The sequence below is a fragment of the Paenibacillus dendritiformis genome (genome assembly GCF_015845845.1).
GTDB classification, from domain to species: Bacteria; Bacillota; Bacilli; order Paenibacillales; family Paenibacillaceae; genus Paenibacillus_B; species Paenibacillus_B dendritiformis_C.
On record NZ_LDIG01000050.1, the window covers coordinates 1 to 57,671 of the forward strand.

The window sequence follows — 57,671 nt, forward strand, 5'->3', positions numbered from 1 at the left end:
CCGAAACAGAGCTAAACGGATTCAGCTAACGGGTTCTTACCGTCATCTGCAAAAGTTACGAACCCGCTGTGAGCATGTGTTTGCTGAAAGCAAAGTTGCGCATGGCATGGATCGTGCACGGAGCCGCGGACTCGACTGCATGCAAGAACAGGCGCTACTGACGGCGATCGTTCAAAATCTGAAAAGACTATGCCGGTTTGGGAAAAAGCGATCTCGAACTGGTATGTCGGCATGCCAAAAAACGAAATCCGTGATGACAGAGGCGTTGTCACGCCTACTCATTTCAGCGCTGGCTGAGTTGTTTTACTCGTTTTGCATGTCCATCAGACGGCTACAACTGCACTAATTCACCGGACTTATAGAGGTGGGAGGTATAACCACATGATCATCAAAAAGCTTGTAGTTGCAACATTATTTCTCGGTTCCATATGCAGCGTAAGCTCTTCCGCGTTTGCTGAACCGCTTGAAACTGGGAGCAAAGTTGTTTTCGAACAAGCAGAGATTGTAGATACAAGTGAACTGCTGAAACGGGCGAAGAACGGAAATTCTGATAAAAAGAACTCGGTAGTAAAAACACATGCATTTGCAAGAAATACGGCAACGGGAGAGGTAAAGAATGCCAGGATCTTTTCCACTACACAAAAACTTAAAGTCTTGCAACGTAATGGTTCATTCACGGAGACCTATGCGACTACAACATTTGCCGAGTTTTTAGCAGACGGATCAAGAAGTGATTCTGGATACGACGATAGCTATAGCGTAAGAGCTTACTCGACTTTTTACTGGGACAATGTGAATATAAACAACGCCCATCACTACAAGATATTAAACGCAACAGGAGGCTGGCAAAATTCGGACTCTCAAATCAGCGTCCTGAATCGATCTGCAAGTCTTCTGGCATATGGATTTACTATGGATGGATTTTATGTTATCCAAAGTAAAGATGCGTCCCCCTCATCTAATTCGTTTAGCATAAATGCCGACAGTACTTGGAAACCGATATATGCTAAGCAGTCCAATTACGGAGACCTCGGTGTCTACACTAAATGTACCGTTAAAGACTTAACGAATAACGAAACCTGGGAGCTGGAATTAAAAAATTACCTGCCGGTATAATGGCAACAAATGCCGCCAATTATGGCGGCATTCCGTTTTCTTGAACGTTCCGGGAGCTTTATTAATATAATATAAAAAATACTTTAACAAGGAGATCTGAATGAAAAAACCGCTCTGGGTTGGATTCGGTATACTTGTCATCATTGCTGCTTTGTCCATCGTCAATTGGGATTTCTCCATCGCAATTAAGTTATCCGGTTATGTTGGATTGATTGCATTAATATTAGCTGCTCTTTTTTCTGGCGCTTTTATTGACCCTGATTCCAGACGTGTAGATATGGCGACCGAAGGTAGGGAATCGATGAATCGAAGGTTTAAATTATCCACTTTCTTTTTATTGGTCGGGTTACCGAATCTTCTTGTGTGTATCATCCTCTACTTCGGTTCGAAATGGTTTTGAGTAATGACTTAATTAGGCCTTCGGTTGCTCGTGTTCCAGTCCCGAAACAACTGGTAACCCCCACCATGATTAATCGCCACATGTCATAGATCGGTCATTGACCGGTCTTTTATTTATTTTTTGGATAGTTATAATGAACGTGAAAACAGCTCCGTCTTTTTAACGAAAAGCGGAGCAGATTGTGTTTCAAGAATACTGTCATACCATCCTGGAATGCGAGATGCGGTTAAAGCGCTGAAAGAGGCGATGGTCATGGAGGCAGCAGAGGGAGCGAATGCATCCGCGATTCGGGCTATGCAAGGACTCCGTGGAATTGGTCCCGCTAAAGCGGTGACAAGAACCCCTCACTACAAGTTCAAGAACTGCATCATCGCAACCGGCTTCCGTCCAATCGAATTGAAGGCTTTCCCGTTCGGCGGACGCATTTTGTCCTCTACGGAAACCAGATGTCTCTCATTTTGCTTCCATTTTTGGATCGCTTCGAGAGAGTCCCAATAAGACACCGTGATGCCTACACCTTCCCGGGCACTTTCCGCTCCCAGAAACCCGGGGCTTGAGTGAGGCAATCTTTACCATTTCATCGAGCATAACCATTAGCCTCTTCTGTTCGTTCAGAAGTGAAAATAACTGCATAGTATGTTGGCTGTGGGGTTAAGGCAATTCCGCTCATATCATCGATTCCTCCATTAGAAAACATTTGCGAAGCCATACTGCGACATTTCGACCAGCATATTTTATATTCGACCATGCGTTCTTCTATTCCTTGCTGTCTGTAATGCCTCTTGTGAATCCCTTTATGCGCGGGTTCTTCGTTTCCCTTTGCCTCGGCTGGGCGGAAGCCGAGTCTTTATTCAACGCCAGCATGAAAATCATGCCCAGGATACAGGCGGCGCCGATCCATTGGAACCATCCGAACGGTTCATGCAGCCACAGGACGGTTGCGAATACGGCCGCCAATGGCTCTAAGCTGCCGAGAAGGCTTGTTTCTTTTGGCAAGAGACTTTGCAAGCTTTCGATATAAAACCAGAACGCAAGCATCGTACCGAAAATAATGACAAAAAACAAATACACATATGCTTCGGCCGTTAAGCTGTGGAAGTCCACGCGCCATGGCGGATGGATGAAGCTTAAGGCGACACCGCCCAGGACCATCGCCCAGCCGACAATGACAAGGGACTCATATTGCGCGAGTAAAGGAACCGCATATAAAGTATAAAAGGCGAGCGCAACTCCGGATAATACACCCCATACGATGGCAGGCGTCGGCACCGAGAGCTGAGAGATGGAACCATTTGTCAATAAAAAGAAGCAGCCTGCCAAAGCAAGAGAAACGGTAAGCACATCTTGCCGCGTTAGAACAGATTGTCTGCGAATCAGGGAGTATAGAATGATCATGACCGGCGCTAAATACTGCAACAGCGTGGCAACGGCCGCATTTCCATGTTGAATGGAGGCCATATAGGTGTATTGAACCGCGAGCATGCCGAGTAATCCGAAGATAATGAGCCGACATGCGGTTCTTCTGTTTTTCCATACTCCTAAAATCTGTGAACGGCCTTGTCTGCAAAGCTGAATGGTTAACAGGAGAACGCCAGCGATAAGCAAGCGTGTCGTGACAAGCCAATTGACCTCGATGGCGAATTGTTGAAACAGCTTTTGGGCGACCGTTCCCCCGATGCCCCACAGGATCGCCCCTGTGATAACTAGAAAGAACCCCATACTTCTCGTGCCTGTCTTCATCCTTCAACCTCACCCTTACATCCCATAATAATGATATAATAAGGAAAAAATCAGCCAAAAAATACTTCAATCGGATGAAAAAATATCAATATATTGAGGCGAGCCTGTGCAAATCAAAAATTTCAAGATTGGCCGTAACTTGAAAGAGCTAACCCGGCACCGCACCGTTGAATTGCCGATGGCCTGTTATGAAACTTCGATTCAGCAAAATATAAATGGTTATATTCCGCTTCATTGGCATGAAGAACTCCAATTTGTGTTTATCCGCCGGGGGGAAGCCGTCTTCCAAATCAATGAAGAAAAAATAACGGTACAAGAAGGGGCGGGGCTCTTCATCAACAGCGGCTGCCTTCACATGGCGGAAGACAAGAATCACTCGGGTTGCGTGTATATTTGTCTCAATGTATCTCCGCAATTCGTCGTGCCTCAAGAACTCTATGCGAGCTATGTGTATCCCTACATTCAAGCGACGAATTTGCCATACTTATATTTGCACGCAAATGAGCCCTGGGGGAAAAACATTTTAGATGCCATCGGCAAAATCCATGAATGGATTGAACAAAAGACGCCTTACTATGAAATCGATATCGCCCTGCAGCTTACGTTCATTTGGAAGAACTTAATCGAGAATGGCTTTCCGTTAGAATATGATCGGACGGCCATGGTCAAGAGCGAGCGAATGAAGGAAATGCTGCAATGGATACATCTCCATTACGCGGAGAGCATCAGGCTGGACGATATTGCCAGAGCGGGACAATTAAGCCGTTCCGAGTGCTGCCGGTATTTTAAGCGAATGCTGAAAACAACTCCGTTGAGCTATGTCATCGATTATAGAATTCAAAAAAGCTTGGTTTTATTGCGGCAAGCAGACGCCAACGTGACAGAGGTCTCTTATCAGGTCGGATTTAACAGCACGAGCTATTTCATCGACAAATTCCGGCAGGCGATGAACATGACGCCGCTGGCCTACAAAAAATCCAATAGGAACCAAGAACAAGCTGAGCAATGAAGCATAAGAAATGAACAAGAGCAAACGCTATATTTATAAACACAGGAAAAGGGAGATACGATGACGGAGAAAAAAGCAATTCCGGAAGGATGGAATTTCGATAACAGTTATGCCCGACTGCCGCAGCTATTTTTTACGAAGCAAAGCCCCACTCCGGTGCGGTCGCCGAAGCTGGTTGTATTTAACGAAAAATTGGCGGCATCCCTTGGACTGAATGTCCCGGAGCTGAACAGCGATGACGGGGCGGCGGTGTTCGCCGGCAACCGGATTCCCGAGGGCGCCGCGCCGCTTGCCCAGGCTTATGCGGGGCATCAATTCGGGCATTTTACGATGCTGGGGGACGGACGGGCGATCCTGCTTGGCGAGCAGATCACGCCCGCGGAGGAGCGTATGGACATTCAATTGAAGGGCTCGGGCAGGACGCCATACTCCCGCGGAGGAGATGGCCGCGCGGCGCTGGGGCCGATGCTCCGCGAATATATTATCAGCGAAGCCATGCATGGACTTGGCATTCCGACCACCCGCAGCCTGGCGGTCGTGACGACGGGCGAGCCGGTATACCGCGAGACCGAGCTGCCTGGCGCGGTGCTGACCCGCGTGGCGGCCAGCCATCTGCGCGTCGGCACGTTCGAATACGCTTCGCAATGGGGCAAGGTGGAGGATCTGAGAGCTCTGGCCGATTATGCTTGGGAGAGACATTTTCCGGAAGCTGACGTGAGCGAGAACCGGTATCTGGCCCTGCTGCGGGAAGTCGGCAAGCGCCAGGCCAAGCTGATTGCCCAATGGATGCACGCGGGCTTCATTCACGGGGTGATGAACACCGACAATATGGTGATTGGCGGGGAGACCATTGATTACGGGCCATGCGCCTTCATGGATACCTATGATCCGGCGACCGTGTTCAGTTCCATTGACGTGCAGGGGCGCTATGCCTACGGCAACCAGCCGTATATCGGCGCATGGAATCTTGCGAGGCTGGCCGAGGCGCTGCTGCCGCTGCTGCATGAGAATCAGGAGCAGGCTATCGAGCTGGCCGAGCAGGAGATTGCGGCGTTCACCAAGCTCTATCAACGCCATTGGCTTGCAGGAATGCGGGCGAAGCTGGGGCTATACAATGAAGAGGCGGAGGATGAGTCCCTGATCGAAGAGCTTCTTGATCTGATGGAGAAGCATTCTGCCGACTATACGAATACATTCCGCGCCTTAACTTTGGGTGACACGGAGGAGACGGGCCTGTTCGGAACGGGCGAATATGCGCAGTGGCATGAGCGGTGGCAGGCGAGACGGGGCAGACAGGAGGAGCCGGAAGCCTCCTCGCGTCAGTTGATGCGAGACAGCAATCCGGCGGTCATCCCGCGCAACCACCGGGTGGAAGAAGCGCTCGAAGCGGCAGTGGAGCAGGGAGACTACAGCGTAATGGAGCGGCTGCTGGATGTGCTTGCCAATCCTTACGCCTACTCCCCGGAGCAGGCGGAATACGCCGCCTTGCCCGAGCCGTCTGCGTGTCCGTACCGAACGTTTTGCGGAACCTGAACCATGTCGCATGAACCTTGGCGGAGGCTGCAGCGGAACGATTGTTCTGGCTGAGCCTCCTCGATTGTTATCCAGCAGACTGGAACAGGTGATGGACAGTGGAAAATAGGCTTGACGCGGATATGAGAATCGGCGCATGACTCCAGCAGATTAGCGGGAGCGAACCGGCTCCCGGGTAATGAATAAGCACGAATTGTCCGCTATGCATCAGTTGATAGAGCGTCAGAAGAACGCCATCTGGCAGGCCGAGCCTCAGATTTGGGCGGCATCATCGGATCGTGCTGGAGAATGAACAATCATCTGATGCTGCCTTATCAGGACAGTCTACTGCAAGGCAGGTTGGATTTATCTTTATTTCGAGATATAATGGGGAAGAAGGCAAATTCGGTTGGCAGTCGGGAGGAATGACAGGATGAAAGTGGAGATTTGGTCAGACGTTGCATGTCCATTTTGTTATATCGGGAAGCATCGGTTCGAGGAAGCGTTGAGCCGGTTCGGGCACGGGGATAAGGTGGAGGTCATTTACCGGAGCTTCCAGCTTGACCCGAATGCGGAGAAGCGTCCGACGAAGGATGCGTATACGGCAATCGCCGAAAAGTATGGCATCAGCCGGGAGCAGTCGATCGCCATGCATGAAGATATAGTCCGTCAAGGCAAGGAAGCCGGGATCGATTATCACTTCGATTCGATGATCATGACCAACACGATGGATGCGCATCGCCTGATTCACTTCGCCGGACAGCACGGGAAGCGGGACAAGGCGGCTGAATTGCTGTTCAAGGCATACTTCACCGACGGGAAAAACGTCAGCGAAAAGGCTACGCTGCTCGATATCGCCGCGGAAGCGGGCTTGGATCGGGGAGCGACCGCGTCGATGCTGGAGAGCACGCAATTCACGTCCGAGGTCGAACAGGAGATGCGCGAAGCCGATCAACTGGGCTGCCGCGGCGTGCCGTTCTTCGTCTTCAACCGGAAGTATGCGGTTGGCGGAGCCCAGCAGCCGGAGACATTCCTTGAAGTGCTGGACACAGCATGGAAGGAAGAGCATCCGCTGACCGTGTTGACTCCGGACGGCGGAGAAGGGCTGTGCGCGGACGGCGCTTGCGGCATAGGAGAGAAATAATGCGGAAATCGAAGCGGTCGTCTCCCCGCAGACGGGATGGGAACCCGCTTGCTGGAATGCCGGGGAACAGGCGGAACTCACCTGACCTCACCACCTGCTGCGCTTGTTGTCGGTCTCATTCGCTCGGAATGAGCCTTGCCCAGTTATGTATCGGTTCCAGTGATGAGCTGCGTATAAAGACGGTAGCTTTGGTGATACTACAACCCATAGATGTGCCTACTTATATTAAATCGAACTATTATTTGTTATAGCATCTGTAGGCAATACGATCATATCGATAGTTGAAGAGGAGTGGTTTAGATGAGTGCAGCATTTCTCGATGCAGTCAAAAAAAGACGCAGCATCTATGCGATCAGCAAAGAGTCTGTACTGAGCGATGAGCAGTTGGAGCGCCTGATTGGAGAGGCTGTATTGCATACACCTACAGCCTTCAACTCGCAGAGCGCCCGCGTCGTCGTATTGTTGAAGGAGCAGCATGACAAGCTGTGGGATTTGACAACCGAGACACTTCGTCAAGTCGTGCCGGCCGAGAACTTCGGTGCGACCGAAGAGAAGATGCGTTCATTCCGGAACGGATACGGTACCGTTCTCTATTTCGAGGATCAAGCGGTTATCCAAGGCCTGCAAGAGCAGTTCGCCTTGTATAAGGATAATTTCCCAATCAGGTCGGAACAGTCTTCGGGCATGCTGCAACTGGTCGTATGGACCGCTCTGGAAGCGGAAGGCTACGGCGCGACGCTTCAGCACTACAACCCATTGATCGACGATGCGGTACGCAAGGAGTGGAACATTCCAAGCACTTGGAAATTGATCGCGCAAATGCCGTTCGGCAAGCCGACAGCAGCGCCGGGCGAGAAGCAGTTCGCACCGCTCGGAGAGCGGCTGCAAGTCTTCAAATAAACCAATACACCAATACGCATCCGCCGGATGACAGCAAAAGGGTCAAGCGTCCATACGCCTGACCCTTTTTTGCATATGTCAGCGGCTTTGACTTCATGCTCTTATTTGGAAGAAGGAGGGGCTTGAAGAAGGAGACCATCTTGCATTGGCGGCGTGGGAGGTGGGAGCAGGCTTTCTCCGCGAGGCCAAGCTTTGCCGGGGAGACCGGGGAGACAGGGCAGAATCAAATAAGGCAGGACGATGCTCTCGCTTCGTCCTGCTCCCAGGGGCTACAGCTTCGTCAATATTTCAGGACCGTTGTCCGTAATCGCCACGGTGTGCTCATACTGGACGCAGATCGAGTGATCCATAGTCCGGGCGGTCCATCCGTCACTTTCGACATAGGCGTGATAGTCTCCCAACGTCAGCATCGGTTCGATCGCGATGACCATGCCCTGCTTCAATCTCGGACCCGTACCTGGCCGCCCGAAGTGGGGAATGGCCGGCTCTTCCCACAGATCTTGCCCGATGCCGTGCCCGGTGAAGTCTCTGACATTGCCATATCCATGCCGATCGGCCAATGTCTGAATCGCGGAGCCAATAACGCCGACGCGATTGCCCGGGACGGCCTGCTCGATGCCGAGGAACAAGGCCTGATGGCAGACGTCCATCAACTGCCGGATGTCTTCGGACACGGTGCCGACGGCATAGGTCCAGCCGGAATCTCCATGATAGCCGCGATAATGCGCGCCGATGTCAATCGTGACGACATCGCCTTCCTCAAGCGGCTCGTCATCGGGGAAGCCATGGCAGATGACATCGTTCTTCGCTACGCATATCGAAGCGGTGAAGCCGTGATGGCCGAGAAAGCTCGGCACCGCTCCGCGCGAACGGATATGCTGCTCGACCAGCCGATCCAGCGCTGTCGTCGTGACGCCGGGCTTGATCGCTTCGGCCAGCTTGGCATGGCATTCGGCCACGATGCGCCCAGCCTCTCGCATGATGCCGATTTCTTCATTCGATTTCAATATTATCATTGACTCTCCTCCTGATCTTCTGTCCGCTTATCGCCGTTATCCTTGAACTCCAGAACTCCATGGCCCCCTTGCTCGAGCCTATGCATTGTGAAGCTTTCCGGTTCCATTTCATGGCAAAAATGTATCAATCCGCCGCATAACAGTCCTACCGCTTCATTCACCAAGGCGTCCAGCTCCTCCCCGGTTGTCTGCCGTTCAGACAGGCTCGCCATCGCGCCAAGGAGGCCCCCCCAGTATAGATCGGCGGCCAGGGCCGGGTCGGAGCGGCGAAGTTGTCCGGCCGTCATGCCTTCGCGGAACGTCCGGATAAGAGAGGGGCGGAGCCGGAGAAGATCGCGCTGTTCCCCGGCATGCTCGCCGAAGACGGCAGGCAGATCTTCATCGATACGGCGGATGAGCACGACGAAGGACGGCTCCTCCGCCGCACGCTGCAAATACTCGCGGGCATGCCGCTCCAGACGGGCGCCAGGTGCTTCTCCTGTATCCAGCGCCTGCCCGGCCCATTGCCGGGTATGATCGATAAAGTCGAGAAAGAGAAGCCGGAACAGCTCCCATTTATCCGGATAATAGTAGTAGATGGAGGCTCGAGCGATGCCGGCCCGTTTCGCGATCTCATTCATCTCCGCGCGGTGGATGCCCCAGTCAAGATAGACCTCGAACGCAGCTTGGCGAATCAGCTTCATACGCGCTGCCCGCATTCGCTCGTTCTGCTCTTTTGTTCGCGGCGACATCGGATCACCTCAATTCACTGACATCTTTGTCAGTTTATTATAGCTTTCACTGACGTCAGCGTCAATTTATACAGAAGCGCTCAGGTCTCCGGCGGAATGCCGCCGCCAGGCACGGGTTGTCACAACCCGTTCATAAATGTCCAATCTGTGAAAAATATGTGTCAAAAATCGTAACACTAGTGTTATAATAAAGGTAAAAGCTGCTAATGAGAGACCATCCGTAATCACCACTTTACAGAATGGAGCGGATCATTATGCATTATCGAATTATGTATCCGACAAGGACGAAGGAAGTGCTTGCGGCAACCTTCCTGTTCAGTGCCGCCATGCTGCATGTCGCGTTGATGACCGAACAGACATTGCCCGTGCTGTTCTTCCTGCAAATGGCTGCCTTGGCGGTGCTCATTGGATCGCTGTGTGCGGAAGTATGCATGCGAATGAAGAAGCGAACGGCAGACATTCGGGCGGAATCGGATTCCATCACGATACGGGGGAAGTCCATCGCGGCGGATGAAGTGGAAGAGATTGTGGTGAAGGGATATCGCCAAGCCCCTGTAGGCATCCGGCTGAAGGGGAAGACCTCCATACCGGGCTATTGCTGCTTCCGCTTCCCGGGAGGGGAGAACGGCGGCATGACCGAACTGGCCTGTTGGGCCGAAAGGCATGGCATCCCGGTGAACCAGGGCTATTTCATGACCTGGCTCTAATTGCTTCTATTATTTTGTAAGCCCTTACTTGATAGAAAAAAAGAGCATCGCGGCGTTGTGCTGCGATGTTTTATTTTGTCATTTTTCCAATCTCTTATTATACTGAAGGTACATTATGAACGGGAGTGTGATTAGCATGCGGCAAAGAACCACATTGCGAAAGGAGAACAATATGAGAGAAGAAATGAGGATTTGTATAAATGAAAACAATCAGTATCGGGATCGTCGCCCATGTCGACGCAGGCAAGACGAGCCTGACTGAACAATTATTGTATGAGACGAAGGTGATCCGGGAGCTGGGCGGCGTCGATTCGGGCAACACGCAGACGGACTCCCTGGAACTGGAGAGAAGAAGAGGGATTACGATCAAGGCGTCGGTCGTCTCTTTCATAGTCAACGAGGTTAAGATCAATCTGATCGATACGCCCGGCCATGCCGACTTCATCGCCGAGGTGGAGCGGGCGTTCGGCGTGCTGGACGGAGCGGTTCTTGTCCTGTCGGCCGTAGAGGGCATTCAGGCACAGACGAAGCTGTTAATGGCGGTGCTCGAGAAGCTGGAGATTCCGGTGATTCTGTTCGTGAACAAAATCGATCGGAGCGGCGCGCAGCCTGAGGCGGTCTTCAAGGCGGTTCGCGAGCGGCTGTCCCGCAGCGCCATTCCGCTGTACGGAACCGTGCAAGAGGGGACGAAGCAGGCCGATATCGTCGCCAAAGCGTTCGGCAAGGAGGAACCGGAATACGTCGCGGATTGCATCGAACTGGCGGCCGAACAAGATGAAAAGCTTCTAGCTTCCTATGTATACGGCGAGGAGATAAGCGGCTCCCGAATCGAGGAGACGCTGACCCGACTTATCCGGGAGGCTCGCGTATACCCGATCCTGGCGGGTTCCGCCATGACCGGGATCGGCATCAACGAGCTGCTGGAAGCCATCGCCCGCTTCATTCCCGCGCCGCAGCCATGCGCCGATGCGCCATTATCCGGAGTCGTGTTCAAGATCGAACGGGCATCCTCCGGGGAGAAAATCGCCTATATCCGCATATTCAGCGGATGCTTCGGCGTCAGACAGATGGTTCAAGTGAACCGGAAGCAGGATGACGGACAGATTGAGGCCGCTTCCTATAAGGTCAAGCGGATCCAGCTCTTCGATCGCGGGCGGACGGCCGACGCGGCGAGCGCGGGAGCCGGCGAATTCTGCAAGGTGTGGGGCTTGCGGGAGGTTCGCATCGGCGATGTGATTGGAACCTGGACGGAGCGGATTCGAGAGCTTCACGTCGCCGCGCCGCAGATGGAATCGCGCATCGAGGCGGTTCCGAAGAACCGCGATCATGAGTTGTATCAAGCCTTGATGAAGATGGCGGAGGAAGATCCGCTCATCCATCTTTGGCGGGATGAGCATCATCGGGAGACGTATATTCGCCTGTTCGGCGAAGTGCAAAAAGTAGTAATCGAAGCGACGCTCAAGAAAGCTTATCAGTTGGACGTTCGCTTCGCGGAGACGCGGATCGTCTGCATCGAGAAGCCGCGAGGGACGGGGGCGGCCGTGGAATTCATGGGGGAGGAAGGGAACCCGTTCTATGCCACGGTCGGCTTCCGGATCGATCCGGGCGAGCCCGGAAGCGGCGTAACCTACCGGTTGGAGGTGGAGCTGGGGGCGCTGCCGCTCGCATTCCACGCGGCGATTGAGGATACGGTGTATGCCACGCTGCACCAAGGCTTGTACGGCTGGGAAGTGACGGACATTGCCGTCACCTTGACCCATACCGGATATGCAAGCCCGGTGACGGTAGCCGGCGATTTCCGGAAGCTGGCGCCATTGGTGCTGATGGAGGCGTTGTCCCGGGCCGGTACGGACGTATATGAGCCGATTCATGAATATGAGCTTACCGTTCCCGCCGGCAGCATCAGCTCCGCCATGCACCGCTTGGCCGGCGTGCAGGCAGTGATGAAGGAGCCGGTCATGTCCGCCGACACCTGCCTGCTGACCGGAACGATCCCGGTCAAGTCGACGGAGGCGTTCAAGCGCAGTCTCCATGCGATTACGGAAGGGGAGGGCATGTTCATCGCGCGGCCGTGCGGCCATATCCGGATGGATTCTGGATATCTGGTGCGGAAGCGGTCGGACTATAATCCGCTGAACCGCAAAGAATACCTGCTTCACGTGCTTCGCGCCTACTAGGCAGGCGCGGCAGCGCGCAGCGAAGAGCCCCGGGGCCGTTCCCGGGGCTCTTCGCTATGGGCAGCATCCGGCTCCTTCGCCGGACTCGAGCATCGCCTTCAGGCTGGCCAGCATCTGCCGCCATGCCTCGACATGCCACAGCCGCGCCTGCTTCCATGCTTCCGTGTCCATCCAGCCGCTATGCTCCAGCCGAACCGCCGTGCCACGCTGCGCCGGCTCCAGGGTGACCGTCACCAGCGTCAGCCGTTCCTGCCGATTCATCGTGTCGGCGAACGGATCAGGCCCCTTCCATTGGAACGTGAACGAGCGTGGCTCATCGTAGCGGACAAATTTGCAGCCGATGGTGCTCATGCTTTCTTTGCTGGCGGGATTGAAGTACAGCTCGAATTTGCCGCCGGCCTTGGGCTCGATCTCGGCAGCCGGGGCGAACCATTGCGTAATGCGGTCGGATTGGGTCCAAGCTGCCCATACGAGCTCCGGTTCGGCTTGAATCCATATTTCCTCGGTAATCGTCATCTATCGAAACCCCCTTTCTCAAGGCAGGATGGCAGAGTCCGCTGTGTCTCAATGCCCGGACGGCGGCTTGCTGAATTCCAATAACTCGATGACATTGCCGAACGGATCGCGGATTGCGTTATAGACCCCCGGCGGGCATGGCTGCGGCGCATCGTAGACGGCTTCGATCCCTTGGGCCGTCAGCTTGGCGATCGTGACGGCCAGGTTGTCCGTCTCCAGGCCGATCACGACCTGGGCCTGCCGCGGATAGCCCGGCTCGGCCGCCTGCCTCACCTGGTACAGCACGATCGGGATGCCTTCATGCTTCAGGCTGACCGTATTCGCATCGTACTCCCGTGACAGCTCGAAGCCCAATTTGCCGCAGTAGAACTGCTTCGCCAGCTCCAGGTTGGATACATAAATCGAATGACGCATAGCTTCGGCATTTTGCTCCCCCTTATCTGGTCGGTATTCGTACCGCCTCTATTATATCGGGGAGCTCTGGCGGGAAATTCTTCTACTTTGCGGTGTTGCTCTCCTTGTTCTTCTCGAAGAGGAGCTGAGGCAGGCTGACGACGATCGGCGGATCGTAGGGCATCGGCTCGCGCAGTTGAATCGCAATTCCCAGCTCTGTCCGAGCATTCACCTCGATGGCGAAAGGATATTTGCCGCGGATGGCGCGATCCAGCACGAAATAATCCTTTGGACGGAGACTCCACGGGATGCCGGCGGCGAGCGCGTAATAGGTGCCTGGCGGCACGTCCGCGAACGCGCATGTCCGCTTTCCTCCGGCGAGCGCTGTGCCGGCAACCGGCCGCTGATCCGGTATCGGATGAGGGAACAGGCCGATGAAAATCAAGCCGCGGAAGGAGGCCGGCGCTTCAATCCGGCACGTAATCTGCGGAGCCGCCTCCTTCCCGGGAACGGGCAGCGACAATTCGCGATGCTCGAATTGATTCATATACGCCGTCAATGCTTGGGAACGGATGCGGAATGCCCGCGGCGGCACGCCGACCTGCTGCTTGAACCGCGTGTTGAATGACCCCGCGCTGCGGAATCCGATCGACAGCAGCACTTTGACGAGGAGCGACGGCTCCTTGAGCAGCGCCGATTTCCCGGATTCCATCCGCAGGGCGGACAAATAGTGGCGCGGAGAGATGCCGGTGACGCTTTTGAATATTCGCGTGAAATGATACGGACTGTACCCCACATGCTCCGCGAGCTGTTCGGATGTGATATCCTCATCCAGATGACTTTTCATATACAGAATGGCTTGTTCCGCCGCTGCGATATGCTCGTCCTTCATCAACTGCGTCTGCATGGCTTGCCCTTCCCGGGGGGCGGGACCGCGCTTTGCTTCCACCGGACGTCAGCCTCCTTGATCTCTTACTCTATGGTGATCCCTATATTACCAAATTGCTCTGCCTGCCGCATCCGCTCGAAGGCTTGAACCGTGTCTTGAAGCGGAAATACGCGGTCGACAACCGGGCGGATGGAATGGCGCTCCATGAACTTCAGCATGTCCTTGAACTCCTGGCGGCTTCCCATAGATGTCCCGATAATGCTTATCTGCGGGAAAAAGATCGCCCGCACCGGAATCTCCATCCGATCGCCCGAGCTGGCGCCGAACGTGACGATCCGGCCATTCGGCTTGATGACCTCGAAATATTGCCCGAATGTCGCCGGTCCGATGCTGTCCAGGATCAGATCGGCCGCTTCTCCGCCGAGCTCGTCTTTCCATTCCGATTGGCTGTCGAAGGCATGATGCGCCCCAAGCTCCAGCGCCCTGTGCCGCTTCGCCTCGCTCCGCGACGTGACGCTCACTCTTGCTCCCGCCGACACAGCCATGAGCAAGGCATAGGTGGCGACCCCGCCGCCGATGCCCGGAATGACGACATGCTCCCCGGATTGCAGCCGTCCTCTCGTGAACAGAGCCCGGTAGGCTGTCAGGGCGGACAAGGGGAGCACGCCCGCTTGTTCCCAGGTCAGGTATGCCGGCTTCGGGAATGCATTGCGGGCGGGAATGACGATGCTCTCGGCGAAGGTCCCGTCCGATGGACCGCCGACGATGGCGGGAAGGGCAGGGACGATATCCGGCGTCTCCCAGTCGAGGCACGGGTGAATGATGACCTCGGTGCCCACGAGGCCGGGAGACACCTCTTCCCCGACGGCTTCGATGGTCCCGGCGCCGTCCGAGCCGAGAATAAATGGCGGGTCTTGGGGCGTTCGGCGGGCCATCAGGAACAGATCCCGATGATTCAGGCCCGCGGCCCGCAGCCGCACCTTCACTTCTCCCGGTCCCGGCTGCTTCGCGGCCGTTTCCTTATATGACAAGCCCTCCAGACCGCTCCGGCCGTCGTGCACGATTGCTCTCACATGAATTCCTCCTTCGCTTGATGCGATGATTCGGTTTGATTGTACAGAACGAAGATCATCAAGTAAAATGAACAAAAACGAAGGTGAGTATCATAAACCTTTATACCAAGCAGGTGAGACATCGCAGTGGAGAGCGGAAATTTGAAAATATTTCAGGCCGTGGCCCGGGAAGGCAGCATCACGAAGGCGGCGCAGGCGTTGAATTACGTCCAGTCGAATGTAACCACCCGGATTCAGCAGTTGGAGGCTGAATTGAAGACCCCGCTGTTCCGCCGCTCCAATCGGGGGATGACGCTCACGCCCGCAGGCGAGAATCTGCTGGAGTACGCCGAGCGGATATTGAGTCTGCTGGACGAGGCGGAGAAGTCGGCGCGCTACTCGGAGCATCCGTGCGGACCGCTTCGCATCGGCTCCATCGAGACGGCGGCCGTCACGCATTTGACGCCGCTTTTGAAGTCTTACTGTCTGCAATATCCCGACGTGCAGCTCTCGCTCCAGACCGGGGAAACGCACCGCCTGACACGGCAAGTGCTGAACGATGAACTCGACGGCGCCTTCATCTATGGTCCGGTAGAGCATCCCGGTATCGGGCATATCGCCGCGTTCCGGGATGAGCTGGTGCTGATCTCGGAGCCTGGAGCGGTCAGCCTGGAGGAATGTCTGGCGAAGCCGATGCTGTTTTTCGATGTCGGATGCTCGCACCGCGCCCGCGCCGAGCGCTTCCTGAGCGAATCCGGCCACCCGGCCGGCCCGGTCATGGAATTCGGCACCTTCGAGGTGATTCTTCGCGGCGTATCCGAGGGACTCGGCGTGTCCATGCTGCCGAAGTCGTCGATCGCCGAGGCGGCGGAAGCCGGCCGAATCGCGACGCACCGCCTGCCGGACGGGTACCGCGATCTGCATATCTGGTTCGTGCATCGGAGGGAACCGGTCTGCTCCAGCGCGTTGACCGCCTTCATCGCGATGCTGGATGCCGATGCAACGCCGTAAGTCTTCCACGTAATTCGAAGACGGCTCAATAACGGCAGATGCCGGGCGAACCGGGCGGGAGCCGGCCGGTCCATTTATCGGGGAAAAGAGGTGCCCTCCATGGTTAAACCATTCCATAGCAAGCAGGCATTGACGCCGGCGCAGGCACAAGCCATCCAGCATGTCCGGGCGTCCGCCAGCTTCGTGCGGCAGCCCGCTCGCGAGCGCATCGAACGGCATTTGACGCGAGCGGGCTTCCCGTCTGCCACGCTGCGCGACATTCTTGCCGCCGTGATCGAATCGGCTCGGGTCACGGTCAATTTCCACCCCGACCGGCTGCTTGCCGACGGCTCGCTCGTCGTGGAGGGGCTGCTGCGGGACGGAGCGTACCGGAGCCAGTTCGAGACGGGCATGACGAGCGCCAGCCCGACGGCTTATCCCGGCGGGGATCGCGACCGCTGGGAGCGGAGGCTGTTCGGCGGCGCCTATCACCAAGCCGGGATTGTACCCGGGGAGCGCCCGAAATACGGGGCGCTGAATCTGATGCAGCACCCGGACGGGTGCGCGCCGAATTTCGGCTCCTGCCACTTGGTGCTGTGCAGTTCTGTACTGTCCCGATGCACGTATACGTTCGGGGACAGCTATTCCGAGCCGGAGCATAGCGGCACGATCGACGTCTTCGAGCCGCTGCTCGCGGAGCTGCTGGATGAGGCGGCGGCCGCGGGCTCCCCGCCGGGTCGGGATGCCGGCGGTAGCGCTGCGCTGATTCGCCGTCTCCTCGCCTCCGGCGAAGAAGCGTCCTCCGCCCTCCGCAGGGAGCTGGACCAATACATTGAGGCCCAGATTCACGGCGATATCGCGCTGGCTTCGGATGTGGAGGCGATTACAGCCGATCCGTCCTTCCGCGGGACGCGAATCGGCGGGCAGCTCGCTGCTCTCGCCTCACGGTATCGCGTGGCGCTGCGCTGGCATCACGGCTTCCAGCTCGCGGCCTCCGCCGTGCCGGATGACTTCCGGGGACCGAAAATGCCGCCGTTGGCGCGCCGGGTCGCACGGGATTTCGCCGCCGTGCCAGGGCAGTTGGATGCGTACGCGCTCGGGAAAGCCGCACGTTCGCTTGCCCGTCATCCCGAGCTTTGGGCGGATTGGGGGACGCCAGTGGAGGCATGGCAGCTTCTCAAGCAGCTCTGGCATCTCCTCGCGCGTTTCGGCCATCCTTATCGAGGCCATGGGGGATAAGGAATTTTACGGTAGACCTTATTACTCACAGGGAGGGAGGCTTTCCTAATGACCATGCCAACCCATATTGTCGCCGTAGGCGGTATTATAGAGAACCAATATGGACATATTTTGTTAGTGAAGACGCGGCATGAAGGTTGGGTATTTCCGGGCGGGCAAGTCGAGGCAGGGGAAAATCTGATCGACGCCTTATACAGAGAAATCAAGGAGGAAAGCGGAATCGATGTCGAAGTATCCTGCTTAGTCGGTATATATTCCAACACGGGAACCTATAAATGGCATGACGGAGTAACCGATGTTCCCACCAAGCTGATGCTCGACTATACCTGCACGGCCGTTGGCGGACAATTAAGCACCTCGGAAGAGACGTCCGCTGTCCGCTGGGTTGCGAAGGAGCAGGTGCTCGACTTGATTTCTGAGCCGGCTATCCGCACGCGCTACCAAGCTTATTTGGATGATAATGAACGCATCAATTATATGGCTTATGTGACGAAGCCAGAGTTCGAACTGAAGCTGGCACGAACGATATAGGAAGGAAAGATGAACATGATGCCGATCGATGAACCTGGCCCATCGATTGATCTGCCTGACAAGTTGCCCAAGCCCGCCCGCAGAGCGCTTATCGCTGCTGGTTATGTACGTCTGGAGCAGTTGGCGAAGCTTCGCGAGTCTGAACTGTTGAAGCTGCACGGCATGGGGCCGAAAGGAATTGACCAGCTCCGTCGCGCCCTTGCCGACAAAGGACTATCATTCGCAGACGGAAAATGAAGAACGGAGCGGCGCTCCGTTTTTTCATTCCGCGGTGTTGATTCTGCGTCCTGCTTGGCAAACGCACTCCCAACCATCCAACCAACCAACTATCCAACCATCCTCCAAAGCCTCCACCCAAGCATCCACCCCTCCGTTCAGCCGCTGCCGCAAGTCCTGAACGGCACGTAATCAATTTTTCACTCAATCCGTACTAAGTGTGTGTCATGCCTGGATTCCATGCCCCTGAGCCTCCCGAGCCCCTTACAGCACTCTCCCATTCGCTCAGTCAGAGCTGTATACGTGCTGCCGTCTAATTCCCCCTTACCCTTGTCGAGACAGATAGTTTGAGCTCCTTATAAGCAATATCCCCTTCGTTCAGCAAGCAAGTCCATCCATTTAACCCCTTTCACCAATCTCCCATCCATTCAGGAAAAGATATATTGGCAGATTCCTTTTGTGCAGTATCCCAACCACTCATGTACTATTTCGAGATTCGTTCTACTTAAAATGGAGCAAGTTAACCCTGTGCTTCGGCCTGCCATTGATAAGTGGAGACCACTCCAAGTCACTTCCAAATGTGAATTCAATGTAAAAAATCTGCTTGGGATAAAGGCCAACCTGACCGGCGGTAGAATGAAGCTTTACCTGACGCGATGGGAGAATGGACAAATGCAATAAAGGTAAGCTCGATATCCGGTGTGGCGCAGGATAATCGCAGGTCACACACTATGGGGCATTTAGCCGTAAAAACATTAAATAATCACTTGATTATATAATTGTCTGATTATATAATGAACACGAATCGAAGGAGGCGTGTTGCTATGGTAACGATTGACGCAATGGCGGATCAATTCAAATTGCTGGGCGATAAGACGCGTTTGAGCATTATCTCCATCCTCTTGCGCCAAGAGGCGTGCGTCTGTCATCTCGTTGAGATATTGAAGACAACGCAGCCGAATATCAGCCAGCATTTGCGGAAGCTGAAGGATGGAGGAATCGTAAGGGAGGAACGAAGAGGGCAGTGGATTTACTACTCGCTCACGATCGAGGATAAGCCCTATATTCAAGAAGCTTTAGCGCATTTGCCGGAGTTAGGAGAAGAGGCAGTATCGATTCTGGGCGGTCTGCCTTGTAAACCATGATAACGAGGGGGAGATTGGACATGAGTCAGCCTAGCAAGCGACTGTCTTTTCTGGATCGCTACCTGACATTATGGATTTTCGCGGCGATGGTCATCGGCATCCTGCTGGGGAGTCTGGTTCCAACCGTATCCGGCGCGTTGACCGAGATGCAGGTCGGCACGACTTCGATCCCGATCGCGATCGGGTTGATTATTATGATGTATCCGCCGCTGGCGAAAGTTCGTTATGAGAAGCTCGGCCGGGTATTCAAGGATTGGAAGGTGCTGCTCGTATCTCTAGTGCAGAACTGGGTGATCGGCCCGATTCTTATGTTTGTCCTTGCCATTCTGCTTCTAAGCGATATGCCGGAGTATATGATAGGACTGATAATGATTGGTCTTGCCCGTTGCATAGCGATGGTCCTGGTATGGAGCGATCTGGCGAAGGGCGATCCGGACTACACAGCAGGTCTGGTTGCATTTAACTCCATATTTCAGATTTTGTTTTATTCCGTGTTTGCCTACATCTTCATTACGATTCTGCCGGAATGGTTCGGGATTCAAGGTGTCGAAGTCCACATTACGATGGGGCAGATTGCGGAGAGTGTGTTCATTTACTTAGGGATTCCTTTTGTAGCCGGCTTCCTGACGCGATTGATTCTCGTTCGAGCCAGAGGAGAACAATGGTATGTTCAGAAGTTCATACCGAAGATTAGCCCGTTAACGTTAGTTGCGCTGCTCTTCACGATTATTCTGATGTTTTCGTTGAAGGCCGATATGATTGTCAGTCTCCCTTGGGATGTCGTTCGGATTGCGATCCCGCTAATTCTTTACTTTGTCATCATGTTCGTTGTCTCTTTCTTCTTATCGAAAAAGACGGGAGCAAGCTACCAAGTCTGCACTTCGCTGTCCTTTACGGCAGCGAGCAATAACTTTGAGCTTGCGATTGCGGTGGCCATTGGCGTGTTCGGCATTCACTCAGGGGCAGCATTTGCGGCCGTTATCGGTCCGCTCGTTGAGGTACCCGTATTAATTGGATTAGTATCCGTCTCGCGATGGATCGAGAGAACATACTTTTTGAATAAGGAGTCGTGAAAAATGACGAAGCCGCTTGTTTATTTCTTATGCACAGGCAACTCTTGCCGAAGCCAGATGGCGGATGCGTGGTTGAAGCAGCTTGGGGGAGAACGTTACGAAGTGCTCAGCGCGGGGCTTGAAGCTCATGGATTGAATCCAAGAGCCGTTCATGTCATGCAGGAATCCGGAATTGATATGACGAGCCATACTTCCGATGTGATTAATCCGGAGATATTGAATCGCGCCGCATACGTGATCACTTTATGCGGACATGCGGATGAACACTGTCCCGTCATTTCGAATCCGAATGTGATCAAGCGGCATTGGGGATTCGATGACCCCGCCAAGGCTACAGGCACGGAAGAAGAGATCATGCAGCAATTCCGAGCCGTTCGCGACGCCATACGAGCGCGGATAGAGCAATTTTTAACAGAAGAATAATACGCGCTGAAAGGGGGGGAGGAAATCCTCCCTTTTTTGATGAGGAAATTCTTTTCAAATTTTAATTGAAAAAGATTCTCACACGAGATATAATGAGAACCGTTATCATCCAATGGATAACGATTCTCATTATCATTTATAAGGGAGGAAGCTCATAGAATGATACATAGAAGGGGAAAGGCGGCCATTATCGTTTTGCTTCTGATATTGGTCGTGGCGGCCTGCGGCAAAGCGGGATCGGATCAAGCGGGGAGCACGGGGCCGAATCAAACGGCTGCGGAGGAGAACAAAGGTGCGACCGGAGTCGCCGCCCAGACAGAGAACGGCGCTGAGGACAATAATGGTGAAGCCGGCAGCGAGCAAGCGGCGAGTGAAGAGGATGGCGAGATGGCGGAGCTGCTGAAGCAGTTCGGCGAGCAGACGCCCGCCCGTATCGTGACGTTATCTGTCTCGATTACGGAAATATTGCATGAGCTGGGCGTCGAACCGGTCGGCGTGCCGACGACAAACAGCAAGCTGCCGGAGTCGCTGGCAAAGGTCCCGCGCATCGGTTCGTCCCACCAGCCGGATCTTGAGCAGATTGCGAAGCTGCAGCCGGATGTCGTCTTGGGACCGGCATCCATTAAGGACAGCATGGAGAAGAAGCTCGGTCCGGCTTCGCTGCCGAGCGCTTATCTGCCTGTCGATTCCCTGGAGCAGCTGAAGCTGTCGACGAAGACGCTTGGCCGCTTGCTCGGCCGTGAAGACCAGGCCAATGCTTTCCTTCAAGACATCGAGCGGCAGGAACGCGAAGCGATCGAACAGGTGGCAGGCAAGCCAGCGCCCAAGGTGATGTTCCTTTTCGGCTCGGCGGAAGCGCTGATGCTGATGAACGATAACACGTTCGCCGGAAGCCTGGCGCGCAATCTGGGGGCGGTCAATGTCGTGTCTGAAGAGCTGAAGCTCACAGAGGCCTATGTCCCGTTCAATATGGAAAGCATCGTCGCGGCGAATCCGGATGTCATTCTGCTCGTCGCGCACGGCGACCCGGATGCCGTCGCCAAAAAGTTCGAGGAGGACGTGAAGAAGAACGGCGCCTGGGAGAAGCTGAACGCCTTCCAGAACGGGAAGATGGCTTCCCTTGACTTCGAGCTCTTCGGCATCGCTTCGATTGTCAAGGCGCCGGACGCCTACAAGGAAATGGCGCGCATCCTATATCAATAAGACGGAGGTTCCGGGACGGTGACGGAGAACAACAAACAGATGCGCAAGACAGCCCTGATCGGGGGAGCGGCCGTATTGCTTGGAGCGGCGGTCCTGCTCTCCATCGGCATTGGCAGTGTCGCCTTGTCTCCGCTTGACACGATCCTGACCGTGTTCGGACGCGGGGATGCCGCCGCCGATACGATTCTGTGGGACATCCGGATACCGCGTGTCCTCCTCGCTCTCCTGATTGGCGCCAATCTGGCCGTATCCGGAGCGCTGCTGCAAGCCGTCATGCTGAACCCGCTGGCAGACCCGGGGTTGACGGGAGTATCCAGCGGCGCTGCCGTCGCCGTGCTGTTCATCATGCTGGTCGTTCCCGGGTACGCTTCCATGATACCGCTGGCCGCGATTGCGGGCGGCGGGATTGCCGCCGTGATGGTTTATGCCTTGGCGTGGAAGAAGCTGCAAGGGGGATTTACGCCGGTCCGCATTATTTTGTCGGGGGTTGCCGTCAATGCGGTATTCGGGGGCATCATCGGATTGCTGTCGATTTTGCACAGCGATAAGCTTCCCTCCGCCTTGCAATGGCTGAACGGCAGCCTGTCCGGCACGGGGATGAGGGATGTCGCCGTCATCCTTCCGTATTCGGTTGCCGGCTGGCTGGCCGCGCTGCTTTGCATCCGGCAGGCGAATATTTTGCGGCTGGGCGAGCAGACCGCCCATAATCTGGGGCAAAATCTGAACCGCATCCGGTTCGCGCTGTCCTTCATCGCGGTCTATCTGGCCGCCATCTCGGTCTCGACCGTCGGTCTGGTCGGCTTCGTCGGACTTGTCGTGCCCCATATCGCCCGGATGATGATCGGCTCCGACTACCGCTATCGCCTGCCGATGAGCCTCGTGCTCGGTGCGCTCGTTCTGCTCGTAGCCGATACGATCGGGCGCACGGCATTCGCTCCGTTGGAGATTCCCGCGGGCATCGTCATGGCGATGGTGGGCGGGCCGTACTTCCTGTATTTGATGCGGAAAGGAGGAGCTTGACTCATGCTGAAGGTGCAGTCGCTGAACATCCGGTATGCGGATAAAACCGTAGTTCATAACTTTTCCCTCGATGTGAAGGAAGGGGAAGTCGTCTCGATTATCGGTCCGAACGGCTCGGGCAAATCAACGATACTGAAGGCGATGACCCGTCTCATTCCATGCGAGAGCGGCCGGGTATGCATTGCCGATCGGGAGCTGCGTTCGCTCAGCACGAAGCAAGTGTCCCGGCTTCTGTGCATGCTCTGCCAATCGAACGCCAGTCCGGCGGACATGACGGTAGGGGAACTGGTCAGCTACGGCCGCATGCCGCATAAGAAATGGTATGAGCGCCTCGACGCCGAGGATGAAGAGGTGATTCAATGGGCCTTGGAGCAGACGGGCATGCAGGGATACAAGGATCGGCTCGTCGCCTCCTTATCCGGGGGAGAAGCCCAGCGGGCCTGGCTGGCGATGGCGTTGGCCCAGCGTCCGAAGGTGCTGCTGCTCGATGAGCCAACCACGTATCTGGACATCGCGCATCAATTGGAGGTGCTGGAACTCGTCCGCACGCTGAATCGCGAGCTGGGGCTCACGGTCGTCATGGTGCTTCACGATCTGAACCATGCGAGCGCGTACAGCGATCGGGTGTGTGTAATCAAGGACGGGAGTCTGCGCCTGTACGGCACGCCGCAGGATGTGTTTACGATGGAGCTTATCCGCAGCGTGTACGGCGTGGAGACCGAGATCCAATACGGGCCGGACAGCGATTGTCCGCGCATTCATGTATTGCAAAAATGGAACAGAAAAGCGGGGGATGTTCATGAAGCCATTGGATAACGAAACGGTTAAGCTTCAATATATGCAATTGACGGATCGCGTGAAGACATTGATGCTGGCCACGATCGACGAGAACGGCCGGCCCTTTGTCTCCTATGCGCCATTCGTGAAGAAGGACGGGAAGCTGTATATCTATATTAGCCGCATTGCCAATCATTATCGCCATGTGGAGGCCAATCCGGACGTCGATGTCATGCTGATCGAAGATGAATCCAACTCGGCGAACCTGTTCGCCCGCGAGCGCGCCCGCTACGTGTGCCGTGCCGTCAATCTCGGCAATGAAGGCCATGAGGAGCTGTTCGAACAGTTCGAAGCCTCGTTCGGCGCTCCCATGATTCGGGTGCTGCGCGGACTCGATTTCTCGCTGTTCGAGCTTACGCCGCTGGAGGGCCGGTATGTCGCGGGGTTCGGCCAGGCGTATGATATCGATCTGAACGCCGACCGATTCGAGCATGTCGCGCGGGACGGGCATTCGCAAACCGCCAAGCAAGCCGCCACATGACCGGACAATGGGAAAGGAGCCAAAAGCAATGACCTATTCATCTGTAGCCGTCATATGGAACACGCTTCATGAACGCTTCTACAATATGGCCAGCAGCTTGCCGGAGGAAGCTCTGGGCTTGCGCATCGGGACCGCCTCGATCGGCTATATGCTCCGCCATAATGCGGAAGTCGAGTATTTGTTCGCGGAATGGTTCTTCCGGCGCGGGCTGCCTCCGGGGCTGGAGATCTTGACGAGCCGCGGGCCTGCGGCAGGACGGGACCGGGCCGAATTCATGGATCGGGATGGACTGCTGGCCCTGCTGCGCGCCTCGAACGAACACGTGACGGAAGCGATGCGCGAGCTGCCCGAGGAGGCTTGGCAGGCGGCGGTGGATTCGCCGATGGGAGCCTCGACGCCGCTGGAGGCGGTCAGCCGGCTGCTCTATCATACCGGCCTGCATGCGGGCCAGATTTCTCTTATCCACAAGCATGCCCAACCGTCCGGGCAAGCCATGTGACTGCGTCGGAGACAAGAATCAACCTTCGGAATCAACCGAACGGTTGATTCTTTTTTTGTCCCTTCGTCGTAACATGAAGGCCAGAAGGAGGGATACGCATGAGTCAACCGATATTGCAGGTGACGGGGTTGGAGAAGCGCTTCAACGATTTCCGGGCGCTGCAGGACATTTCGTTCGAGATTTTTCCGGGAGAGATCGTTTGCTTTCTTGGGCCGAACGGAGCGGGGAAAAGCACGACCATCAATATTTTGGCCGCGTTATTGCGATATGACGGCGGAGAAATCCGGTTCCAGGGGGAACGGGTGGAGAAGCATCCGGCCCGGTTCAAGAAGAGCCTCGGCATTGTCCCGCAAGATATCGCGATATACGAGAATATTCCGGCGGAGGCGAATGTGAAGTTCTTCGCCGCCTTGTATGGATTGCGCGGCGAACCGCTCCAGCGGGCCGCTGAGGAAGCGCTCGGCTTCGTCGGGTTGTCCGGGCGGAAGCGGGAGAAGCCGAAGACATTCTCCGGCGGCATGAAGCGCCGGTTGAATATCGCCTGCGCGATCGCACACAAGCCCCGCTTCATCATTATGGATGAGCCGACCGTCGGGATCGATCCGCAATCGCGCAATCATATTTTGGAATCGATCAAGGCGCTGCGCGACGAAGGGGCCAGCATCATTTATACGACGCATTATATGGAAGAGGTCGAAGAGATTGCGACCCGCATCATCATCATCGATCACGGGCGCATGATCGCCAGCGGCACGAAGGACGAACTGAAGGAGCAGTTGGGGGAAGAGAAGCTCTACGATGTCGAAGTGGAGGACGCGAGCGTGGCCGATCCGGATGAGCTGTACCGGATCGATGGAGTGAAAAACGTGTACGCAGACAATAACCGCATCCGGATTACGACCTTAAAGGGAATCGAGAACCTCGATAAAATCATTGCGCTTCTGATGAGCCGGGGAATGAAAATTATCAATTTGACGAGCGCGTCCGCCAGCCTGGAAATGGTATTCCTCAAGCTGACCGGCCGGACGCTGCGGGATTGAGGTCGACGCAGATGCCGTCAACTCTGTACAGATTCCTCGTCATTCTGAAGCGCGACATCGTTAATCTGGCGTTGAATCCGGTGCTTCTCCTGTCGAATTCGGTGTTCCCGCTGCTGCTGATGCTCATTCTCGGATATTTGGCCCGCGGCATCTATGGCGGCGGCGAAGTGACCTCCTACGATTATTACGGGGTGACCATTCTCCTGTTTACGTCCCTGAATGTATCGATGATCGCCTCGAACAGCTTCATGGAAAAAAGCTTGAAGAAGAGCAACTTGCGGATTTTGCACGCTCCGGTGCGAACTGCCTATCTGTATCTGTCCAAAATCGCAGCCACCTTCTGCTTCTCGACGCTGAGCACGCTGCTGCTGCTCGCCCTGGCCCATTGGCTGCTTGATGTTCACTACGGCGGGAGCGGCTGGATCGCGGTCGCGCTGATTCTCATCGGCTTCAATCTGTTCTCCGCCGCCCTCGGCGTGTTGATGTGCTGCCTCTGCCGGAGCGAGGAGACAAGCAATAAAATTTTGAGCTTCGTCAATAACCTGCTGGCCCTGATCGGAGGCCTGTTCTTCCAGTGGGACGGCCTGGGCCGCGCCGCGGAGATTCTATCCTATCTCTCGCCGGTGAAATGGGTGGCGGAAGCGGTGTTCCGCGTCATCTACGATCAGGATGCCGGCATGGTCTTGCCGGTGCTGGGCGGCTTCGCCGCCGGCTCGCTTGTGCTGCTGTGGGGCTGCAGCCGGATTTTTCACGCGGAGGACTATGTATGAGGGAAATGGCATATGTTTTTCATCATAATTGGTTGAGATTAATGAGCCGCAAGGCGATTATGGCGATAACGGCGATGATGACGATCGCCTCGGTTGGCGCCGCGCTGCTGTTGACAACGGCACATGATTCGAGGGGGAGCATCGCCTTCGTAACGGCCGCTTCCGAGCCGGATGAGGCTTCCCTTGCCGGTTTGCGCGATTTCGAGGTGAAACGGCTCGCGGAAGTGCCGCGCAAGTCCGAGCTGGTGCGCAACAAATATGATGCCGTCATCATCGATGAAGAAGACGGGAGCTACACGATCGAGACGATCAAGAGCGAAGCGTATGCCACGATGGTGCGGCAAGCGTTGGAGTATCCGGAACAGCCGCTGCCGGAAGCGAAGAAGCGGGGCGCCGGGGCGAACATTGCCGGCTTTCTCATGATGTTCGTGCTGCTGCAGGGCATGTTCTATATGAATTTCTTTGCGGAGGACAAGACGCAGGGCACGCTGCGGCGAATTGCGGCCTCGCCGCTGTCCGTCATGAGCTATCTTGCGGTGCAGGCTCTGTTTTGCTTCCTTCTTATCAGCGTTCCGGCCTATCTGTGCATTGCGGGAGCAAGTCTCCTTCCGCGTGCCGATATCGGCTTCACGCTGCTGCAATACGGCTGGCTTATCGCCGTATTGTCCCTGCTGGCATCCGCGTTCGCCCTGTTCATTACGGTCTGTATCGACGATACCGACAATGCGGTTACGACGGCTTCCAGCCTGATTCTCGTCACATCGCTTCTGTCCGGCGGCTTCTACGCCGTAGAGCACGAAGGGGCGATGAACGCGCTGACCTATTGGCTGCCGCAGCGCCAGTATATGGCTGCCGTGACCAGCCTGGAGCGGGCTGCGTATGCAGACGCGGTCATGCCTCTGCTATATGTGCTGATCCTCTCCGGCATCCTGTTCGCGGCCGGCGCCATCATTTGCAGAAGAAGATGCAAGGCGGGAAGATATTGATACGTGCCAGCGGCTCCGGCGTGGTATAGTAAGAGAAGCGGATTCCCAGATGCTGGGTTCCCGTCATGCGGCAGTACACAAGTAAGTGGGGTAGAGGAGAAATGGATCGCATCAGGTTGATTTCGGCCAAGCTTATGGCGCCGGTTCCGCGCAAGCATTATATTCGGAGAGAGCGTCTGTTCGCCAAGCTGCGGCATGCGCAGGAATATAAGGTCGTTGTCGTGCAGGGAAGCGCCGGGAGCGGGAAGACGACGCTGCTCACCTCCTATATGAAGGAAGCGGGCCAGCGTCATTTTCGCTGGATTGCGCTGGACGAGGACAATAATGACCTGTATTCGTTCTGGTACTACGTGTTGGGGGCCTTGAAGGAGGATCTGGGCAGCAGCGCCGACGACTTGTATCAAGTATTCGAAGCGATCCCGCACAAGCATGATATGGAGACGATCTTGACCATGATCGTGAATCAGCTCCATCAGATGGAAGCGCTGACGCTGGTCTTGGATGACGCCCATGTCCTCGATAAGGAGGAGGTGCTTCGTTCCCTGGAATTTTTCATCAAGTACAGTCCGGAGCAGGTCCGGTTCGTGCTGGTGAGCCGCGAAGCGCCGAAGCTGTATTTGGGTGAATCGATGATGGACGGCCAATATGCGGAAATCAACGAATCCGACCTGAAATTTTCAGATGAGGAGGCGGCAAGGTTCCTGCAGCAGACGTTGGCATTGGAGGTGGATGATGACACGGCAGGCCGATTGAATGCGCAGACGGAAGGCTGGGCGGGAGGATTGCAGCTTATTGCGCTTGCGATGTCCCATAAGACCGAGCTCCCATCCGGTCATGGCAGCGGGCTCAACAAATATATGGTGACGTATTTATCCAATGAAATTCTTCGCTCGCTGGACGGAGAAGAGACGCGGTTTCTGCTGCATACGTCCATTCTTGGCTATTTCGATGAAGCGATCTGCAGTGGCCTGCTCGGCATAAGGAATGCGAGGATGTTCATCGACCGGCTGCAGGATAAAAATCTGTTCCTCGTCACGATTGACGAGACAGCCGGTTTATACCGGTATCATCATGTATTCGGCGAATTTTTGCGATATCGGCTGTCCGCGGAAGGCGAAGCGGCGATTCGCGATTTGCATGCCAAGGCGGCGGCGATCTATGAGCAGCGGGGCGATTTGGCCGAGAGCGTGAAGCATTATATCCAGGCCTGGCGGTATCCGGAAGCGATGGACGTCATCGCGCGCATGCCGCAGTCGATGCAGGGCTGGGTGCTGTTGAGGCAGATTCCGTTGGCCTGGCTGAGCGCTAACCGGGATTTGCTGTTCCAGCGGCTGTTCTACCATTTCTGCAATCAGGAGTTCGACCAATGCCGGCTGCTCTTGGAATCGCTGCAATCGGAGCCCGGCAGGGAAGTGGATGGGAGCGTCCTGCAGTTCACCCGCTTCTTCATGGACGAGACCGGTCCCGGCCTGGACTTCGAGCCCTGGTCTCTGGAGGAGATGAAACCGATCGGATTGTCTGCTCCGACGAGAGCGATTATTTACGTGACGAGCTCCATGATGCTCGGCCTCCGGGATCAATACGCGCAAGCGCTGAATTGTGTCGAGCAGGCGCTGGCCCTGGAGGAGTGCAGCCCGAATCCGTATATTCGCTACTTCGCGTTGACGTGCAAATGCCAGCTTCTTGAAGCCATCGGTGAATTCGCCGCCTGCGAACGGCTGTATGCCTCGCTGTTCCAATTGACCGAGGATCATCCATATCTCTCGCCGGGAATGGGGACGTATCTGATCGGAATCGGCGGCATTTATATGAAAATGATGCGGCTCGAAGAGGCGGAACATTGGTTCGGGAAGGTGGAGCGCCAGCTTCGTGGCAATTACCCTTCCATGGAAATGGGGTATGCCTACAACCGGTTGGAAATGGCCCTGCTGCGGGGGGATACGCGGACGGCGGCGGAGCTGATGAGAAAGATAGGGGACGATCCGGCGTTCCGCCATCATCCTTACTACCATCTATCGCTGCTGAGATACCAGTTGACCCTCGGGGAGCCGGATTCCGAGCTGCTGCAGCGGTTCCTGGACAGCGTGCAGGAAGGGGAAGCAAGAGGCAGGCTGCGTTATGATGAGCGGCTGCTCTATGCCAGAGTGCTGGCCGCCCGGGGAGCAACGCAGGAAGCGCTGAAGCAGACCGATGATATTCTGATGCAGGCGCGCAAGCGCAAGCTTCCATTGCTCCTGGTCGATGCCCTGCTGCACAAGATTATGATTTTGCATCGGGAAGGCTGTCGGCCGAGTCCCGAAATAATAAATCTCATCCGCGAAGCCGTTCATTACAGCTATGCGAACGAGATTGCCTATCTCTACCTGTTGGCCGGAGAAGCCGCGCAGCAGGCGCTTCATCGGCTGCTTCAGGAGAAGGAACAGGACCTGCTGGCGAAGGAGAAGGCGTTCATCCAGCGCGTCAGCTCGTGCTGGAAGCGGGATTCCGGCGGAGAAGATGTGCTGACCGAGCGGGAGCGCGAGGTGCTTCAAGCCGCGGCCTCGGGATTGAGGAACAAGGAGATCGGGGAGCGGCTTTGCATTTCGGTTGCCACGGTCAAGACCCATATGATCCACATCTATTCCAAGCTCCAAGCCTCCAACCGGGTGGAAGCGATCGAGAAGGCGCGCCAGCTTGGATTGCTGGCTTGAACAAAGTGCGGGAAGGGGGAACGGGGCTGGATCCAGAAGGCCGCATCAGCGTGCGGCACGAAGGCTCGAAGAGAATCTATTGGGAAGGAAATTCGCGCTCTTCAGGCGCTGGATGGCGCCAGCAAAAAATGGCTGAAGGATGTGTTATAGATGATTCAATATGCCCGCTGCACGGAAGCGGCTATGGATTTAACCTATGAAGCGTTTCGCATCGGCTTTTCCGACTACATCGTACCGATGGATATCAATCAGGAAGACTTCGTTAAGCGGTTCTTCGGCCCGGAAGGGAATCAGCCGGAGCATTCCTTCCTCGCGCTGGACGATGGCAAGCCGGTCGGGGTGATTCTCGGTGGAGTCAAGCTGTACGAAGGACGCAAGACGATGCGGTGCGGGACGTTGGCCGTTCATCCCGATTACCGCGGCTGCGGCGTCAGCAAGGAATTGTTCGCCCGGCATAAGGAGGAGGCGATCGCTTGCGGCTGCAGCCAGCTCTTCCTGGAAGTGATCGTGGGCAACGATCGCGCGCTCAGCTTTTACCGCAAGCTCGGTTACCGTAAAATATATGATCTGTCGTATTATCAACGGAAGGAGCTGTCGGGATTGGCTTCGGCACATGTGGAGGGGCTGGCAGTAAGGAGCCTGTCGCAGGACCAGTTTGAACGGGAGGTTCAGGGGTGGCTTCACTTCCATATCAATTGGCAGAATGATTTCGACTATAATCGGCTATCGGAAAACAACTCCTTTATCGACGCCTATCTGGACGAGAGGCTGGTTGGCGGAATGTGCGTGAACCGGAACGGGAAAATCAGCTTCTTATACGTCGACCCGGCTTACCGCAGCAGAGGCATCGCGTCCGCGATGTTGGGGGAAGTCAGCCGCATGCTTAACTTGACCGGCTTCTCGATCGGCTTTCCGAACAACCACTCGCTGGAAGGCTTCTTGATGGGCAAGGGCTTCGAGGAACCGTTCTCGGCCTCAGGATATTTTGATGCCGCTCCCAGCACGGGCGCCGTATGGTCGCAAGATGTGGACTTCCTCATCGATCAACTGGAATTGCTCCATGACGGCACGATGTCAAGCCCGCTGCAAGGGAAAAACGACTTGAACCGGATCGGCATGATGGGGCACTCGTTCGGAGGGGCCACGGCTTTTGAAGCGATCTATGCGAACCCGCGCGTCAAAGCCGGGATCAACATGGATGGCGCTCTTTATGATGTGGAAGACAAAGGAACTCTTCCGAAGCCGTTTCTGTTTATGGAAGCGGAAGATTTTATGGCGAGAAAGCGGCAAATCGAGCAGATAAACGAGAAGACGATCACGGACGAAGAATTGAGCAAAATGTACTTGACGCGGGAGATGCTGCACGGCTTGAAAACGCAATACGCCTGATCGATCGCGTGGCCCAGCAGGGAGCGACGCTGGTGTGCATCGAGGGGGCGGCCCATTATAATTTCACGGATTTCCCGCTGTTCTCGGGCTTGCTCCGCTACATCGGCATGGCGGGCGACATAAAGGGGGAGAGAGGAGCAGACATTATCCATCGATATGTGCTCGATTTCTTCAACAAGCATCTCAAAGGAAACGGAGGCAAGCTCCTGCAGGGTCCAAGCTCGGAGTACCCGGAGGTGAAGTTCCCGTATCTTTCGGATCCGCAGATGCGCCCTGCGGGTAAATAGCATGAGGAACGTGCAGCATCAGCCGCCTGCGCCATCGGCGTATTTTTCCATAAAAACAGCATAAAAGCCCGTTTTATTCGCACCCTATAGGTAGGATGAGGTTATTCATGCCAAGTCGGCAGGGAAGTTTTCCGGAGATCGCAGATTCATCGGTCTCCGCCTGCCATTGGCTCGTAGCCTACTTCATGTATAGGTGGGGTGACACGTACTTGCGGCTCAAAATGAGGTGTTTTATTGTATTGCTCTGCATTTTGGCAATCGCTCCCGGATGCCAGAAGCCCGAACCGAAAGCGAAGGAAGACCGAATCCAACTGCAGTCCATTCCAGGCACCGGTTCCAAGAAGGTTATCTATCTGATGATCGATTCCTTGATGGCGCAAGCCATCGATCGGGGCATCGAACGGAATGAGCTGCCTGCGTTCCAATTTCTTGTCGAGCACGGGCAATACTATAAGAACATGGTCTCTTCTTTTCCGACGATGTCCGTTACGATTGACAGCTCTCTGCTGACGGGAACGTATCCCGACGAGCATCGAATCCCGGGACTGACCTGGTATTCATCGTCCGAGAAGAAAGTCATTAATTACGGGACGGGCCCGATGGAGGTGGTGAAGCACGGCATTAACCCGGTATTGACAGATCTGCTGCTGCATCTGAACGGCTCGCATCTGAATCCCCAAGTTCCGACCATCTATGAGGACCTGGCCCGGCGCGGGCAGACAGCAGGCTCCATTAACGGGTTGATTTTCCGAGGGACGAAGAAGCATACCTTATCGATTCCCGCCTGGATTCAGCGTCCTGCCTCCTTGCCGCGGCAGATAGAGGTGACAGGCCCCGATCTGTTGGCGCTCGGCGCATTTTCCAACCCGTTCGAGGGGAAGGTTGATCTTCGCGACGGCATTACCCGTCGTATAGGGTTGAATAATGCATATTCCGTGGAAGCGGCGAGATACTTGATAAGCCACAACCAACTGCCGGATTTTTTATTTGTCTATTTGCCGGATCTGGATCAGAAGCTGCACAAGAATGGACCCGGGGAACGAAGGGGCGTCCGACAAGTGGACCGGCAGCTTCGTTCGCTGCTCGAAGAATTCGGCTCGATGGAAGACGCTTTGCGGCAGGCGGTATTTATCGTTGCCGGGGATAGCGGCATGACGTCCATTTTGCCTGCCCGGGACAATCCGGTCATCGAGCTGCCTTCTCTCCTTGCCGGCTATAACGTGCTGCGGCCGGGCGAGCCGGTATCCGATGAGACCGACTTGATTCTCGCGGTCAATGAGACGATGGCCTATATTTACACGAACGGCAAAGATAAGCCGCTGCGAAAGGTAGCCGATGCGCTGTCTTCCGATCCGCGTATCGACCTGATCGCGTGGAAGGATAACGGCTGGGTACATGCAGTTCCAGGGAATAAGAGACAGGAGATGCGGTACCGTGCGGACGGGCCGCTCCTTGATGCCTATGGGCAGGCATGGAGGATCGAAGGCGACGCGAAGGTGATGGATCTGCGGATTGATTCCGCGGCGAAGAAGATTGGCTACGGTCAATATCCGGACGGACTGCGGCGCTTATCGGCGGCGCTGCACTCCCATGAGGGAGAGTTCCTCGTCGTCACCGCGAAGCCGGGCTATGAGCTGGCGGATAGAAGCTCCCCGACGCATAAAGGCGGCGGGGGCCATGGGTCGATGCGAAGCGAGGAGTCGCTCGTGCCGCTGATTATTTGCGGCACCGATCGGAAGCCGGAGCATTTGCGCATCATAGACTTGAAGCCGTTTCTGCTCGAATTGCTCGAGCGCAAGGAAGAGTCTTAGAAGATATCGTCCATCATGGACATCCATAGGAAGCAGCTCCCATGCTCATCGGGAGCTGCTTCTTCGTTAGAACAACCCGCCTTCGCGGTATAACCCTTGAAAGGCGTGGTACAGCATATATGCCGCTTCCCGGCGCAGCAGCGGATCCGCGGCACGGACATCGATGCGGCCGTCTGGGCCTGGAACGGTATCCGGACCGAACAACTGGCGGGCCGCGATGCTCTGAACCGCTTCCGCCGCCCAGGAATCGGCTGTCCCGGCAAGCGCCGCCTCGGAAGGCTTCGCCGGAGCGACCTGGACGAGCGTCCGCCACAGGATGGCTGCCGCTTCCTGCCGGCTGATCGCGCGATCCGGTTCGTATGCGCCGCCGGCCGCGCCCTTGATGATTCCGCGCTCTGCCAATGTATTGATATGCCTCAGGTGCGGGTTGGCTTCGATATCCGTAAATGCGGCCGCGCCCCTGGACAGCGGCAGATCGAGCATGCCGGTCAGCAGGCGGGCGAATTCGCCCCGGGTCACTGCTTCCTCGCTATCGGGCCCAAGATCCGCCTGCCCCTTCAGCACGCCCAGCTTCTGCAGTTGTTCCATCGCATCGCGGTAAGGCTGAGCGGCCGGGATGCCGGTGATAGGGGACTGCTCCGGAGTCTTCACCGCCATGCTGTACGGATTCAGATACATCATATATCCGATCGAGCCATCCTCCCGCTCCTTGAATGCCATGGTCAATCCATAGTCATCGATGAACAGCAGCCGATCGATCTGCCGCATTTCCACTTTGCCGCCAACGCTGTCCTCGACGAGCAGCTTGCCATCGTCGGATGCGGCAATGCGGGTCAGGTTCATTCCTTTGCGCGCGTCGCGGTAGAGGCCGGCGAACCGCTCCAGCTCCGGGCGGCTCGGCTTAAGGAAGACCGGATTGGCCGACTCTTCAGGAAAGAAGCGGTTCATGAATGCCTGCATGAACTCCACTCGCAAATGGGAGTTTTTCGTATTATAGGCGATAAAGACTCCGACTTTCTCTTCCGGCAGCAGCCACATCCACGAAGAGAATCCGTCCGTGTCTCCCGCTTTTTCGATCACGTGCCGTCCATTATGCAGCGGATGCAGCGCCGCTTCGAACCCATAGGTCATATTGGGCTTTTTCGGGTGGATGGCATACTGGAAGCGGTGCATCTCCTTTGCCGCCGTTCCGGATAGAATACGATGGCCATCGAGCTCGCCGCCGTTCAGATGGGCCATCATGAACCTGGCCATGTCGCGAGAGGTCGAATGCATGCTTCCGTGCGGAGCGATGGTCGGCGTATAGGCGTAGGGTGCGATCGCCTGGCCCGAAGAGTCATAGCCGACGGCCATGGCGGATCGGGTGCCCGGATCCAGGACGAAGCCGGAATGCGTCATGCCCAATGGCTTGAATATATTGTTCTCCATATATTGCTCGAACGGCATGTCCGAGACCTGCTCGACAATATAGCCCTGCAGCAGATTGGCAATGTTGTCATATTTGAACATCTCGCCCGACTTCCGCACGACGGACGGCATGCGCTCCCGAAGATATTGCTCCATCGATGTATATTGGTCAAAATCGGTATGGATATCCTTCGCATCCATATCCGTATAATCGAAGCCGGTTGTATGGGTCAGCAAATGCTTGACCGTTACCGGTTCCTTGAACGGATTGTTCAGCTTCAAGCCTTCGCCCAAGTAAGCTTCGATATTGTCATCCAGCCCGATCCGGCCTTGATCGGCGAGCTGCATGACCGCTGTCGCAGTAACCGATTTGCTGATGGAGGCAATCCGGACGACCGTATCCGCCGTCATCGGTATCCGTTTCTCGGCGTTCGCCATGCCATACCCTTTATCGAGAAGAACCTGATTGTTCTTCACAATGGCAACGACCGCGCCGGGAGCGCCGGACGAGCGAAAAGAATCGCTTGCAAAAAACGCATCCGCAAATGCCTCCACTTCCTTCAGAACGCTGGGACCGAATGGCTCGGTTGGCGGCTTCGTTCCGATGTTCTGAGTCCCCTGTGCCGCGGCGGACGGACCGAACGCCATGACGGCGGCAAGCGCCAGCGTGAGAACGCGGGCCGCCATGTTTCTTTGCTTCACTGTTTTTTTCCCCTTTCTCCAAGCCTTGGTCGAGTATAACCGCTGACGCGGCGTCGCTTTCAACCCCCAATATGCAGCATGGAAAAAGAATGTTGTCCGGTTGCGGCCGGGCGGCAGAGGAAGGCATGCGGCTGGCGCTGTGCGATTGCGCCATCGCGGACACCGCCCTATAATGAAAATGCGATGGGAGGATTCTCCCAACCGCTTTTCTTATCGAACGCAAGAAAGGGTGATCGTATGTTTTTTCCATCGGCCATCATCTTCCGAACGCTCCATGCAACGTCTGCACGATAACAGATGGCGATAGCTGCATGGAGCTATTGTTAAAATATCGCCGATATTCATTCTGACGGGCTATTTTGTTTTGACGGCAGACTTGCGATCCTTACGATTTTCATAAGATAAGGAGCAAGTTGGAATGAAAGAAATGCATCAACGGATTTCCGCTTACATTCAAAATAATTTTATGGATAAAGTCTCGTTTGTCGCTCGGGAGAGCGAAGGCATGTCCGTGCAGGCAACGGAGCAATATCTGCTGGTCGATTGCGGCATGCCCGCGGATACGTTCAATATTGGCGTTCTGCGGGCAGATGACGCCGGATCAGAGTGCGCTGTGCGGCAGATGACGGATTATTTTGCGGCGCGTGCGTTCCCGATGTCGCTATGGTGCTGGGAGCCGCTGGGCGGAAGACCCCGGCTTGCGATTGAAAATGCCGGGCTAAGTCAGGCGGAGATCAATGAGGGCATGTATGCGTACGCGGAGGATCTGTCGCCGGAAGCGCAGATGCCGGAGGGCTTTACCGTGAAGCAGGTTCGGACTCCGGGGGAAGTGCGGCAATTTGGAGCGGTCCTGTCGTCTTTGTTCGGGGACGGCAGCGAAGCCAAGCATGTCAACCTGTACTATGATCGGCTTGCCGAATCGCCGCTATGGACCCGGCCTGAGATGGCATTGTATATCGGAGTGCTGAGCGATGGCACGCCTGTGAGCGTTGGCTCGACCATACGCAGCCGGGACAGCGTCGGCATATACGATATCGCGACCTTGGACGAATACCGGAAGCGAGGCTTCGGCTCGGCGATGTTCCATCATATTGTGTCCGACATCTTGACCTGGCATGACGGTCTTATCGTCCTGCAAGCTTCCGAAGCGGGAGCAGGCCTGTACAAGCGGGCGGGCTTCCGCCCGGTATGCGCCATTCGGGTCTTTGAGAACCGGCATGGAATGGAGTTGAACTGAATAGGCGTTGACATCGCGGCCCGTGAATGCGGGCATCGGAGCCCCTTCCTGGATCTGCGGATCAGGAAGGGGCGTTTTTCGTTCCTGTTTCAATTTTTTCCAATTTATTTGAACCGATCGCGCTGGCAGATCGTACTAAGTGTTAGATACACAATAAAGGAGGAACTGGAATGAAGAAAAGACTTTCTTGGGTGCTCGCCGCATTGCTTGCGCTGTCCATGATCATGCCCTCAGCTGCGATGGCTTCCCCGGCAGCCAGCAGCCCTGTCGCGGCGGCCGCCCAAGGCTTGGAGAAGATCGCGGCCGAGAAGGCGGCGCTGCTCACCGAATCGTACGGCACGGTCAGCGTCCAGTATGCGCTCATTGACAATGGCAAGCTCATCGTGTCCGGTCAGACCGGCAGGAATGATATGGAAGGGAAGAAGCCGTTACCAAGGATACGATGTATGCGATCGGATCGACGAGCAAAGTGTTTACGGCCGCTGCCGTCATGAAACTGGCAGACGAAGGGAAGATCGATCTCGATGCGCCCTTGGTCCAGTACATTCCAGACTTCACGATGAAGGATGAGCGGTACAAGCAGATTACGCCGCGCATGCTGCTCAACCATTCCTCCGGTTTGCAAGGCTCCAGCCTTGCAAGTTCTTTTTTGTTCGAGGACAATGACACCTATGCGCACGATAACTTGCTGAAGCAATTATCCGCCCAGAAGCTGAAGGCGGATCCGGGAGCGTTCTCGGTCTACTCCAACGACGGATTTACGCTGGCCGAGATTCTGGTAGAGAGAGTCAGCGGCATGGATTTTACCGCATTTATTCACCAATATTTTACCGAACCATTGCAGATGACCCATACCAAAACACCGCAGGACGATCTGAAAGGTTACGAAATGGCCGGGCTTTATTTCCCAGTCTATCCAGGACAGCTTCCGAACGAGACCGTCAATGCAATCGGGTCTGGAGGGATTTATTCCACGGCGGAAGATCTGGCTCGCTTCTCGCAATTGTTTACGGGCCGGGCGAACGGCATCCTTTCCGACCAGGCGGTACAGTCGATGGCACAGGAGGAGTACAGGAAGGGGATGTGGCCGGAAGAGACGGATAGTGACTTCAACTACGGCCTGGGTTGGGACAGCGTGAAGTTGTTCCCGTTCAACCGGTATGGAATGACAGGCTTGGCCAAGGGCGGGGACACGGTGCTGTATCATGCGTCACTTGTCGTGCTTCCGGAGCAGGACATGGCGGCGGCGGTGTTGTCCTCCGGCGGCTCCAGTGTGTTGAACCAACTGCTGGCGAGCGAATTGCTGCTGCATGCGCTCAAAGAAAAGGGAGCAATCAAAGCCTTCAAGCCGGAAAAGTCCTTCGGCAAGCCGGTCAAGGCGAAGATGCCCCCACAGGTGGCGAAGTATGCAGGCTATTACGGCCTTTCCGGCCAGAATATCCGGATAGATATTAAGAAAAACGGAGAGCTGACCCTGCCGGTGAGCTTTATAATGGACAATTCGAAGGAAAAATATGTGTATACGGCGGATGGAAGTTTTGTCAACGAGAACGGAACTTCCAAGGTCAGCTTCGTCACGGAGAAGAATGGACGCACTTACCCGTGGTTAAGAGAATATGTGACGATGCCGGGACTCGGGCAGATTGCCGCATCCTACTACGCTGCCGAGAAGCTGGAAAAGCATGAACTGCCGAAGGAGACGGCCCGCGCTTGGGCGAAGCGGGAAGGAATGACGTTCTATCTTGTGAACGAGAAGTATACTTCCGTCGTGTACCTCATGATGGAACCGACGGTACAGATTGCCCGTACTGACGAACTGCCGGGCTATCTGGGGGACAAAAAAATAACGGGACCGAACACGGCAGCGAGCCAGCTTCAGATCCCGGTGATGATGGGCCGGGATCTGGCTGAATCCCGCTTCTTCACGCAGCATGGCTCTGAATATATGGAGACGGCCGGCAGATTGTATGTGAGCGGGGCGAAGGTAAAGCCGATCCACGCAGGCAAACAATCCAAGGTCACGCTGCAAGCGGACGGGCATGCCAAATGGTTCACGGTTCCGAAATCGGCCGCGGGCAAGACGATGACCGTTGCGCTCCCGGCGAAGGGCGCGTTCGCGGTTTATGACGAGCAGGGCCAGTGCGTGAACTTCACGGTCGTCAGCGGCAATAACGAAGTGACGCTGCCGGAGAACGGCACGATCGTATTCGCCGGGGCTCCAGGCTCGGAATTCGGCATCGCATTGAAATAACCGTACGAAAAAAACCAGTAAGACACAATGAGATGTGTTTTACTGGTTTTTGCGTTTCCTTTATTCTTCGTACGGATCTTCCTCCGCATATTCATCCAGTTCAGCCGCGATTTTCTCCTTCACGCGGTCAAGACATTCGTTCACGGAACGCGCCGTAACGCGCTTGCCATTGACGAGCGCATAAGGCTGCCGGGCACACAGGCCGCACAGCGACAGACATTCCATGCGGAGGACGGGAATGTCCGGGTTTTCCGCTTCGAACTGCTCCAGAGCGTCAGAATTGATGCCGTTATTGGCGCAGACTTCCACGATGACGAAGCCCATATTGTTCATGATGTTCCCCCCTTGGCTGACTGGATTCCGCCATTGGCCGCCTGGATTCGGTAGACGCACTTCCTGTCTCCGTTGGCCAGACAGGACGTCCGTTCCACTTCCGCTCCGAGCAAATCCTCGAACACCCGGAGCTCGCAAGCGCAGGCATGGTTATACTGATTCGCAATTCGGGCAATCGGGCAATTGTATTCGGTCAAGACGAATTCGTTCTCGCTTATTTTATCCCAATCGGCCATATAGCCGCTCTCATTCTGAATATCGGACAGCAGCGCGACCTTATCGGCGAGATCCTTTCCGCGCAGGCGGGACTCGTATTGTTCGAACAAGGAGCGCTGCCGGAGATCGAACAAGCGGTTCACCTTGTCTTCTCCGGAATCGCGAGCCAGCTCGGCCAGGAGCTCCAAGGCGACGGCATGATATTTCTTCGGAAAATAATCATCGGCGCCCGGAGTCAAACGATAGACGGCCATCGGACGTCCCATCGGCTGGCGGACGGTGCCGGATTCGATCAAATGATCGCGTTCCAGCGTATTCAAGTGCCGGCGCACTGCCATCAAGGTGATTCCCAGCCGCTCGCTCATCGCTTTGGCGCTCAGCTCGCCGTCTGTCTTCAGCATGTTCATGATTTTCTCGCGCGTCGAGAGCGGCGCGTTATTCATCATGGGCCATCACCGCCTTATTAGCGGACTGCTGCCGCGGAGGCCGAGTCATGCTCCCGGCATTCCTCGGAGCAATACCCTTCGTACTTATCTTGGCATGCATCGCAGCACAGATGCTGGCGATGGCAGGTATCATCCGCGCAGTTGATATAATTTTCGGTCGGCTGGCCGCAATGATAGCAGGTGCCCACGACGACGTTCTCGTCCGTATGGTTGATCGGAAACGAGATCCGTTCGTCGAACACATAGCAGCTTCCATCGAATAGCCGGCCTTGCGTAGCCGGGTCTTTGCCGTAAGTGACGATGCCGCCGTCCAATTGATATACATCCTCGAAGCCTTCCTTGCGCATGACGGCGGTCAGCATCTCGCACCGGATTCCCCCCGTGCAGTACGTAAGGATGGTCTTGTCTTTATGCTCCTTCATATTCTCCCGAAGCCAACCGGGGAATTCCCGGAAGCTGTCCACGTCCGGACGAATCGCGTTCCGGAAATGGCCCAGATCATACTCATAGCCGCTCCGTCCGTCCAGCACGATGACATCGTCACGCTGCAGATATTGCTGGAACTCGGCCGGACTTAGCCGTCCGCCTCCATCGGTATTGGGGTCCAGCTTCTGGTCGTAACGAAGCGTAACCAGTTCCTTTTTGTGACGCACGAACAGCTTTTTGAAGGCATGCCCGTCGCTCTCGTCCACCTTGAACAGCAGATCGCCGAACAGAGGATGGCCGTGCATATCGGCCATATACCGTTCGGTCTGCTCCACTGTTCCGGACAGCGTGCCGTTGATTCCTTCGCTCGCAATCAGAATGCGCCCCTTGACGCCGAGATCCTTGCAATATTGCAGATGTTCGGCCGCAAAGGCTTCCGCGTCGGGAATCGCAACATATTTATAAAAAAGAAGCACTCGGTAGTCTTTCATCGTGCCTGCTCATTCCTTTCAGTGTGGGTGTCTGTCAACAAGAAGAGCGGAAGAGAGAGGGGAACCTCTGTCTTCCGCCGCAATTCCGTTGCATAAATGAAGCTTGCCAATGCTTGTCAATTGCAATAAATCATATTCTAACGAGCGGCACATACATAGTCAACATAGAAGTTGATAATGTATCTATAGGTTAGGATGGAAGATGTCCGCCGCGCTCCTCGAATTGACAAAGCCGATACGTGTAGTTCATAATTATTATACATTAATGTTGTAAAAGTATCAAAACCATGATATGGATGTCGAACGTAGTGATAGTGGAGAGAGGGAGTGTCGGGCATGAAATTACTCGGTATATCAGGAACGATCGTTGGTTCGAAGACCGGAATCGCGGTGCAGAGCGCATTGCAGGCGGCGAAGCAATTCCATCCCGACATCGAGACCGAATATCTCGATATGAAGGATTATCAGGTCCAGTTCTGCGACGGGAGAGATCCGTCGGCGTATACGGGGGATACGAAGACCGTTATTGATATCGTGTCCTCCGCGGATTGCTATATCATCGGGACGCCGATTTTTCAGTCCTCGATTACGGGCGTGCTGAAAAATCTGTTCGACTTGGTTCCGACCGCGGCCTTGTACAATAAAGTGATGGGATTTGTCGCGACGGGCGGCACGTATCAGCATTACCTCGTCGTCGAAAATCAGTTGAAGCCGATCGCCGGTTATTTGCGGGCGTTCGTCGCCCCAAGCTACGTTTATTTGCATGACGATCATTTCAACGCGGAGCGGCAGATCGCCGATCCGGATGTTCGCGACAGACTGGAGAGACTTGCCCGCGAAGTCGTATTCATGAATCAGAAGCTGAAAGGTTGAACCCCGCCGTATCAGGCATTGGAGCAGCTCGCGAACGATATTTTGCAGAAAAATCAGCGTGAGCAAGGGACTTGACTTTTTTTGAAATGCGCGTGTAATATTAATTCCCATATTCACAAGGCGATGACCAAAGACATGATTCCCTGCACGGGCTGTCCAGAGAGAGAGGCGCATGCTGCAAGCTTCTTCGGCTACGGTTGCGGCATTACCCCTTTGCAGCCGTGGCGTTGAACCCGTCGAGCGAATCACGCGCGGCGGCAGTAAGCGGCAGCGTCTCATCCTCGTTACCGGATGTCCAATGAAGGATCTTGCATCTGCATGGCTAATGAAGCGAAGCGGCCAGGCGGCCATGCGAGGTCGAAGTAGGGTGGAACCACGAGCGGAACGCACTCGTCCCTGTCAGGGAGAGCTGCGTTTTTTTGCGTTCCCGCGTGCGTTCATCAAGCTTGGACCAGTATGGAGGAAAGGGAGGCTGAAGCATGGAGATCAAGGTTACATTTCCAGACAATTCGAACAGGAGGTATACGCAAGGCACGACCATCGCGGACGTGGCGGCTTCGATCGGCGCCAGCTTGAAGAAGCAGGCCATTGCCGGCAAAATAGACGGCGCGCTCGTGGATCTGAACCGGACGATCGAGCATGACAGCCTTGTCGAAATCATTGCGCAGGACAGCCCGGAAGGGCTCGGCATCCTGCGCCACAGTACGGCGCATGTCATGGCGCAAGCCATTCAGCGGATATATGGAGCCGATCGAGCGGCAAGTGGTCAGCCGCGAGGAAGCGCTGCGGCTATTTGAACAACGGGAAGAGCCGTTGAAGCTGGAATTGATTCATGATTTGCCTGCGGACGCGGTCATCAGCCTTTATAAGCAGGGCGAATTTGTTGATTTGTGCCGCGGTCCGCATCTGCCGTCCACCGGACGGATCAAGGCGTTCAAGCTGCAGAAGGTATCCGGGGCCTACTGGCGGGGCGACGCGAACAACAAAATGCTGCAGCGCATATACGGCACGGCCTTCGTGAAGCAGGAGCAGCTTGATGATCATCTGCACCGGCTGGAGGAGGCGAAGAAGCGCGATCACCGCAAGCTGGGCACGGAACTGGGCTTGTTCATGTTCTCCGAGGAAGCGCCGGGCATGCCGTTCTATTTGCCGAACGGGATGACGATTCGCACGGAACTGGAGAACTTCTCGCGCGAGCTGCAGCGGCAGCGCGGTTACGAGGAAGTGCGCACGCCGTTCATGATGAATAACCGGATGTGGGAGCAGTCGGGGCATTGGGATCATTACAAGGACAATATGTACTTCACGAAGGTCGACGAGACGACATTTGCGCTGAAGCCGATGAACTGCCCGGGACATATGCTGATTTACAAACATGGCCTGCACTCCTACCGCGAGCTGCCGATCCGGCTTGGCGAGTTCGGTCAAGTGCATCGCCACGAGATGTCGGGCGCCTTGAACGGCATGCTTCGCGTCCGCACATTCTGCCAGGATGACGCGCATATTTTCATCCGCCCGGATCAGATCGAAGGCGAGATCAACGAAGTCATGTCCTTGATTGACGAGCTCTACAACGTATTCGGCTTCGAGTACAAAATCGAATTGTCCACCCGGCCGGAGGATTCGATGGGATCGGAGGAACTGTGGAACGAGGCGGAGCGGGCGCTGAAGCAGGTGCTCGACCGACGCGGCGTCGATTATCGGATTAACGAAGGAGACGGCGCCTTCTACGGGCCTAAAATCGACTTCCATATCCTCGACGCCCTGAAGCGGAGCTGGCAGTGCGGAACGATTCAACTGGACTTCCAGATGCCGGAGAAATTCGATCTCGCCTATATCGGCGAGGACAGCCAGAAGCATCGCCCGGTCGTAATCCATCGCGCGATGTACGGTTCCATCGACCGGTTCATCGGGATCTTGACCGAGCACTATGCCGGCGCGTTCCCGCTGTGGCTGGCGCCCGTTCAAGCGAATGTGCTCCCTGTATCCGAGAAGTTCACGGATTATGCGCTTCAGGTGAAGCAGGCGCTCGCAGCGCGCGGCATCCGAGCCGAAGTCGATGGCCGCAATGAACGGCTCGGCTTCAAAATACGGGATGCCCAGCGCGGCAAAATTCCGTACATGCTCGTCGTCGGGGAGCAGGAGCAGCGGGATGGAAGCGTGTCTGTGCGCAAGCGGGGCGAGGGCGATCTCGGATCGCAATCCGTTCGCGAGCTGGCGGAGGTTATTGAGAAGGAAATAGGAAATAGACAGTGAAAGAAAGGGAGATGAGTGGCGATGAACCAGGATGGCGAACACGCGTTCAAGCGGCTCGATGCACAGCAGCTTGCCGCCATTCGTCAATTGGCTGACCTATGCAATGAGCATGACGGAATCATTCTGAAGCTGAACTGGGAGATGCTGCAAGACCGGAAGGACGATGCGATCATTGCTTTTCTGTATTACGCAGGCGGGCAAGTTGTCGGATTTCTGGGCCTGTATCAATTCCGATCGTCCGAAGTGGAAGTGAGCGGAATGGTGCATCCGCAGTATCGCCGCCAAGGCATATTCGGCAAGCTGGTTCGCGCCGCTCAGGAGGAATGCATCCGCCGGAATACAGGGAAGCTTATCTTCATCTGCGAGCGGCGCTCGGACTCCGGTCGGGCATATGCGGAGAGCGAAGGAGCGAGATACAACTTCTCGGAATACTGGATGCAGCTCGGCGGGTGGAATGAAGCGGCGGGCGCAGCTCTCGAGGTGGCGGTGGAGAATGAGAATGCGCTTGGGTTGTACACATCCTGCGGCTTCCGAATCCGCAATGCGAACGACTATTATGACCTGGATCTGCCAGCGGGGAAGCCGCGGACTGAATAGGAACGGGACGCGTTCCGGACCGGATATGCTGAAGATCGCTTCCCATTACTCTGAAATTCCGTTACACTAAAAGAAATGGGTCCACTCCAATAACCGCCGCCAATGCATACGTCGGCGACGATATCAAGAAGATAGCCCCTTGCGCCTTCCGGCGGACGAGGGGCTGTTCCATGTCCGGAGGAATGAACATGCAATTGATACAGCCAGAGAAGGTGCAGCATGTGCTGCAATTATGGCGAGAGAAGCCGCTATATCTCCATCTCGAGATGACGACCGGGGCCTATGCGTCTCATCGCGACAAGACGAAGCACACCGCTTCCGCCTTCGTTACCAATACCGTCATCCGCTATGCCGAAGGCTCGATCGCCGGGAAGGGACCGTACCGGGTCGGACTGAAGACGCCGGACGGCTGGGTGTACGCGGAAGGCTTGACCCATTGGGACGAGCAAGCACACGCGCACGCCAGGCTGATTATGGCGGGCCATGATCGGGAGGGCAGACTGATCGTCAGTCTGCAGCTAAGCGAAGAACCATTTTAAGATGACGAAGAGGAGAGCAGACATCTTATGAACAGACAGCGTCATATTGCCGTCATCCTGCCGCATCCGGATGACGAAGGGATCATCGCCGGCACATTGGCCGCGCATATTCATCAAGGAGCGGCTGTCACTTACGCCTGCCTCACGTTAGGGGAGATGGGGCGGAATATGGGCGATCCTCCGTTCGCGAACCGGGCTACGCTGCCGCTCATCCGCAAGGGAGAGCTGGAGGAAGGGTGCCGCCGCATCGGAATTCGCGATCTGCGGCTGTGGGGATACCGTGACAAAACGATAGAATTCGAAGACGAAGAGAAGCTCGCGGACCGGATCGAAGCCTTGTTGGCGGAATTGGAGCCCGAATGCGTCTATACCTTCTATCCCGGGTACAGCGTTCATCCGGACCATGACGCAACCGGGGCCGCCGTCGTCCGGGCCGTGGGGCGGATAGCGGCGGACAAGCGTCCCCGCGTTCTGTGCATCGCGATTGCGTCCGGCCGAGAGAAGCTGCTCGGCCCGCCGGACGAGATTCACGATGTCAGCGATTATGTCGAGCAGAAGATTCATGCGATTCATGCGCACAAAACCCAGGTCCGGCACCTGCTTGGCGGCGGAACGCTGGATGATCCGTCGTTCCGGGCTCGATACAGCCGGGAATTGTTCTGGAGGTATCGCTTCCCCGAGGAAGGACAAGGGGCCCCCCTGGAATAGGCGGAGCTTGTCCAATCGCCTTTCCAGCCCGAAGGGACGTTACAGCGGCCCGCTTGTGCAGATGCCCGGGAGGGACGGCATGCCTATGCATAGGAGCTGCCGTCCCATTGATAGAACGCGAGCAAGTCTTGATCCGGTTCAATTCCAATCCCCGCTCCTTCCGGAAGGGTGACGGCGCCGTTCTCCGGCCGCAGCGGGACAAGGCGGGTGAACGGATTGTCCATCACGTCCCATTCCACCGGCTCGATCGAATCGTTTTCCATTTTGGTCCATGGCTCGATACATGCCTGGGCGAACATGGCGTACAAGCGGGACAGCGCCCCGTCATAGGCGTGCGGAGCCGCGCGCATGCCGAAGGTGCGCGCCATGCACAGCGTGTGCCTGTACTCGTCGATCCCGGTCAAATGCAGCGGATCCGGCGTAATGATATCCAGCGCCCGGCGCATCAGCAAGGGCAGGAAGGCCGCCGCCGACCCGAGATTTTCGCCCCCGGCTATCGGCACGGCGATCCGCTGTCTCAGCAGCGCGTACTCTTCGACTTGCTTGATAGGAAGCGGCTCCTCCAGCCACATCAGATTGGACCACGACTGCAGCAGCGGCTGCCATTGCAGCGCCGCCGCGGCGTCATAGCTCTGATTCGCGTCGAGGGCCAATCCGATGCCGCCCGAGAGCAGCTTCTGCACCTCCTGCACATGCTCCTGATCCTCGGCGACAGACTTTCCGCCGATTTTTAGCTTGATCTTGTCAAACCCGTCGCTCAATGCTTTTTCCACTTGCTGCAGGGAAAGCCGCTTCCAATCCGCTTCTTCGCTGTAGGATTGGAAAGACGCATAGACGGGCACACGATTCCGATGCTTGCCGCCCCACAGTCGCACACCGACAGGCCGCACGCTCGGGCCATAATTTCTGTGCAGGCCATGCTGACGGCTGCAGCCGCGCGCGAATGCCAATTCTGGATCGTGCGCAGCCAGACGCCGCGCTCGGCGACCGGCTTGCCTGTCAAAAAAGGAATAATCCGTTCATGGAAGCCGGAGTGCAGCGTCGGCAGCCAGTCGGCGCATTCTCCCCATCCGGTAACGCCGGTGTCGGTTGTCAGCCGGATAAGATAACTCGTCCGGTACATTTTAGGGCCATTGGCATCGCCATATGGCCGGGCAAGACGATAGAAGAGCGGAAAGGTCTCGATCTGTTGTATCCGCAAGAAATGGCTCCTCCTTACATATCGTTTTGCCGCTTAGTATGTGCCGGGACGGCCATTTTATGAAGAAACAGGAAATTGCGCCTTAACGGGAGATTTCATTCCCCGTTCTGCCTTCATAATGATGGACGTGGGGCGTGCTTCCATTCACTGTCGTGGCGCCTTCGAACATATGAATATGCCCGCCCCCGGGCAGGGGAATGGCCGGGCCCGTCGTGCCTCTGATAATATGCGAATGTCCGGCATCGAATGAGGTTTCCGCGTAATATTGATGCGTATGCTGAACTCCGCTCGGAGCTGCTTCCGTCGTTCCGGCGTATTTATGCCGATGACCGAAATCCACGGACGTCACGCCGGAAAATTCATGCACATGCACAGGTCTCCCATTCCACGAAGTAATATATAACTTGTGGGAGTGCATGTTTCCCTCCTCGCTATGATGCACAAATCCGGTAATCGGAACTTCCATGATCGCAATCTCCTTCCATCGATGATTACCCATATCGTATGATGGGGGCAGTTCGATGTTACCGCGGAAGTCAAGCAATTTTGTGGAGTTCACAGCCACTCTCCGAATTTGCGGATATACCAGGTCTTGACCGTCTGAGTCAGCACGCAATAACAGAGCAACGTAGCGATAAGCCAAGGGAAGAACGACAGCGGCAGCGGCACAAGGCCGATGGCGGACCCCATTCCGGTAAAAGGAAGCGCGATTCCGCATGCCATGACCAGCCCTGTGAGCAGCAGGACGGGAACGCTGGCCGTGCTTTGGACAAATGGAATTTTCTCGGTGCGGATCATATGCACGATCAGCGTCTGCGACAGCAAGCCCTCGATGAACCAGCCGGAATGGAACAAGGCTTGCTGGTCTGCGGAATTGGCCGAGAAGACGTACCACATCAAGGCATATGTCGCAATATCGAAGATCGAGCTGATCGGGCCGATAAACACCATAAATCTGCTGATCGACTTGGCATTCCATTTTTGCGGCTTCCGCAAATACTCTTTATCCAACGTGTCCCATGGAATCGAGAGCTGGGACATATCATAAAACAGATTTTGCAGCAGCAAATGAATCGGCAGCATCGGCAGGAAGGGAAGGAAGGCGCTGGCGGCCAGAACGCTGAACATATTGCCGAAGTTGGAGCTGGCGGTCATCTTAATATATTTGATCATGTTGCCGAACGTCTTCCGCCCTTCGATGACGCCTCGCTCCAGCACCATCAAGCTTTTTTCCAGCAAAATCATGTCCGCCGATTCCTTGGCGATATCGACCGCGGTATCGACGGAAATGCCTACATCCGCTTCCTTCAGCGACACGGCGTCATTGATTCCGTCGCCCATGAACCCGACCGTATGGCCTCTGCTTTTGAGGACGCGAACGATTCGCGCTTTTTACAGCGGATTGATTTTGGCGAACACCGTGGTCAGCTCAGCGATCTCGGCCAACTGCTCATCCGTCAGGGCATCCACGGCGTCTCCAATCAGAACCGCCTCGGTGCGGATCCCGACATCCTTGCATACTTTGCAGGCGACGGCCGCATTGTCTCCCGTGATAACTTTCACATTGACCCCGTTGTCTGCCAGCGGTCCGGGCGGACCGGAATTCCTGGGTGAACGTAATGATAACACTGACGGTACCATCGTTGATATAATGAGAACGGCTTGAATATCCTGGTCGGCGATATAAGAAAAGGCCCCCAGGAAGAGCAGTATCAAAATAAATGGGTTGGCAAAGCACGACGCCAGTTGAATATACCAAGCAGGCGGCTTGCCGCGAGCTGCCTGATTTTTGCCGCAATGCTCAATCCGCGCCTTCGCTTCGGCTTCGGTCAGACCTTGAGGGCGGGTGTTCCATTCTTCTATAACGTCTTCTTCCAGCGAGATGGATGCCTGAATGAGGCGCTGCGCGATTTTTTGACCCAGATCATCTTTGATTTTCGCTTTACGTGCCATTGCAAATTCCTCCTCTCGCAGGTCATCACAGACTCCCTACGGTATCGATTCGTTTTGAACATACATAAAAAAGCTCCCCCTGTAATCCAGAGGGAGCCGGAACCGTATACCGATGCCGCTCAAGTCACATACGCATACTTAAATAAACCCGCCGCCATCGATTTTTTTCGGGGGAATATAATAAGTCGGGTATCGCTTGAAGAGCGGCAAGCAGACGGCTCTTCCTCAGTACAGGATGTTGGCGCCTATGCGGCTGATGGCTGCTCGATCCGCTGTCCATGGACATATTCCCCCTTTATCAACAGATAATAAAAACCTCCAGCAGAGCTAGAGGGTTGAATACGCGCAGAAATAGAGACTACAACGTCTATTGCTCCCCCTAGTCTAGTTTTAGCACTATACAACGTAAAGAGCGGCCGCTCTTAGCCACCTTAAGAAAAGCCTTAATCCGGCAGTTCCTGTTCTACCCATTGGCATCTTTCGATATTTCCGGGCAGTGGCCTATGTTCGTATAGGAGCCTCACCTAACGAGGATTTTATGAAATTTACGTTGTTATCACATGTCTTGTTTCATCCGTTTGTCAATGATAAGGAGCGAAATGGAAATAATTATTATCTTCTAGATTTTCTCCGTTTTCTTGTGCTGGAGCAAAATACATCCTTCTCTTTTACGGAATAGACATGCTTGAACACCGGCACGCAGAAATGTTGATTAATGACCTCGATCTGATGAATCACGTCGACCTGCTGCGGATGGTACGTTTTGTTGAAGATATATTGCGGCGGATCGAAAACCGCTTTTGTCGGGCAAAACTCTTCGCCTTTGCATCCATGAGACATGAGTCTCAGCTCCTCTCTCTCATTAATGTCGAACCTAATGGCATCATATGCAAGGCGTTTTGGTCTTGATTGGACATTCTACCCGCAGACAGCCACCTAGATTTTGATAGAAGCGGAAGGGGAGGGACATTTGCCGGCAAGGGGTTGAAAATAGAGAAAAGATATATGATACTACAGCGAGAGGGCAGGAAGAGGTTCATGAAGCCTCCTGCTCTACGAAGAGCGAAGCGGGGTTGACATCGTTGAAAGTCATCAAATCCGTACTGGTCTTTCTATTGAGCCTGCTGCTGCTGGCCGGCTGCGGTCTTGACAGCAAACCGTCCGCCATTCCGGATTCGGGCAAGCAGGAGCTGACCGGCTTCGAAGAGGTTGCGAACTATATCAAGGCGCACCACCAATTGCCGGATAACTTCATCACCAAGGAGGAAGCCAGGAGGTTGGGCTGGGATGCCCGCCAAGGCAATCTGCACGAGGTAGCTCCAGGCAAAAGCATCGGGGGCGACATCTTCCGCAACCGGGAAGGGAAGCTGCCCAAGAAAAAGGGCAGAATCTGGTATGAAGCCGATATCAACTATACGAAGGGCCACCGGGGGAAGGATAGAATTTTATTTTCCAACGACGGGCTGATCTATAAGACCGAGGATCACTATGAGACGTTCGAACCGATAGAATGAGAAAGGGGGGACGTTCCGTGCGCAACGTCGTCGTGGAGGGGAGCTCCATCGAGAGCAAGGAGCAGTTGCATGCGTTCCTGCAGGAAGCGCTGGAATTGCCGGAGCATTACGGCCGCAACCTGGACGCGCTCTGGGATTGTCTGGCCGGGTATGTCGAGCTGCCGCTTACGGTCACCTGGCTCGATTATGAGGCAAGCGAGCAAAGATTGGGCGAGTACGGCCGCAAGGTGTTCGAGCTGTTCGAAGAGGCGGCCGAGGAGATCGAAGGATTTTCATTTGTCGTCAAAGCTTGAATAGACGGACGGAAGGGCCGTCCAAACACATAAAGAAACCGTTTCTGGGTCAGATGGAGGCATCGCCGTCATCATAGGCAAGGAACGGTTTTTTTGTGCATTTCGGGAGCCGGGAGCGGTCCAATGAAGCCCGATGTTCCCGCGAAGAGAGGATGCTCTCCCGCCGAATTAGGATAACCGCGAAAACACGAGCTACAGCGAGGCAGGCAAAGAAAGTGCCGTTTGTAAACGCTGCCGTTTTCTTTAATCTTGCCAAAAAGGTATTTTTATGCCTTTCCGCTGCCTTTACAAAGCCTGGAGGCAAGCGTAATATACGATTCATGAATTTCAAATATTTTCATTTCACAATCGCTGAGTTTCCGCAAGGAAAGCGGGGGAACCAACGGTGCGGCCTGATCGGTGTGAGAGTCGATCAGCGGCACATGGGGTGAATCCTGAGCGCGGCGCCTAGGGCCGCATCACTCAGGTAGGGCGACTCTCACCGCCCGAATCCGTCAGCTAACCTCGTAAGCGTTGTTGAGTGCGGCATTCCGCGATCCGCGGCTGCTTCGCTCATGAGGGAGAGGATGATGAACTTGTGACCAATGCGGCCGCAGGGGGGCTCCTCTGCGGCTTTTTTCATGCCAACCGCACATGATTGTCTGTATCGCTGAATTCCTGCACGGCAGGGAACGGGGGAACCAACCGGATGTCTGCGCACATTCATGGGGTGAATCCCGGGGCATGCGGCGGCGCAAATGATGCGCCATGTCCCGAGGTAGGGCGACTCTCTCGCCCGAATCCGACAGCTAACCTCGTAAGCGTACCGAGAGAGGCAACGAACGTCGTGAAAGACACGGTTATTTTTGCTGTGCCTGGAAGCCGCGAGAAGAGTTCCTCTTGTTGCCGGCTTCTTTTTTGTTGCTGTCTCCGGACGAAGAATCGGAGGAGAGAAGAAATGGATCAACAGGAAGTCGTACTGGTGTCTGCGCCGAATGCCGCAGGCGAAGCCTTCGTCAAGCTTCTGCTGGAGAAGGATATTCCCTTCGCCGTCTTGGCGAATAACCGTGCGGAGCTGAAGCGGATGCGCGCCCTGGGCGCTCGTCATCTGATACTGCTCCATACGGCCGATGAGAAAACATGGGTCATCCCGCAGTTGCCCGTCGGCAAAATCTATTTGTTCGAACGAAGCTTGAATCTGTGCTGCCGGTATCTGCAAATCTGCCGAAGCTGGACGTCGAAGCCGATTTATGTCATCACGGCAAATCAAAATCCGCGGCTCATCTACCGCGGGCTGGGCGCGAACTATGTCATTTACACCTCGAGCCGGAATTATTCGTTCCTGGTAACGGACGATCTGGCCGCTTATTCCTAAGGAGGTATCCGCATGTCTGATCTCGTTATGGCCGTGCTTATTGCTGCGGCATTCGCCCTGTTCTATGGCTTCTTGGCCTGGTGCGGGCGGGTCGTCGATGAAGGAGGAGAGCGCGGATGATCGTCATCGGGATGATTGCTGTCTTTCTCTTCTTCTATTTAGGCTATGCTCTGGTTCATCCGGAGAAATTTTGAATCGGCGGAAGGAAAAAGGGAGGCAAGCTCTATGGACTGGTTGCAAATCGCCGTCGTGCTGCTGGCGCTGTTATTGCTGGTGAAGCCGCTCGGCACTTATATATACCATGTGTTCTCCAATGAACCGAATCGGACGGACCGGCTCTTCGGGCGGGTGGAGAACGCCATTTACAGATTGGGCGGGCTGGCCCGCCGTCCGGATATGAACTGGAAAAAATATATGTTTAGCCTGCTCGCCACGAACCTGATGCTTGTCGGGATCAGCTACGTGATTTTGCGGGTGCAGCATCTGCTGCCGCTGAATCCGAACGGAACGGATCGGATGGAGCACACGCTGGCGTTCAATACGGTCATCAGCTTCATGACCAACACGAATCTCCAGCATTACAGCGGCGAGACGGGATTATCGTATTTCTCGCAAATGGCGGTCATTACGATGATGATGTTCACTTCCGCCGCAACCGGCTTGACGGTGGCGATCGCGTTCATGCGAGGCTTGACGGGCCGGGCCATCGGCAACTTTTTCACCGATTTCGTCAAGGCGCACACGCGTCTTCTCCTGCCGCTCGCCATCGTGATGGCGCTTGTGCTGGGGGCGCTCAAGGTGCCGCAGACGCTCGCTCCGGCGGCGGAAGCGGCGACGCTTCAGGGCGTTACGCAGCATATCGCAGCGGGACCGGTCGCATCGCTCGTGTCCATTAAGCATCTCGGGACGAATGGGGGCGGCTTCTTCGGCGTCAACTCATCGCATCCGTTCGAGAATCCGTCTCCGCTGACGAACGTGCTTGAAATTCTGATGATGTGGTGCATTCCGGCCGCGCTTACGTATACCTTCGGCCGCTTCGCCGCGAACCGGAAGCAGGGATGGGTCATTTTCAGCGCGATGTCCATTCTGTTCCTGCTGTTCCTGAGCCTGGCCTACTATGCCGAGAGCGCGGGCAATCCCGCATGGAGCGCGCTCGGGGTGGATGCGTCCCAAGGCAATATGGAAGGCAAGGAAGTGCGCTTCGGCATCGCCCAGTCCGCCCTGTTCACCACGGTGACAACCGCCGCGACGACCGGTTCGGTCAACAATATGCACGACACGCTAACTCCGCTCGGCGGATTGGCGCCGCTCGCGCAGATGATGCTGAACTGCGTATTCGGCGGGGATGGCGTCGGCCTGGTGAACATGCTGATGTATGCGATCCTGGCGGTGTTCCTCGCCGGACTGATGGTCGGCCGCACTCCCGAGTTTTTGGGCCGGAAGATTGAAGCGAAGGAAATGAAGCTGATTGCGATCGCGATCCTGGCGCATCCGCTTATCATATTGGCGCCGACCGCGATTGCGTTCCTTACGGATCCGGGCCGGGAAGCCATTACGAATCCGGGCTTCCACGGGATTACCCAGGTGTTGTACGAGTATACTTCTTCGGCCGCCAACAACGGTTCCGGCTTCGAAGGGCTGGGGGACAACACGCCGTTCTGGAATTTGTCGACCGGGCTCGTCATGCTGCTGGGGCGCTACATCTCGATGATCGCTCTGCTTGCCGTCGCCGGATCGCTGCTGCGCAAGCAGCCGGTTCCCGAGACGGCCGGCACGTTCCGGACCGATAACAAGCTTTTCGTCGGCATTTTGGTCGGAACGGTATTGATAATCGGGGCGCTTACGTTCCTCCCGGCTGCCGTGCTTGGTCCTATCGCGGAGCATCTGACGCTCCGGAATCTGTGAGGTGAATCGGATATGAATACAACGAATCGCAAGCGCATGCTGACGAAGGATATCGTCAAGCAGGCAGGGAAGGACAGCCTGCGGAAGCTGAATCCGGTGACGATGATGAGAAATCCCGTCTTGTTCGTCGTCGAGGCAGGAACCTTCGTCGTCCTGCTGATGCTGTTGTTCCCGGGCTATTTCGGCACGAAGGAGAATATGGGCTTCAATCTGGCCGTGTTCCTGATCCTGCTGTTCACGCTGCTGTTCGCCAATGCCGCGGAGGCGTTGGCGGAAGGGCGGGGCAAGGCCCAGGCGGGCGCTCTGAAAAAATCGAAGCAGGACATCATGGCGAACAAAGTGACAGAGAACGGCACCGCCGCAGTATCCGCGTCGGAGCTGCGCAAGGGAGATATCGTCCTCGTCTCGCAAGGGGAAGTGATTCCCGGCGACGGAGAAGTTATCGAGGGTCTCGCCTCCGTGGACGAATCCGCGATTACGGGGGAATCGGCTCCCGTCATCAAGGAAGCCGGCGGCGATTTCAGCTCGGTGACCGGCGGCACGCGCGTTGTCAGCGATGCCATCAAGGTGCGGATCACGAGCGATCCGGGGGATACGTTCCTGGATCGGATGATCTCGCTCGTCGAAGGAGCGAAGCGGCAGAAGACGCCGAACGAGATCGCGCTCAATACGCTGCTGATCAGCTTGACGCTTATTTTCCTGATTGTGGTCGTGACATTGGCCCCGATTGCGTCCTACCTGAATATTCAGATCGATGCGGCGGTTCTCATTGCGCTGCTCGTCTGTCTGATTCCGACGACGATCGGCGGGCTGCTGTCCGCCATCGGCGTTGCCGGCATGGACCGGGTGACGCAGTACAATGTGCTGGCGATGTCCGGGAAAGCGGTGGAGGCCGCGGGGGATATCAACACGATGATCCTCGACAAGACCGGCACGATCACCTTCGGCAACCGGATGGCAAGCGAGTTCGTGCCTGTCGGGAATGAACAGGTGCGAACCGTGGCCGAATGGGCCGCGATTAGCTCCATGAACGATGATACGCCGGAAGGCCGCTCCATGCTGGAGTTGATGAAGAAGGAAAATCTTGCGTTCGATCCTGCCCTTGCGGAGGGCGGAGAGTGGATTGAATTCCGGGCGGAGTCCCGCATGAGCGGGGTCGATCTGAAGGACGGTCGCCGCGTGCGCAAAGGAGCCGTCGATGCGGTCAAAAAATGGGCGGCTGCCCAAGGCGGTACGATTCCCGCGGATCTGGACGAGCAGGGGAACCGGATCGCCTCACAGGGCGGCACCCCGCTCGCGGTCGCGGCAGACGGGCGGATCGTCGGACTGATTTATTTGAAGGATACGGTCAAGCCGGGCATGCGCGAACGCTTCGAGCAGCTCCGCAAGATGGGCATCAAGACGATTATGTGCACGGGCGACAACCCGCTGACGGCCGCGACCATCGCCGCCGAAGCCGGCGTGGACGACTTTATCGCGGAGAGCAAGCCCGAGGACAAGATCGCCGTCATCCGCCGGGAGCAGGCGGCCGGCAAACTGGTCGCCATGACCGGGGACGGCACGAATGACGCGCCGGCGCTGGCCCAGGCCGATGTGGGGCTGGCGATGAACAGCGGCACGATCGCGGCGAAGGAAGCGGCCAATATGATTGATCTCGATTCCGACCCTTCGAAGATCATCGAAGTGGTAGGGATCGGCAAGCAATTGCTCATGACCCGCGGCGCGCTGACCACCTTCAGCATCGCGAACGATATCGCGAAGTATTTCGCGATTATCCCCGCGATGTTCATGGTCGCCATTCCCGAGATGAAGATGCTGAATGTGATGGATCTCGGCTCGCCCATGTCGGCAATATTATCGGCATTGCTATTTAATGCCATTATTATTCCGCTGCTGATTCCGCTGGCGATGAAGGGCGTCTCCTATCGTCCGGTGAGCTCCGGACGGCTGCTCGGCCGCAATCTGCTCATCTATGGCCTCGGCGGTATCGCAGCGCCATTCATCGGCATCAAGCTGATCGATCTGGTCGTTCATCTGTGGGTATAACCGAATCGGGAAGGAAGGATGAAATATGATGAACCATTCTGCACAGGCGCCACAGGAGCCGGCGGCCCGAAGCGGCGCAGCGGCTGTCATCAGCTTGGCGCGAATCAGCGTCGTCTTCATCGTGCTGTGCGGCATTCTCTATCCGCTCGCATGCACCGGATTGCTGCAGGCCCTGGTGCCGGAACGAGCCAACGGAAGTCTTATCCGCGACAGCAGCGGAGCCGTCATCGGCTCCGAGCTGATTGGCCAGCCGTTCGACGATCCGCGCTATTTCCACGGCCGGATATCGAGCATCGGCTATCAGGCGGAAGCGTCCGGCTCGAATAACTATGCTCCGTCCAATCCGGAGCTGCTGGGGCGGATGGAAGCGTCCGTCCGCGATTGGGAGCGCAGCAATCCGGCGGTGCCGGCCGCTCGGCTTCCGATCGATCTGGTCACCAACTCCGCATCGGGGCTGGACCCGCATATAACGCCGGAAGCGGCGCGGGTTCAGATTCCGCGCATCAGCGGCTTGACCGGAATCGCGCCGGCGGAGCTGGAAAAGCTGGTTGCCGAGCATACGGAAGGACGCGATCTCGGGTTGTTCGGCGAGCCGCGGGTGAATGTGCTGGCCCTGAATCTGGATCTCCGGACGATGTTGAACCGGTAACCGATGGCCCTGCACCGCTTGCCTATAAGCGATACGCATTCGTCGTCAGGGCACAAGCAGGGCCTCCCCTGAAGGAGGGATCACGCATGGAAGAGGAATGGCGCCAGAGGCCGGAAGAACAAGGGCTGACGGTCCCGAAGCAGCGGCATGGAAGATTGAAGCTGTATATCGGCCCGGTCAACGGCTGCGGGAAGACGTATGAGCTGCTGCAGGAAGGTCAACTGCTGAAGCGCCGGGGCGTCGATGTGGCCGTCGCGGGCGGACCGGGGTTATTCCCGGGCGGCCTGGCGGAGCCGGGTACGGAGCTTGAATCCATTCCCGGCATTCCGTGGCCCCCAGGGA

General features: G+C 55.9%; 53 protein-coding genes, 8 pseudogenes and 3 riboswitches (1 of these 64 running past the window's edge). Of the genes and pseudogenes, 44 read left to right on the forward strand and 17 right to left on the reverse strand.

The window, feature by feature from the left end; translation table 11 throughout:
- The 3 genes from ABD76_RS01705 to ABD76_RS01715 form a co-directional block, all read left to right on the forward strand.
- Positions 1-346, forward strand: a 346-nt coding sequence (locus ABD76_RS01705; protein WP_197253583.1) for a transposase, incomplete at its 5' end; no start/stop codon positions are given.
- 35 nt (positions 347-381) lie between these two features.
- A complete protein-coding gene (locus ABD76_RS01710; RefSeq protein ID WP_197253757.1) occupies positions 382-1,116 on the forward strand; it encodes a hypothetical protein in 735 nt (244 codons plus the stop codon).
- Positions 1,117-1,216: 100 nt separating this feature from the next.
- Positions 1,217-1,516, forward strand: coding sequence for a DUF5316 domain-containing protein (locus tag ABD76_RS01715; RefSeq protein ID WP_197253759.1), 300 nt, complete (start codon positions 1,217-1,219; stop codon positions 1,514-1,516).
- Between the two features lie 431 nt (positions 1,517-1,947).
- On the opposite strand, the pseudogene ABD76_RS29110 reads toward ABD76_RS01715, so the two are convergent.
- Together ABD76_RS29110 and ABD76_RS01725 are read right to left on the reverse strand one after the other, a co-directional pair.
- Positions 1,948-2,186: pseudogene (locus ABD76_RS29110) on the reverse strand (antibiotic biosynthesis monooxygenase family protein); the annotation flags it as partial.
- An 86-nt stretch (positions 2,187-2,272) separates the two neighbouring features.
- Complete coding sequence (locus ABD76_RS01725; RefSeq protein ID WP_197253763.1) at positions 2,273-3,256, reverse strand: DMT family transporter; 984 nt, start codon at positions 3,254-3,256, stop codon at positions 2,273-2,275.
- 106 nt (positions 3,257-3,362) lie between these two features.
- On the opposite strand from ABD76_RS01725, the gene ABD76_RS01730 reads away from it, so the two are divergent.
- The 4 genes from ABD76_RS01730 (at position 3,363) to ABD76_RS01745 (ending at position 7,821) form a co-directional block, all read left to right on the forward strand.
- Positions 3,363-4,265: a helix-turn-helix domain-containing protein gene (locus tag ABD76_RS01730; protein ID WP_197253765.1), complete on the forward strand. Its 903-nt coding sequence runs from the start codon at positions 3,363-3,365 to the stop codon at positions 4,263-4,265.
- A gap of 60 nt (positions 4,266-4,325) precedes the next feature.
- Positions 4,326-5,798 carry a protein adenylyltransferase SelO gene (locus ABD76_RS01735; protein WP_197253767.1) on the forward strand — a complete coding sequence of 491 codons (1,473 nt, stop codon included), beginning with the start codon at positions 4,326-4,328 and terminating at the stop codon, positions 5,796-5,798.
- 412 nt (positions 5,799-6,210) lie between these two features.
- Positions 6,211-6,921 (forward strand): DsbA family oxidoreductase, encoded by a 711-nt coding sequence (locus tag ABD76_RS01740; RefSeq protein ID WP_197253769.1) that lies wholly within the window; start codon positions 6,211-6,213, stop codon positions 6,919-6,921.
- A gap of 300 nt (positions 6,922-7,221) precedes the next feature.
- Positions 7,222-7,821 (forward strand): nitroreductase family protein, encoded by a 600-nt coding sequence (locus tag ABD76_RS01745; RefSeq protein ID WP_197253771.1) that lies wholly within the window; start codon positions 7,222-7,224, stop codon positions 7,819-7,821.
- A gap of 269 nt (positions 7,822-8,090) precedes the next feature.
- Here the strand turns inward: ABD76_RS01745 and map are convergent, their stop codons facing one another.
- On the reverse strand, positions 8,091-8,837 hold the full coding sequence (map, locus tag ABD76_RS01750; protein ID WP_197253773.1) for a type I methionyl aminopeptidase: 747 nt from the start codon (positions 8,835-8,837) through the stop codon (positions 8,091-8,093).
- Positions 8,834-9,568, reverse strand: coding sequence for a TetR/AcrR family transcriptional regulator (locus ABD76_RS01755; protein WP_197253775.1), 735 nt, complete (start codon positions 9,566-9,568; stop codon positions 8,834-8,836). The genes map and ABD76_RS01755 overlap by 4 nt, the downstream gene beginning before the upstream one ends.
- A 254-nt stretch (positions 9,569-9,822) precedes the next feature.
- On the opposite strand from ABD76_RS01755, the gene ABD76_RS01760 reads away from it, so the two are divergent.
- Together ABD76_RS01760 and ABD76_RS01765 are read left to right on the forward strand one after the other, a co-directional pair.
- Entirely contained in the window at positions 9,823-10,275 is a 453-nt protein-coding gene (locus ABD76_RS01760) for a 6-phosphogluconate dehydrogenase (RefSeq protein ID WP_197253778.1), read from the forward strand.
- A 200-nt stretch (positions 10,276-10,475) separates the two neighbouring features.
- Entirely contained in the window at positions 10,476-12,452 is a 1,977-nt protein-coding gene (locus ABD76_RS01765) for an elongation factor G (protein ID WP_197253780.1), read from the forward strand.
- A 54-nt stretch (positions 12,453-12,506) separates the two neighbouring features.
- Here ABD76_RS01765 and ABD76_RS01770 read toward each other — a convergent pair whose 3' ends face one another.
- From ABD76_RS01770 to ABD76_RS01785, 4 genes are all read right to left on the reverse strand, one after another.
- On the reverse strand, positions 12,507-12,968 hold the full coding sequence (locus ABD76_RS01770) for an SRPBCC family protein (RefSeq protein WP_197253782.1): 462 nt from the start codon (positions 12,966-12,968) through the stop codon (positions 12,507-12,509).
- Positions 12,969-13,016: 48 nt separating this feature from the next.
- Positions 13,017-13,382 carry a VOC family protein gene (locus ABD76_RS01775; RefSeq protein ID WP_242069297.1) on the reverse strand — a complete coding sequence of 122 codons (366 nt, stop codon included), beginning with the start codon at positions 13,380-13,382 and terminating at the stop codon, positions 13,017-13,019.
- 82 nt (positions 13,383-13,464) lie between these two features.
- Positions 13,465-14,310, reverse strand: a complete 846-nt coding sequence (locus ABD76_RS01780) for a helix-turn-helix domain-containing protein (RefSeq protein ID WP_338125000.1) — start codon at positions 14,308-14,310, stop codon at positions 13,465-13,467.
- Positions 14,311-14,333: 23 nt separating this feature from the next.
- Entirely contained in the window at positions 14,334-15,323 is a 990-nt protein-coding gene (locus ABD76_RS01785) for a zinc-binding dehydrogenase (RefSeq protein WP_197253784.1), read from the reverse strand.
- Between the two features lie 126 nt (positions 15,324-15,449).
- Between ABD76_RS01785 and ABD76_RS01790 the strand changes: the two genes are divergently transcribed.
- The 20 genes and pseudogenes from ABD76_RS01790 (at position 15,450) to ABD76_RS01880 (ending at position 33,932) form a co-directional block, all read left to right on the forward strand.
- On the forward strand, positions 15,450-16,313 hold the full coding sequence (locus ABD76_RS01790; protein ID WP_197253786.1) for a LysR substrate-binding domain-containing protein: 864 nt from the start codon (positions 15,450-15,452) through the stop codon (positions 16,311-16,313).
- Between the two features lie 99 nt (positions 16,314-16,412).
- Positions 16,413-17,531 carry a DUF3626 domain-containing protein gene (locus ABD76_RS01795; protein ID WP_197253788.1) on the forward strand — a complete coding sequence of 373 codons (1,119 nt, stop codon included), beginning with the start codon at positions 16,413-16,415 and terminating at the stop codon, positions 17,529-17,531.
- Positions 17,532-17,579: 48 nt separating this feature from the next.
- Positions 17,580-18,062, forward strand: coding sequence for an NUDIX hydrolase (locus ABD76_RS01800; protein ID WP_197253789.1), 483 nt, complete (start codon positions 17,580-17,582; stop codon positions 18,060-18,062).
- An 18-nt stretch (positions 18,063-18,080) separates the two neighbouring features.
- Positions 18,081-18,299 carry a helix-hairpin-helix domain-containing protein gene (locus ABD76_RS01805; protein WP_197253939.1) on the forward strand — a complete coding sequence of 73 codons (219 nt, stop codon included), beginning with the start codon at positions 18,081-18,083 and terminating at the stop codon, positions 18,297-18,299.
- Positions 18,300-19,102: 803 nt separating this feature from the next.
- Complete coding sequence (locus tag ABD76_RS01810; RefSeq protein WP_197253791.1) at positions 19,103-19,423, forward strand: ArsR/SmtB family transcription factor; 321 nt, start codon at positions 19,103-19,105, stop codon at positions 19,421-19,423.
- 20 nt (positions 19,424-19,443) lie between these two features.
- Positions 19,444-20,496: an ACR3 family arsenite efflux transporter gene (gene arsB / locus ABD76_RS01815; protein ID WP_197253793.1), complete on the forward strand. Its 1,053-nt coding sequence runs from the start codon at positions 19,444-19,446 to the stop codon at positions 20,494-20,496.
- Positions 20,497-20,499: 3 nt separating this feature from the next.
- Entirely contained in the window at positions 20,500-20,919 is a 420-nt protein-coding gene (arsC, locus tag ABD76_RS01820) for an arsenate reductase (thioredoxin) (protein WP_197253795.1), read from the forward strand.
- Positions 20,920-21,078: 159 nt separating this feature from the next.
- Positions 21,079-22,122, forward strand: coding sequence for a helical backbone metal receptor (locus tag ABD76_RS01825; protein ID WP_197253797.1), 1,044 nt, complete (start codon positions 21,079-21,081; stop codon positions 22,120-22,122).
- Between the two features lie 39 nt (positions 22,123-22,161).
- Entirely contained in the window at positions 22,162-23,142 is a 981-nt protein-coding gene (locus tag ABD76_RS01830; RefSeq protein ID WP_197253941.1) for a FecCD family ABC transporter permease, read from the forward strand.
- Positions 23,143-23,145: 3 nt separating this feature from the next.
- On the forward strand, positions 23,146-23,958 hold the full coding sequence (locus ABD76_RS01835) for an ABC transporter ATP-binding protein (protein WP_197253799.1): 813 nt from the start codon (positions 23,146-23,148) through the stop codon (positions 23,956-23,958).
- A complete protein-coding gene (locus ABD76_RS01840) occupies positions 23,942-24,460 on the forward strand; it encodes a HugZ family pyridoxamine 5'-phosphate oxidase (RefSeq protein ID WP_197253801.1) in 519 nt (172 codons plus the stop codon). Before ABD76_RS01835 ends, ABD76_RS01840 begins: the two co-directional genes overlap by 17 nt.
- Before the next feature lie 28 nt (positions 24,461-24,488).
- A complete protein-coding gene (locus ABD76_RS01845; protein ID WP_197253803.1) occupies positions 24,489-24,959 on the forward strand; it encodes a DinB family protein in 471 nt (156 codons plus the stop codon).
- A 98-nt stretch (positions 24,960-25,057) separates the two neighbouring features.
- Complete coding sequence (locus ABD76_RS01850) at positions 25,058-25,999, forward strand: ABC transporter ATP-binding protein (protein WP_197253805.1); 942 nt, start codon at positions 25,058-25,060, stop codon at positions 25,997-25,999.
- An 11-nt stretch (positions 26,000-26,010) separates the two neighbouring features.
- Complete coding sequence (locus ABD76_RS01855) at positions 26,011-26,769, forward strand: ABC transporter permease (RefSeq protein ID WP_197253808.1); 759 nt, start codon at positions 26,011-26,013, stop codon at positions 26,767-26,769.
- The gene (locus tag ABD76_RS01860) at positions 26,766-27,755 is read left to right on the forward strand and encodes an ABC transporter permease (RefSeq protein ID WP_197253810.1); all 990 of its coding nucleotides are present in this window, start codon (positions 26,766-26,768) and stop codon (positions 27,753-27,755) included. The genes ABD76_RS01855 and ABD76_RS01860 overlap by 4 nt, the downstream gene beginning before the upstream one ends.
- 101 nt (positions 27,756-27,856) lie before the next feature.
- Positions 27,857-30,445, forward strand: coding sequence for a winged helix-turn-helix domain-containing protein (locus tag ABD76_RS01865; protein ID WP_197253811.1), 2,589 nt, complete (start codon positions 27,857-27,859; stop codon positions 30,443-30,445).
- A gap of 150 nt (positions 30,446-30,595) precedes the next feature.
- Positions 30,596-31,408 (forward strand): annotated as a pseudogene (locus tag ABD76_RS01870) (GNAT family N-acetyltransferase); the annotation flags it as partial.
- Between the two features lie 129 nt (positions 31,409-31,537).
- Positions 31,538-31,834 (forward strand): annotated as a pseudogene (locus tag ABD76_RS29115) (alpha/beta hydrolase); the annotation flags it as partial.
- 8 nt (positions 31,835-31,842) lie between these two features.
- Positions 31,843-32,121, forward strand: a complete 279-nt coding sequence (locus ABD76_RS01875) for an alpha/beta hydrolase (protein ID WP_338125001.1) — start codon at positions 31,843-31,845, stop codon at positions 32,119-32,121.
- A 107-nt stretch (positions 32,122-32,228) separates the two neighbouring features.
- Positions 32,229-33,932 carry an alkaline phosphatase family protein gene (locus ABD76_RS01880; protein WP_197253823.1) on the forward strand — a complete coding sequence of 568 codons (1,704 nt, stop codon included), beginning with the start codon at positions 32,229-32,231 and terminating at the stop codon, positions 33,930-33,932.
- Positions 33,933-33,998: 66 nt separating this feature from the next.
- Here ABD76_RS01880 and ABD76_RS01885 read toward each other — a convergent pair whose 3' ends face one another.
- Entirely contained in the window at positions 33,999-36,041 is a 2,043-nt protein-coding gene (locus tag ABD76_RS01885; protein ID WP_197253825.1) for a serine hydrolase, read from the reverse strand.
- A 418-nt stretch (positions 36,042-36,459) separates the two neighbouring features.
- Between ABD76_RS01885 and ABD76_RS01890 the strand changes: the two genes are divergently transcribed.
- Positions 36,460-37,278: a GNAT family N-acetyltransferase gene (locus tag ABD76_RS01890; protein WP_197253827.1), complete on the forward strand. Its 819-nt coding sequence runs from the start codon at positions 36,460-36,462 to the stop codon at positions 37,276-37,278.
- 170 nt (positions 37,279-37,448) lie between these two features.
- Positions 37,449-39,529, forward strand: a pseudogene (locus ABD76_RS01895) (serine hydrolase domain-containing protein).
- Positions 39,530-39,589: 60 nt separating this feature from the next.
- Here ABD76_RS01895 and ABD76_RS01900 read toward each other — a convergent pair.
- The 3 genes from ABD76_RS01900 to trhO are packed head-to-tail and all read right to left on the reverse strand — an operon-like array spanning position 39,590 to position 41,441.
- Positions 39,590-39,862 (reverse strand): YuzB family protein, encoded by a 273-nt coding sequence (locus tag ABD76_RS01900; RefSeq protein ID WP_197253830.1) that lies wholly within the window; start codon positions 39,860-39,862, stop codon positions 39,590-39,592.
- A complete protein-coding gene (locus tag ABD76_RS01905; protein WP_197253832.1) occupies positions 39,859-40,524 on the reverse strand; it encodes a helix-turn-helix transcriptional regulator in 666 nt (221 codons plus the stop codon). The genes ABD76_RS01900 and ABD76_RS01905 overlap by 4 nt, the downstream gene beginning before the upstream one ends.
- Positions 40,525-40,541: 17 nt before the next feature.
- Positions 40,542-41,441: an oxygen-dependent tRNA uridine(34) hydroxylase TrhO gene (gene trhO / locus ABD76_RS01910; protein ID WP_197253834.1), complete on the reverse strand. Its 900-nt coding sequence runs from the start codon at positions 41,439-41,441 to the stop codon at positions 40,542-40,544.
- Between the two features lie 336 nt (positions 41,442-41,777).
- Here trhO and ABD76_RS01915 point away from each other — a divergent pair, with 336 nt between their 5' ends.
- From ABD76_RS01915 to bshB2, 5 genes and pseudogenes are all read left to right on the forward strand, one after another.
- A complete protein-coding gene (locus ABD76_RS01915; RefSeq protein ID WP_197253836.1) occupies positions 41,778-42,314 on the forward strand; it encodes an NADPH-dependent FMN reductase in 537 nt (178 codons plus the stop codon).
- 479 nt (positions 42,315-42,793) lie between these two features.
- A pseudogene (gene thrS / locus ABD76_RS01920) lies at positions 42,794-44,570 on the forward strand (threonine--tRNA ligase).
- Between the two features lie 21 nt (positions 44,571-44,591).
- A complete protein-coding gene (locus ABD76_RS01925; RefSeq protein ID WP_197253838.1) occupies positions 44,592-45,167 on the forward strand; it encodes a GNAT family N-acetyltransferase in 576 nt (191 codons plus the stop codon).
- A 188-nt stretch (positions 45,168-45,355) separates the two neighbouring features.
- Positions 45,356-45,706, forward strand: a complete 351-nt coding sequence (locus tag ABD76_RS01930) for a YojF family protein (protein ID WP_197253840.1) — start codon at positions 45,356-45,358, stop codon at positions 45,704-45,706.
- A 27-nt stretch (positions 45,707-45,733) separates the two neighbouring features.
- Complete coding sequence (gene bshB2 / locus ABD76_RS01935) at positions 45,734-46,414, forward strand: bacillithiol biosynthesis deacetylase BshB2 (protein WP_197253842.1); 681 nt, start codon at positions 45,734-45,736, stop codon at positions 46,412-46,414.
- Between the two features lie 83 nt (positions 46,415-46,497).
- Here the strand turns inward: bshB2 and ABD76_RS01940 are convergent.
- From ABD76_RS01940 to ABD76_RS01960, 5 genes and pseudogenes are all read right to left on the reverse strand, one after another.
- Positions 46,498-47,615 (reverse strand): annotated as a pseudogene (locus ABD76_RS01940) (mandelate racemase/muconate lactonizing enzyme family protein).
- A gap of 82 nt (positions 47,616-47,697) precedes the next feature.
- Entirely contained in the window at positions 47,698-48,081 is a 384-nt protein-coding gene (locus ABD76_RS01945) for a YmaF family protein (RefSeq protein WP_197253844.1), read from the reverse strand.
- Positions 48,082-48,170: 89 nt separating this feature from the next.
- A pseudogene (gene mgtA / locus ABD76_RS01950) lies at positions 48,171-49,199 on the reverse strand (magnesium-translocating P-type ATPase); the annotation flags it as partial.
- 114 nt (positions 49,200-49,313) lie between these two features.
- A pseudogene (locus tag ABD76_RS01955) lies at positions 49,314-49,568 on the reverse strand (cation-transporting P-type ATPase); the annotation flags it as partial.
- A gap of 369 nt (positions 49,569-49,937) precedes the next feature.
- Positions 49,938-50,107: riboswitch (M-box (ykoK) riboswitch) on the reverse strand.
- A gap of 73 nt (positions 50,108-50,180) precedes the next feature.
- Entirely contained in the window at positions 50,181-50,408 is a 228-nt protein-coding gene (locus ABD76_RS01960) for a hypothetical protein (RefSeq protein ID WP_197253846.1), read from the reverse strand.
- A 242-nt stretch (positions 50,409-50,650) separates the two neighbouring features.
- Between ABD76_RS01960 and ABD76_RS01965 the strand changes: the two genes are divergently transcribed.
- The 8 genes from ABD76_RS01965 to ABD76_RS02000 form a co-directional block, all read left to right on the forward strand.
- The gene (locus ABD76_RS01965) at positions 50,651-51,082 is read left to right on the forward strand and encodes a ribonuclease domain-containing protein (RefSeq protein WP_197253943.1); all 432 of its coding nucleotides are present in this window, start codon (positions 50,651-50,653) and stop codon (positions 51,080-51,082) included.
- A gap of 17 nt (positions 51,083-51,099) precedes the next feature.
- Positions 51,100-51,375 (forward strand): barstar family protein, encoded by a 276-nt coding sequence (locus ABD76_RS01970; protein WP_197253848.1) that lies wholly within the window; start codon positions 51,100-51,102, stop codon positions 51,373-51,375.
- A 339-nt stretch (positions 51,376-51,714) separates the two neighbouring features.
- A riboswitch (cyclic di-AMP (ydaO/yuaA leader) is annotated at positions 51,715-51,903 on the forward strand.
- A gap of 109 nt (positions 51,904-52,012) precedes the next feature.
- Positions 52,013-52,194: riboswitch (cyclic di-AMP (ydaO/yuaA leader) on the forward strand.
- Positions 52,195-52,312: 118 nt separating this feature from the next.
- Positions 52,313-52,729 (forward strand): hypothetical protein, encoded by a 417-nt coding sequence (locus ABD76_RS01975; RefSeq protein ID WP_197253850.1) that lies wholly within the window; start codon positions 52,313-52,315, stop codon positions 52,727-52,729.
- A 131-nt stretch (positions 52,730-52,860) separates the two neighbouring features.
- Positions 52,861-52,923, forward strand: coding sequence for a potassium-transporting ATPase subunit F (locus ABD76_RS30800; RefSeq protein WP_420901907.1), 63 nt, complete (start codon positions 52,861-52,863; stop codon positions 52,921-52,923).
- A 31-nt stretch (positions 52,924-52,954) separates the two neighbouring features.
- Positions 52,955-54,634: a potassium-transporting ATPase subunit KdpA gene (kdpA, locus tag ABD76_RS01985; protein ID WP_197253851.1), complete on the forward strand. Its 1,680-nt coding sequence runs from the start codon at positions 52,955-52,957 to the stop codon at positions 54,632-54,634.
- Positions 54,635-54,646: 12 nt separating this feature from the next.
- Positions 54,647-56,680 (forward strand): potassium-transporting ATPase subunit KdpB, encoded by a 2,034-nt coding sequence (gene kdpB, locus ABD76_RS01990; protein WP_197253853.1) that lies wholly within the window; start codon positions 54,647-54,649, stop codon positions 56,678-56,680.
- Positions 56,681-56,708: 28 nt separating this feature from the next.
- Positions 56,709-57,329 (forward strand): potassium-transporting ATPase subunit KdpC, encoded by a 621-nt coding sequence (gene kdpC, locus ABD76_RS01995; RefSeq protein ID WP_420901905.1) that lies wholly within the window; start codon positions 56,709-56,711, stop codon positions 57,327-57,329.
- 86 nt (positions 57,330-57,415) lie between these two features.
- Positions 57,416-57,671: the beginning of a universal stress protein gene (locus ABD76_RS02000; protein WP_197253857.1), read on the forward strand. 2,084 nt of this gene lie beyond the right edge of the window; only the first 256 of its 2,340 coding nucleotides appear in the window; it begins with the start codon at positions 57,416-57,418; the stop codon falls past the right edge of the window.

Bases quoted from the DNA above. Each gene is read 5' to 3' on its own strand.
- kdpA (WP_197253851.1), top strand. From the start codon at position 52,955: ATGGACTGGTTGCAAATCGCCGTCGTGCTGCTGGCGCTGTTATTGCTG.
- arsC (WP_197253795.1), top strand. From the start codon at position 20,500: ATGACGAAGCCGCTTGTTTATTTCTTATGCACAGGCAACTCTTGCCGA.
- ABD76_RS01825 (WP_197253797.1), top strand. From the start codon at position 21,079: ATGATACATAGAAGGGGAAAGGCGGCCATTATCGTTTTGCTTCTGATA.
- ABD76_RS01850 (WP_197253805.1), top strand. From the start codon at position 25,058: ATGAGTCAACCGATATTGCAGGTGACGGGGTTGGAGAAGCGCTTCAAC.
- ABD76_RS01855 (WP_197253808.1), top strand. From the start codon at position 26,011: ATGCCGTCAACTCTGTACAGATTCCTCGTCATTCTGAAGCGCGACATC.
- ABD76_RS01755 (WP_197253775.1), bottom strand. From the start codon at position 9,568: ATGTCGCCGCGAACAAAAGAGCAGAACGAGCGAATGCGGGCAGCGCGT.
- arsB (WP_197253793.1), top strand. From the start codon at position 19,444: ATGAGTCAGCCTAGCAAGCGACTGTCTTTTCTGGATCGCTACCTGACA.
- ABD76_RS01975 (WP_197253850.1), top strand. From the start codon at position 52,313: ATGGATCAACAGGAAGTCGTACTGGTGTCTGCGCCGAATGCCGCAGGC.
- ABD76_RS01865 (WP_197253811.1), top strand. From the start codon at position 27,857: ATGGATCGCATCAGGTTGATTTCGGCCAAGCTTATGGCGCCGGTTCCG.
- ABD76_RS01905 (WP_197253832.1), bottom strand. From the start codon at position 40,524: ATGATGAATAACGCGCCGCTCTCGACGCGCGAGAAAATCATGAACATG.
- ABD76_RS01925 (WP_197253838.1), top strand. From the start codon at position 44,592: ATGAACCAGGATGGCGAACACGCGTTCAAGCGGCTCGATGCACAGCAG.
- ABD76_RS01930 (WP_197253840.1), top strand. From the start codon at position 45,356: ATGCAATTGATACAGCCAGAGAAGGTGCAGCATGTGCTGCAATTATGG.
- ABD76_RS01770 (WP_197253782.1), bottom strand. From the start codon at position 12,968: ATGACGATTACCGAGGAAATATGGATTCAAGCCGAACCGGAGCTCGTA.
- ABD76_RS01745 (WP_197253771.1), top strand. From the start codon at position 7,222: ATGAGTGCAGCATTTCTCGATGCAGTCAAAAAAAGACGCAGCATCTAT.
- ABD76_RS01805 (WP_197253939.1), top strand. From the start codon at position 18,081: ATGCCGATCGATGAACCTGGCCCATCGATTGATCTGCCTGACAAGTTG.
- ABD76_RS01840 (WP_197253801.1), top strand. From the start codon at position 23,942: ATGAAGCCATTGGATAACGAAACGGTTAAGCTTCAATATATGCAATTG.
- kdpB (WP_197253853.1), top strand. From the start codon at position 54,647: ATGAATACAACGAATCGCAAGCGCATGCTGACGAAGGATATCGTCAAG.
- kdpC (WP_420901905.1), top strand. From the start codon at position 56,709: ATGAACCATTCTGCACAGGCGCCACAGGAGCCGGCGGCCCGAAGCGGC.
- bshB2 (WP_197253842.1), top strand. From the start codon at position 45,734: ATGAACAGACAGCGTCATATTGCCGTCATCCTGCCGCATCCGGATGAC.
- ABD76_RS01860 (WP_197253810.1), top strand. From the start codon at position 26,766: ATGAGGGAAATGGCATATGTTTTTCATCATAATTGGTTGAGATTAATG.
- ABD76_RS01775 (WP_242069297.1), bottom strand. From the start codon at position 13,382: ATGCGTCATTCGATTTATGTATCCAACCTGGAGCTGGCGAAGCAGTTC.
- ABD76_RS01845 (WP_197253803.1), top strand. From the start codon at position 24,489: ATGACCTATTCATCTGTAGCCGTCATATGGAACACGCTTCATGAACGC.
- ABD76_RS01795 (WP_197253788.1), top strand. From the start codon at position 16,413: ATGGTTAAACCATTCCATAGCAAGCAGGCATTGACGCCGGCGCAGGCA.
- ABD76_RS01740 (WP_197253769.1), top strand. From the start codon at position 6,211: ATGAAAGTGGAGATTTGGTCAGACGTTGCATGTCCATTTTGTTATATC.
- trhO (WP_197253834.1), bottom strand. From the start codon at position 41,441: ATGAAAGACTACCGAGTGCTTCTTTTTTATAAATATGTTGCGATTCCC.
- ABD76_RS01835 (WP_197253799.1), top strand. From the start codon at position 23,146: ATGCTGAAGGTGCAGTCGCTGAACATCCGGTATGCGGATAAAACCGTA.
- ABD76_RS01715 (WP_197253759.1), top strand. From the start codon at position 1,217: ATGAAAAAACCGCTCTGGGTTGGATTCGGTATACTTGTCATCATTGCT.
- ABD76_RS01710 (WP_197253757.1), top strand. From the start codon at position 382: ATGATCATCAAAAAGCTTGTAGTTGCAACATTATTTCTCGGTTCCATA.
- ABD76_RS01830 (WP_197253941.1), top strand. From the start codon at position 22,162: ATGCGCAAGACAGCCCTGATCGGGGGAGCGGCCGTATTGCTTGGAGCG.
- ABD76_RS01900 (WP_197253830.1), bottom strand. From the start codon at position 39,862: ATGAACAATATGGGCTTCGTCATCGTGGAAGTCTGCGCCAATAACGGC.
- ABD76_RS01800 (WP_197253789.1), top strand. From the start codon at position 17,580: ATGACCATGCCAACCCATATTGTCGCCGTAGGCGGTATTATAGAGAAC.
- ABD76_RS01725 (WP_197253763.1), bottom strand. From the start codon at position 3,256: ATGAAGACAGGCACGAGAAGTATGGGGTTCTTTCTAGTTATCACAGGG.
- map (WP_197253773.1), bottom strand. From the start codon at position 8,837: ATGATAATATTGAAATCGAATGAAGAAATCGGCATCATGCGAGAGGCT.
- ABD76_RS01880 (WP_197253823.1), top strand. From the start codon at position 32,229: ATGCCAAGTCGGCAGGGAAGTTTTCCGGAGATCGCAGATTCATCGGTC.
- ABD76_RS01735 (WP_197253767.1), top strand. From the start codon at position 4,326: ATGACGGAGAAAAAAGCAATTCCGGAAGGATGGAATTTCGATAACAGT.
- ABD76_RS01960 (WP_197253846.1), bottom strand. From the start codon at position 50,408: ATGTCTCATGGATGCAAAGGCGAAGAGTTTTGCCCGACAAAAGCGGTT.
- ABD76_RS01765 (WP_197253780.1), top strand. From the start codon at position 10,476: ATGAAAACAATCAGTATCGGGATCGTCGCCCATGTCGACGCAGGCAAG.
- ABD76_RS01810 (WP_197253791.1), top strand. From the start codon at position 19,103: ATGGTAACGATTGACGCAATGGCGGATCAATTCAAATTGCTGGGCGAT.
- ABD76_RS01915 (WP_197253836.1), top strand. From the start codon at position 41,778: ATGAAATTACTCGGTATATCAGGAACGATCGTTGGTTCGAAGACCGGA.
- ABD76_RS01945 (WP_197253844.1), bottom strand. From the start codon at position 48,081: ATGGAAGTTCCGATTACCGGATTTGTGCATCATAGCGAGGAGGGAAAC.
- ABD76_RS01890 (WP_197253827.1), top strand. From the start codon at position 36,460: ATGAAAGAAATGCATCAACGGATTTCCGCTTACATTCAAAATAATTTT.
- ABD76_RS01760 (WP_197253778.1), top strand. From the start codon at position 9,823: ATGCATTATCGAATTATGTATCCGACAAGGACGAAGGAAGTGCTTGCG.